This is a genomic window from Pseudoxanthomonas sp. UTMC 1351 (genome assembly GCF_040948865.1).
Taxonomy (GTDB): Bacteria; Pseudomonadota; Gammaproteobacteria; order Xanthomonadales; family Xanthomonadaceae; genus Pseudoxanthomonas_A.
In genome coordinates this window covers 1-52,631 of the sequence record NZ_JAVGJT010000033.1, presented here as the reverse complement: position 1 = coordinate 52,631, position 52,631 = coordinate 1, and the positions used below count along the sequence as shown (strand labels likewise).

Genomic DNA, 52,631 nt, shown 5'->3' with positions numbered 1-52,631 from the left:
TGATGCTAAACATCAGTCTGGCTCTTCGAAGCCGTTTGGCGACGCGGGAGGAGTCCATCTCATCATTCAAGCCAGCCACTTCGTGGCTCGGCTTAGTTCAGGCGTTACGCACCTAATTGGGGAATGAACGTGTCTGATCCGTACAACAGCGTATACGCAGCAACCCAGCAAGGCACGTCTGGCCTCAGCGATGCCAGCGTTACCACCACGTTCGAGCTCCCTGGCTGCCGTATTGTCCGAAGCCTTGGTGTTGTACGTGGGATTACCGTTCGCTCACGCTCAATCGTGGGCAATTTTCTCGGCGGTATCCAAACTCTGTTTGGTGGAAACATTACCATCTACACAGAACTGTGTGAGCAGGCGCGCCACGAGACCTATCAAGAAATGCTTCAGCAGGCACGTAGGCTCGGCGCGAACGGCATCATTGGCATGCGCTACGACGCAACCGAGATCATGACGGGGCTCACCGAGGTTCTCTGCTATGGCACTGCAGTCGTCGTTGAGCCGCACGGCGCCCAACAGCTCGTCCAAGCCGACGCCGCTTCGCGGCGCGGCTTAACTTAGGCGTTAGACGGCATTGGGGCGGCGCTTATGGACCGAGAAATAAAGCAATATGCCTGGTGGTACTACTTCTGGTTTCTCGTCGCGCTGGCGGCCATATCGCCATTCTTCGGTCCACTCGACCTGACAGATTGGGCATTCTGGGCCTTCGATCTCATCGGCCTGATTGGCTTGTGGGCGTATCTTCGCCGGTCGCGGCCACTCTTTACTACAGCATCGCCATCTTCGCTGAAGAGAAAGAATTTCTCGCCCTCATCATCGGGGTGAGTGCCGTCGCGCTTGTTGTCAGCTTCCCACTTTTCCTGGCTTTGTGGCGCTATGCTTTCCGCAGTTCAGACGTATGGGGTGGCACGGGTGCCGCCTAGCAATTCGTTCAAGCCGAAGCCGCTTCGCGGGTCGGCTCAGTTCAGGCGTGACACCTACAGGAGCAAGTTCATGGGTTGCTGGGCAATTGGTTCTTTTGGAAATGACAGTGCCGCGGACTGGCTGGGTGATCTCAGAGAAACAAGTGATCTCTCGCTCGTCCGGGAGACTATCGCACGAGTTATTGCTGCAGACGGGTATTTGGACTCACCGGATGCAACTGACGCATTGGCCGCAATTGAGGTTGTAGCGGCCGCACTCGGTCGCCCGACCCCGGAAGCCGAGAGTGAGCCTGAACTTCTGGAGTGGATTGCTCGGGTAAAGCCCTCGCCTGATACCACGCTTATCTCTGATGCCCAGCAAGCAATTGACCGTATTCTTGGCCCAGAGTCCGAGCTTCGAGAGTTGTGGGAGGACACCGAGGATTTCAGTGACTGGCGAGCTGAGGTGACTGGCCTGCGGTCCCAGCTGCAGGGCTGACAATTCATTCAAGCCGAACCCGCATCAGGGCGGCGCCTGAGTGCACGCCCTCGGCTATTTCGCACCCACTGCGGACCGGCTTAATTCACGCGTTAGCGTCCATTGAGCGAGACAATCCATCTTATGTCGCTCCTACAGGATAGCTATGTCGGCACCGTAACGATCATGGTGGCAACAGCCTGTGGGTTCGTGCGCGTAGCCCACGCTATGTCCCGCCAGGAGGTGCTTCACACCTCTTCTGGCGACAACTCCCGCAGCTTGCCTTCATGCAGTTCCAGCACGCGATCCAGACGCCTTGCAAGCCGCCGGTCGTGGGTAACCAGAACCAAACTGGTTTTCTGCGCGCGGTTGAGTTCGAGCATTAGCGCGAACACGGTGGCGGCGGTTTTTTCGTCCAGGTTGCCGGTGGGCTCGTCGCCCAATACGCACGCCGGCTGATTGACCAGGGCGCGCGCCACGGCGGCGCGTTGGCGCTCGCCGCCGGAGAGTTCGCCCGGCTTATGCGCAATGCGGTGGCCAAGGCCTACCTGCCCCAGCAGTGTCTCAGCACGCTTAGCAGCGGTGGCCGCATCGACGCCGCCCAGCATCACCGGCATCATCACATTCTCCAGGGCGGTGAACTCGGGCAGCAGATGATGGAACTGATAGACGAATCCCAGCGAACCGTTGCGCAATTGGCCACGCGCCGAGTCGGACAACGCCGACATCTTCTGGCCGGCCACATAGACTTCGCCCGCTGTCGGTGTATCCAGTCCGCCCAGGAGATGCAGTAGCGTGCTCTTGCCGGCGCCGGACGCACCGACGATGGCAACTGTTTCGCCAGCTGCCACCGACAGTTCCAAGCCGTCGAAGACCGGCGTACGCATCTTGCCTTCCGCGTACGTCTTGCCTAGTCCTTCGGCACGGATCACGTCATTGCCACCGGCAACTGTGGGCTTTTGCACTTCCGTCTCCTCTTTCCCGGCTTTCAACAGCCCAATGGCTGGTCTTCCCGTTTCCCGGCTACTCATAACGCAGCGCCTCCGCTGGCGCGGTGCGCGCCGCTCGCCAAGCCGGATACAACGTGGCCAGGAAGCTCATGGTCAGGGCCACCAGGGCGATCATCACCACGTCACTGCTTTGCAGGTCGTACGGCAGGCCAGTGATGTAGTAGACGTCGGACGGTAACAGGGTGATGTTGAAGGCGGTTTCGATGGCGCCCAGGATGCGTTCCAGATTCATCGTCAGGGAGATGCCGCCGATCACACCCAATACCGTTCCGATGATGCCGATCAGCGAACCCTGCACCATGAACACCTGCATCACGCCGCGCGGTGTCAGCCCCAGCGTGCGAAGGATGGCGATGTCGGCCTGTTTGTCGGTCACCAGCATGACCTGGGATGACACCAGGTTGAACGCGCCCATCGCGATGATCAGCGACAGCAGAATGCCCATCACCGTCTTTTCCATCTTTAGCGAATGGTAGAGGTTGGCGTTTTCGCTGGTCCAGTCGCTGATGCGGTACGGCCCTTTCAGATCAACGGCAAGGTCACGCGCCACGTTCCAGGATTGATCCATATCGTGCAGTTTCAGCCGCACGCCGGTGACGCCCTCGCCCATCCTCAGCACGCGCTGCAGGTCGCCCATATGGACGATGGCCAGATTCCGATCGATATCGTTGTGGCCTACCGCGAATATGCCGGTCACGTTGAAGCGCTTGATCCGCGGCGAAGAACTCATGGCCGAGTGTTGCAAGGCCGTGGTGGTCACCAGCACGGTGTCGCCAATGTCCACGCGTAGCCACGCTGCCAACTCCTGGCCGAGCAAGATACTGAATGCGCCAGGTTGCAGCGAGTCCATCCGCCCCTTTTTCATCTTGTCCGCCAATACCGAGACTTTGGGTTCTTCGGAAGGCAGCACACCGCGCACCATGGCGCCCTGCGGATCGGCGTTGCCGCTCAGCATGGCCTGCACGTCGATGAAAGGTGCCGCGCCGGCCACGCGGGGATCCTTCATCGCCATGTCGACGGCGTGGGGCCAGTCGTGCATGTCCTCGCCCGCGCCGCTGACCGTCGCATGGGCAGTCATCTGCAACAGGCGGTCGCGGATTTCGCGCTGGAAGCCGCTCATCACCGACAAGGTGGTGATCAGCACGGTCACACCCAGGGCGATACCGAGAATGGAGGCTAGCGAGATGAAGGAGATAAAGCCGTTGCGGCGCTTGGCGCGCAGATAGCGCAAGCCAATGGAAACGGGAATAGGTTTGAACATTAGGGCCTGGCGGCGTTGGCGCGAAGGAGCACGAGGCTATGGTGCCATCCCGGACCGGTGGCGCGAAGCATCTTGAAGGCCCGCGGCCAGACGCAGTTCACGTCGGCGTTCCGGTGGCAGGGTGTCGGGCCACCAGGACAGCCGCCGGCGGCTGCCGCCCGGCTCTCGCCAAGTTACGAACGCGAGAGGGCCGCGCCATTGCACCGTCACGCTCTCAACGGCAACACCGTCGACCTGGACGGGGCTGTCGTTGCCGGGGAAAACCAGGTTCCTGACAGGCTTGCGTCGTTCCCGGCGAATCAACCAGAAGGTATAAGCCAGCACTCCCGCGACCAGGGGCCAGGCGGCCCAGCGTGGCATTTCCGATAACAGCACCGACCAGGGTGCCAACAGGCCAAGCAGAGCAAGCGTGCCTTGCAGCCAACGCGAGGGACGCCACTCAAGGCGGCAGCTGACGGATCCGCTGGATAAGCGATGCGAGCGCGACATCGGGACAATGCTCATAGCCCATGAACCAGCGCCAGAGCTTATCGTCCTCGCAGTCGAGCAACTGTAGGAAAACCCCGCGCTCTTCGTCGGAAGAATGCGGCCAGCGTTGCGCCAGATAGCGTTCGAACAGTTGGTCGAGCTCGCGCATACCGCGGCGGCAACGCCAGCGGATGCGTTTGAGTTCGACTTCCTCGGTGCTCATGCCTGCCATATTCTCCAGGCAAGCAGCGCCCAGAATATCCACAACGAGAATGTCGCCAGCAGGTAAGTGACAAACCGGCTCATGACATGATTGAACGTGCAGTGGATCAGGCTATGCGCCGCGCGCAACACCACGAACGACCAGGCCAGTGCCAGCATTGTGCTGCTCACCGAGCTTACCTGTGCGGCCAGTATCGTGCCGGCATAGAACAGTACCGGCAGTTCGAACAAATTGCGGAAATTGTCAGAAGCCCGTGTGTCGCTCAGCTTCGCCGCCACGTCAGCGGAATTGGCCAGCGCTTGCGCCGGAATACGCCGGCGCCTCATTTCGCCGAGCCGGACGTAGTAAAGACGGCACCAGACAAGAAAAGTCAGTGCCGCCATTGCCACTGCCGGCCAAAGCCACACAGTGGTGTTTGCGTTCATAGCGGTTCCGTTTTCAGGCGCGACGCGCCAGCATGAGCTTCTTGATCTCGGCGATCGCCAGCGCCGGGTTCAAGCCCTTCGGGCAGGTGCGCGCGCAGTTCATGATGGTGTGGCACCGGTAGAGCTTGAATGGGTCTTCCAGATCGTCCAGGCGCGCACCGGTGTCTTCGTCGCGCGAGTCGACGATCCAGCGATAAGCCTGCAACAGGATTGCCGGGCCCAGGTAGCGTTCGCCGTTCCACCAATAACTGGGGCAGGAGGTAGAGCAACAGGCACACAGGATGCACTCGTACAAGCCGTCAAGCTGCTTGCGGTCTTCCGGCGACTGCAGGCGTTCGCGATCCGGCGGGGCTGGCGTCTGCGTGCGGATCCAGGGCTTGATCGATGCGTACTGCGCATAGAAGTGTGTCAGGTCCGGCACCAGATCCTTGACCACGCTCATGTGCGGCAGTGGATAGACCGGCACTTCCGCCTTCTTGCAGTCGCTGATGGCGCGAGTGCAGGCCAGCGTGTTGGTGCCATCGATGTTCATCGCGCACGAGCCGCAAATGCCCTCGCGGCAGGAGCGACGGAAAGTCAGCGTGGGATCGATCTCGTTCTTGATCTTGATCAGCGCGTCCAGGACCATCGGACCGCAAGCGGCCAGATCCACCTCGTAGGTGTCCACGCGCGGGTTCTGTCCGTCGTCCGGGTTCCAGCGATAGACCTTGAAGGTACGCGGCTGCTTGGCGTCCTTGGCGGGAAAATGCTTGCCCTTGCCGATCTTGGAATTTTTCGGGAGTGCGAATTCGGCCATTGCTTGTGTCCGTAAAGCGGGAACGGGGAAAAGGGAACAGGGAATGAAGGTCTAGTGGACTAAGGAGAACTCATGAAAGCGTCACTCCCCGTTCCCTTTTCCCTGTTCCCGCTCCTGCTTCTTAATAAACGCGCGGCTTCGGCGGCACCACATCCACGTCCTTACTCAACGTGTACATGTGCACCGGGCGGTAGTCGAAGCTGCATTTGCCCTGCTCGTCCACGTTGACCAAGGTGTGCTTGTGCCAGTTGACGTCGTCGCGATCGGGGAAGTCCTCGTGCGCGTGCGCGCCGCGGCTTTCGTGGCGCTGTTCGGCCGAGTTGATCGTGGCTACCGCATTGAGCAACAAATTGTGCAGCTCGTAGGTTTCGATCAGGTCCGAATTCCAGACCAGCGAACGGTCGGACACCTTGACGTTCTCGAACGAATTGAAGATGTCAGCCATCTTCTCGCAGCCTTCCTTCAGCGTCTTGCTGGTGCGGAACACCGCGGCGTCGCTTTGCATGGTGCGCTGCATGCGGTCGCGGATAACGGCGGTCGGCGTGTCGCCATTGGCATTGCGCAGCTTGTCCAGGTGTGCCAGCGCCTTGTCGCAGCTGTCCGAAGGCAACGGCTTGTGCGGCGCATTGGTCTTGATGGTCTCGGCGCAGCGATTGGCCACCGCGCGGCCGAACACCACCAAGTCGAGCAGCGAATTGGAGCCCAGCCGGTTGGCGCCATGCACCGACACGCAGGCGGCCTCGCCGATGGCGTACAGGCCGGGCACCACCGAATCCGGGTTGTCACCGACCTTGCGCACCACTTCGCCGTGGTAATTGGTCGGGATACCGCCCATGTTGTAGTGCACGGTGGGAATGACCGGGATCGGCTGCTTGGTGACGTCCACACCAGCGAAGATGTGAGCGCTTTCGGCGATGCCGGGCAGCTTTTCGTTGATCACTTCCGGGCCAAGGTGGGTCAGGTCGAGCAGGATATGGTCCTTGTGCTCGCCGACGCCGCGGCCTTCGCGGATTTCGATGGTCATCGAACGCGACACAACGTCACGCGATGCCAAATCCTTGTAGTGCGGCGCGTAGCGTTCCATGAAACGCTCGCCGCTGCTGTTGCGCAGGATTCCGCCCTCGCCTCGCACGCCTTCGGTGATCAGGCAGCCGGCGCCGTAGATGCCGGTGGGATGGAACTGCACGAATTCCATGTCCTGCATCGGCAAGCCCGCACGCAGCGCCAAGCCACCGCCGTCGCCGGTGCAGGTATGCGCCGAGGTGGCGCTGAAGTAGGCGCGGCCGTAGCCGCCGGTAGCCAGCACCACGCCATGGGCGCGGAACAGGTGCAGCGAGCCTTCCGCCATATCCAGGGCCAGCACCCCGCGGCAGACGCCTTCTTCGTCGAAGATCAGGTCCAGTGCGAAATATTCGACCATGAAGCGCGCATCGTGTTTCAGCGACTGCTGGTACAGCGTATGCAGCATCGCGTGGCCGGTGCGGTCGGCGGCGGCGCAGGTGCGTTGCGCTGGTGGACCTTCGCCGTAACGCGTTGTCATGCCGCCGAACGGACGCTGGTAGATCTTGCCTTCATCGGTACGGCTGAACGGAACGCCGTAGTGTTCCAGCTCAATGATCGCCGGGATCGCCTCGCGGCACATGTATTCGATGGCGTCCTGGTCGCCCAGCCAATCCGAACCTTTGATGGTGTCGTAGAAGTGGTAGCGCCAGTCGTCTTCGCCCATGTTGCCCAGCGCGGCGGAAATACCGCCCTGCGCCGCGACGGTGTGCGAACGGGTCGGGAATACCTTGGTCAGACAGACCGTCTGCAAACCTTTGGCAGCCAGGCCAAAGGTGGCGCGCAGTCCGGCGCCACCGGCGCCGACCACCACCATGTCGTACTTGTGTTCGGTGATCTTGTAAGCAGATGTCATGAATCAGTTCCCCAACGCGATGCGGACCACGGCGAATACGCTGGCCAGCGCGCCAAGGATGCAGATGAAACGCACCACGATCTGCCAGGTCATTGCCCAGCCGTGGCTGTGTACGTAGTCCTCGATGATTACCTGCATGCCCAATTGCGCATGCCAGAAGGTAGACACCAGGAAAGCCACCATCAGCACCGCATTCCATGGCTTGGCCACGGCGGCGGTGGCGTTCACGTAGTCCGCGCCGACCAAGCCGATCACGAAGTACAAGAACCAGCACGACAAAAAGATCAAGGCGATGGCCGTCAGGCGCTGCACTGTGAAATGGCCGACGCCTTCCTTGGCCGAGCCCAGGCCGCTCGCGTTCTTCAGCGGGGTGCGATAGCGATTCATGCCAGGCCTCCGCGCATAACGACCAATACCCACAAGGCGGCGGTCAACAGCAAGCTGCCAATGGCAGCGATCCAGCTATTACGCACGAACGCGGCAATGCTGTAGCCGTAACCCGCATCCTGCAGCAGATGGCGGATGCCATTGATCAAGTGAAATATGAAAGACCATGCCCAGGCGAGCAGAAACAACTGGCCCAACCAGGAACCGGACAGGCTCTTGTAGCGGTTCCAGGACTCAGGGCCGGCGACCAGGGACAGCATCCCGGCGGCGATCAGCAAGGAACCAAAAGTCAGGAAGATACCGGTGCCTCGATGCAGGATCGAGGTCACCATCTGGATCTGCCAACGGTACACCTGCAGGTGCGGTGAAAGCGGACGTTCTGGGGTCGCCATTCGCTGCGCTCGTTATCTCGGCTGGGCGGTCGCTAGACCGCGTTGGCTAAATGCTGATCAAAAATCGATGCAGCGTCCGTTTTTTTCCCAATCCCCATAACGCGTGGGCTCCAGCCCGCCGCGCCCGCCTATCTCCTTATGCGCCGTCTCCGTCCCTTCGGACGGCTCGCTGGTCGGCAACCGCCCGCTATCGGACGACTGTGTTCCAGCATCGGGCTCGGGGATGGGAGGGCTTTGGCCTATCATGGGGATCTCGCAACGCACAAAATTTTAATCCTCGCCCCCTTGGCTGACAACCATTCCCCTACCAAGCAAGCATTTTCCGCGGTCCCGGACTACGCGGCCGTGGCGCTGGATGGCGTCGACGCGACTGCTTTCGCCCACGCCCAGTTCGCCAATGACGTGGTGGAATTGACGCCGGGCCACTGGCATTGGAACGCCTGGCTAACCCCCAAAGGCCGTGTGATAGCAGTGTTTGCGCTATTGAAGCTGGTCGAAGACCGTCTTCTGCTGGTGTTGCTGGATCACCCTGCCGACGAGTTCGTCGCCCAACTGCGGCGCTTCGTCTTCCGACGAAAGTTGAAGATAGAGACACTGACCGATTGGCATGTGGCTGGCGCGCTCAGCGAACCGGAAAACGCCTCCGGTGCGCAAATTGCGCAGAAGGAAGGTGAGATCGAATTGGATTTCGGCGGGCATGGAGGGCCGCGCAGCCTGCGCATCGCACTGAATCGCGCAACGCTCGAACCGGAGGCGACACAGGAATGGACCGCCTACGATCTTCGCCATGGCCTGCCCCGCCTTTCACCTGCGCAGCGCGAGCAATGGACGCCACAACAGTTGTCTCTGGACAGGCTGCAGGCTTATAGCGTCAAGAAAGGCTGCTATCCCGGCCAGGAAATCGTCGCACGCACGCATTTCCTGGGTAAAGCCAAGCGCGGATTGGCGTTGTTTGAGGCCGAAGGCGTAGTGGAACCTGGCACATCCGTCAGTGACGGCAGTCGTGATATCGGCGAAATTGTCAGTACGCTGCCAGGTGACGGCACATTGGCGCTGGCGGTGCTGCCGTTGGATCGTCAGCCGGGTGGTTTGAGCGCCGGCACCATTTCGCTACGGGAAGTGCCGCTGCAAGATGGTTTGGCGCGCTGAGTGATAGCTTGTAGAGCCGAGCTTGCTCGGCTTCGGCACGTTGTCGGCCTCTATCCGAAGAGCAGCGGAGCGGGCTCCGCTCTACTAGAAGCGCGCCCCGCCCTGACGTAGAGCCAAGCTTGCACACCTGCTTTTCGTCCACAGCCCCAGATTGAAGAACAGCCGAGCAAGCCCCGCTCCTCATCGGTTCATTAGTGTCTGTCACGATGCAAGCACAGCTTCCCTTGTGGGAGTGGTGCCGGCATGCCGGCACCGGTGAGTCGCGACCGGAAGTATCAACGTCGCGACTCACGTCGCTCCCACAAGGGTACATCTCGGTACCGGAATGACTTTGGTTACTTCACTGGCCCGCCTATCGACCAGACGTGGCCGAACGGATCTTTGATCTGGCCGTAGCGCATACCCCAGAACTGGTTGTCCAAAGGCATGAGCACGGTGGCGCCGGCCTTGGTCGCCCGCTCCCATGCGGCGTCGGCGTCCGCAACATCCAGATGAAGCGTGCAGCTGGCACCTCCTAGCCGCGCAGGTGCTTTCGCGCCCTGATCGCCGTACTCGGGGAAGTCATCGTGCAGAAACAGCGCACCGGCTCCCAGCGTCATATGCACGTGCATCAGCCGCTTGCCATCGTCGGCGGGGTGCTTCGCTTCAAGCGTTGCACCAAAAGCCTTCTCATAGAAAACGATCGCTGCTTCCGCATCATTGACGACCAGATGAGGAGTGAGTGTGGGACTGTTCATAGATATCTCACCATCGCAAAGTTCGTATGCATCAGATTAACGGCGCTGTTTCATCCCAAGTGCGGAGAGGGATCTGCTACGAGTAAGAAGCATATCCCTGGCTGCATTTGGAACCGCGTGGAAAATTATCTGGCTCTCTTCATGATTAGCCCTACCCTTCTTCGATACCGCGGACGAGATCGCGACTCACGTCGCTCCTACAAAAGTCGAGTTTTTCTTCATGCTTGATGCTGCTTTACCCAGGCCGCATATTTGTCCGCGAATCCTTGAAGGAACTTCTGCGTGCCTTCGCTGCCGATATTGCCTTCGTCGTCGATCAATCCTTCTTTGAAGTGTACGTAGACCTCCGGCTGTCCCAGCAAGGGTACGTCGAGATACATCAGGACGTTACGCAGATGTTGCTGCGCCATGCTGGTACCGGTGGCTCCTATCGAAATGCCAATGGTCGCACCGGGCTTCCCGGCGAAGGAATTGGTGCCCCAAGGCCGCGAGGCGATGTCCACCGCGTTCTTCAGTACACCCGGGATGGAGCGGTTGTATTCGGGAGTGACGAACAGCAGCGCGTTGGCCGACTCGATCTGCCGCTTCAGTTGTGTGCACACCGCCGGGTAGCCTTCGTCGAAATCCTGGTTGTAGAGCGGCAAATGATCGATGCGAACGTAGTCGAATTCGAAATCGTCCGGCATTAGCTTTTCGACCGCCTTGGCCAGTTTTCGATTGAACGACGCCTTGCGCAGGCTGCCGACAAACACCGCGACCTTGAGCTTGGCCATGGAATGCTCCCGTGGAATGTCCGTACAGCCTATGCCGGGCACCTGTAAGCGGGGTGTCAATTTCGTTGGGAATTCCGTCCTACAGCTCTGTAGGAGCGGCGTCCCGCCGCGAGCTTTTCTTGTCAGATCGCGGCAGAAGCTAAAAGCAGTTAAAGCCTGACTGTTCGCCGCACGGGCGCGCTGCGGCGCGTTCTAGATCGCGCGCGCTGAGCAGCTATCGTGGCGCGCTCGCGGCGGGACGCCGCTCCTACCTATCTTGCCGAAATCAGTGGCTCGCCAGCCTCGCCGCGGCCGCCACGATGTCCTCATCTCCCGGCAACACCAGGAATGCTGCGCCTGCCAGCGGTGTGTAGGTGTCCACGCCGACGACCCGCTCCAACGGTTTGGCACCTAGCCCCGCTTCCACGACGGCGGTAATGACGCCTTCTCCGACACCGGCCGAATGACGACCTTCGTCGACGATCAAGATGCGTTCGGCCGATCCAGCCTGCTCGGCGATGAAGGCTTCGTTGAGCGGCACCAACCAGCGCAGATCGACCACTCGCACTTTCCAGCCATGCTGGGCTTCGATACGGCGTGCGGCACGCAGGCTCATCGGGATGCCGTTGCCATAGCTGAAGATGACAAGATCGCCAGCGTCTTCATCGTACACGCGCCCCTCGCCCAACACGATGGCTTCTTCCTGAGGTGGATAAGGAAACAGCCATTGGCTATCGCCGGCTTCGTACAAGTCCTTGGTCATGTACAACGCGATGGGCTCCAGAAAGACGCTCACGCGACCGTCTACCTTTGCCAACGCGGTCAAGGTGCGCAACATCATGGCAGCGTCGTCGCCACGCGAAGCGCAGCCCATTAGCAGGCCAGGAATATCGCGCAACGCAGCGATCGAATTGTCGTTGTGAAAGTGTCCGCCAAAACCTCGTTGGTACCCCAGGCCAGCAATGCGCACCACCATGGGATTGCGATATTGGTCATTACTGAAGAACTGTAATGATGCGGCTTCGCCACGGATCTGGTCGCATGCGTTGTGGAAGTACGCCAGGTACTGGATTTCCGGTATCGGAAGCATCCCCATGTTCGCGTAGCCCTGTGCCAGGCCAAGGATCATGGTTTCGTCCAGCAATGTGTTGAACACCCGGCTGTTCTTGAAAGATTTGTGCAGCCCTTTGGTGACCGTATACACCCCACCCTTCTGCGCCACGTCCTCGCCAAACAACAGTGCCTCGGAATATTTGCAGAACAGATCGTGCAGTGCGTTGTTGATCTGGATAGCCAAATGGCGGTGCGGCAGTCTCTCCGGCAGCTTGTCTTCACTACCGAATACCGCAATGCGCTTGTCCTGCGGTGCGGCACGGGATGCTTCGGCCGCCACGGCATCTGGCGTGTAGGGGGCCAGCGGCGCGACTACCGCTTCCAGCATGGTGATCTTCGGCCGACGGTCTGCTTCTTCGGCAGCGGCGAAGCAACGCTTGCGCGTGCTTTCGTAGAGGTCCAGCAACGCCTGCTTCGACATCAATCCCGATTGCAGCGCGATGGCCGCCGAGCGCAGCAGCGGATCGGTCGCTTCCACGGCGCATAGCTCTTCGATGGGCCGCCACTCGATTTCGAAGTCGGTGCCGGCGTGCCCCATGATACGGGTGGTGCGCAGGTGCAGGAAGGTCGGTCGGCGACTGCGGCGGCAATGCTCCACGGCGGCTTGAACTTGGCCGTAACCTTCCGCCAGATCCAGGCCATCGGCATAGAAGTAATCCAGATCGGCGCGACCGGAAAAATTGCGCTCGATCCAACCACCCGGCGTCTTCACAGAAATGCCGATGCCGTTGTCTTCGCAAACGAACAATACCGGTGCCGGCAGTTTCTGATAAGCCGTCCAGGCGGCGGCGTTGAAGGCTGTTTGCGCAGTGGCGTGATTGCTGGAAGCATCGCCGAACGAACAGATGGCGATACTGTCATCCGGAATCGGCAACGCGTGGCCAATGCGTTTCGCCTGCTCGATAGCGACGGCCGTGCCCAAAGCCTTAGGCAGATGCGACGCGATGGTCGAGGTTTGAGGCAGCACCCAAAGCGGCTTGCTGCCCCAGACTTTGTGGCGACCGCCGGAAGCGGGGTCTTCCGCGCTAGCCGCGAACGACAGCGCCGAGTCCATCACCGGATCCATGCCAGGCAGCTTGCGGAAGCGCTCGGCCATGAAGCCGCCGCTGCGGTAATGCAGGAATGCCGGATCAGTGTGGCGGGTCAACCGCGCGACCATGGCGTTGCCTTCATGGCCAGAACTGCCGATGGTGTAGAAGACCTTGTTCTGCACGCGCAATACCCGCGCCATCAGGTCAAGGTGGCGGGAGATCAGCTGCGATTCCAGCAGTTCCGAAAAGCCATGTGCATCCAGCGCACTGCCGTCGAGGATTGACTCGTTGGGGGCTGGCTTGGCGTCCGCCCGCCCGTCCCATTCCTTCACGAACTCGATGAAGTTCTGGTCACAGATTTCGGCGCGGTTGAGGCCCTTCATGCGGGCGGGAATCGGTTTGGCGGTCATGCGGCTTCCGTAAGTCAGGCCTACGCGCCCGACGGATTTTCTTCGCGCCCCCGGCAGTGCGGGCGTCGGGAGCGTAGCCCCGACTACGCTTGATCAAGAGGCGGCCAAGCGCGCGGCAACATCGTCGCTGACGCTTGGCATGTGAACAAAACCCGGTGTGGCAAACACGCGCGACAGCCAATTGGTAATTTGAGGAAACTTGCCCAGGTCGAAGCCACCATCTTCAGCGCAGTGGGTGTAAGCGTATAGCGCGATGTCGGCGACGCCGTAGTCGGCCCCGGTAAACCAATCCTTCGATTGCAGATGCTTCTCCATCACCGCCAATGCCTGTTCACCGCGCTCGATCAAGCGCGGCAGATCGGCTCTACGCGGGGAATCCAGCGGCGCCCAGCCGCGGATGAAACGCGCTACCGCCACGTAGGGCTCATGGCTGTACTGCTCAAAGAACAACCAGCTCAGCGCTTGCGCCCGCTGCCACTCATCCGCGGGAAGAAAACTCCCTTTTGGATCGAAGCTATCGGCCAGCCAGCACAGAATGGCGTTGGATTCGGCCAGCAAGCTGCCGTCGGCGCGTTCGATCATGGGCACCCTGCCGTTCGGATTCTTGGCCAGGTACTCCGGCGTGCGCGTGGCGCCATTCGGGCTGTCCACCTCGATCCATTGGTACGGGATCTGCAGTTGCTCCAACAGCAGGCGCACCTTGTGGCAATTGCCGGAAACCGAAAAGCCATAAACCGTCAGCGTCTCAACCGACATTCGCGTGCTCCGTTTCGATATGAGAGGAAATCAGATCGGCCTTGGCCAGATCCTTGTCGCGACCGAGCAGGCGTAGAACAAGGATCTGTTCCTGCCAGGTACCGATGGGCACTACATACCCGTCGCACCACACACTTTGTGTGGCTTCGATGCGAACGGGCTGCCAACTTCCGCCGGCAAGTACTTGCAGATTGCCCATCACTTCCAGCGGCACAGGCAAGTGACGGAATCGCGCGAAACGGGAACGGAAGCGATCACCGTCATGTGGCCCGTGGGCGATATCGAGGTGATCCTGCCAGGCGGCAATCAAGCGCCCGGCGTCGCCGGCACTACACAGCACATCGACATCGGCCGGCTCGACGTTGGCAACGCCACCCAGCCGCATCGCCGCACTGCCAATGATCCACCAAGGATCACGGAATACCTGCGCCATCACGGGCAACGCGAACTTCAAGGTGGCAGTCAGCTGCGGAGAGATGGCGTCGATAGACATTACGCTTTCGTGGCGCGCCGCGAGCGCCAAGCATCGCGACTTTGTCCCCAGACCTCCACCGGCTTGCCGTGGTGTGGCTCCGGTAGTTCGTCCATGCGCAGATAGCGTGATCCCAGTTTGGCCGCGACCGCTTTGGAGTTGCGGTTCTCAGGATCGATGGTGTGGATCACTTCGCTCCAGTCCAGATGGTCGAAGGCCCAGTCGATGCTGGCCGTCGCGGCCTCCGGCCCGTAACCCCTGCCCCAGGCAGAACGCACGATGCTCCAGCCAACCTCAGTGCCCGGCCAGCCTTCCGGCTGCCAGGGTCCGACACGACCGATCCAGCGTGCGGTGGTTTTTTCAATCACCGAGAACATCGCGAACCCCTGCAGCTGCCAACTGCCAGCCATCGCTGCCAAGCTGCGCCACGCCGGCGAACGCGCCTGCACGCCACCGATGTAGCGCATCGCTTCTTCGTCCGCCACGAATGCCGCCCACGGCTCGTAGTCCTCGCGCACCGGCGGGCGCAGGATCAGTCGTTCGGTTTCCAATTGCAGATTGAAGATGCTCATAGGTCCTCATTCCTCTCCTCCCCGTCGGGAGAAGAAAGATCAGAATCAGAACGCGCTGATGCCTGTCAGTTCGCGGCCGATCACCAGTTGGTGCACGGTCTCGGTACCCTCGTAGGTGATCACCGATTCCAGGTTCAACGCGTGGCGAATGGCAGCGTGTTCGGTAGTGATGCCCGCGCCGCCCAGCAGGTCCCGGCACTCGCGGGCGATGTCGATGGCCATGCGGCAGTTGTTCCACTTGGCCAGTGACACCTGCGATGGCTGCATGGTGCCTGCGTCTTTCAACCGCCCCAGCTGCAGCGACAACAGTTGCGCCAGGGTGATGCGGCGCGCCATCTCGGCCAGCTTGATCTGCGCGCTTTGGGTGGCCGCGACCGGGCGTTCGAACAGGATGCGTTCTTTGGAATAATTCAGCGCTTCGTCCAGGCAGGCGATCGCGGCGCCGATCGGCCCCCAGGTGATGCCGTAGCGGGCCTGGGTCAGGCAACCCAGCGGACCCTTGAGGCCTTTTACGTTCGGCAGGCGGTTGGCATCCGGCACGCGCACGTTGTCGAAGAACAGTGAAGACGTCACCGACGCACGCAGGCTCATCTTGTGTTTGATTTCCTGCGCGGTGAAACCGCGCATGCCGTTTTCCAACACGAAACCCTGGATGCCTTCGTCGGTCTGCGCCCAGACGATGGCAATATCGGCCAGATTTCCGTTAGTGATCCACATCTTGGAACCATTGATGACCCAGTCGCCGCCGTCACGCACCGCACGCGTCTTCATGTTGGCTGGATCCGAGCCGCCGTGCGGCTCAGTCAGACCGAAGCAGCCGATGACCTTGCCGGCTGCCATGTCGGGCAGCCAGCGCTGGCGTTGTTCTTCGCTGCCGTAGGCGTAGATGGGATACATGCACAGCGAGGACTGCACGCTGACAAAACTGCGAATACCGCTGTCGCCGCGTTCCAACTCCTGGCAGATCAAACCATAGCTGACGGCGTTGAGGCCATGTCCGCCGTATTGCTCCGGCAGCGAGGAACCCAGCAGGCCCAGTTCGGCGATCTCCGACACCAGTTCTTTCGGAAACCGGCCTTGGTCGAAAGCATCGCCAATGATCGGGCGCACGCGTTCATCGGTGAAGCGGGCCACGGTGTCCTGCACCGCACGCTCCTCTTCGGACAGCAGGGAACGGACGTCAAACAGATCGTACGGATGCAAAGCCATGCTGGAGGAACCGGTTCAGGACAGTCTCACATTGTATTCGGCGCCCCGCACGGGCCGTAACCCCCGCCGCTGCAAATAGCAGAAACAACAAGGCCGGCTTGCGCCGGCCTTGTTGAGCATGTTCGTCGGAAAGCTCGGAAGATCAGCCCTGATCGGGCGCATCCGCCGATGCAGTCTGAGTGACCACCTGACCGTCGATGACCGGGAGGCGGTCGCTGGCGGGCTTCTCATCCATACGAATGGTCTTTTCCTGGCCATCCAGGCGATACGTCACCTTGTAACCCACCACCTTTTCGGTGTTGCCCATCGCGATGCGGGTCCCCGGCTTGCTGCCCATGCGCATGGTGCCCGTGGTGCCATCCGGATTCTGGTAGGTCACGTTGTAGCCGGTTACACGGGAAGACTCGGAGCTGGCATTCTCGGTGTGGCATTGGCGCTCGGTCCGGGTGACCACCCGACCGCCGACGTGCCGCTTGTCCGCCTGGTTTCCGATAACGCCACCGGCAACCGCGCCAGCCACGGTGGCAGCCTTCTTGCCGCTGCCGCCGCCGACCTGGTTACCCAGGATGCCGCCAATCACCGCGCCAGCCACGGTGCCGCCGGCATTGCCGTCGCGCTCCGGCAGACGTTCCTGCACCACGACATCCTCGCAGACTTCTCGCGGCGTGGTGGTGGTGGTGGTGGTCTCGCGGACCGGCTCGCTGCCGATGACGGCGGCGTAGCGCTTTTCGGTGCTGGTGACAGGGTCCACCTTCAGGACGTCGGCGTACTCCAGATTGCCGACGGGAATCTGGTTGTCGCCAATGGCCGCGTCATCCGCTATTGCGGACGGGTCGCCGGCCATGGCGCCGGCTTCCACCGGCGCGATCTCGGGTGATTTGTCACTACCCTTGAGAAAAGCGGCGGTAGCCACGCCCCCTACCAGCAGCGCACCCACGGCGACCAAAATAGTGGTGGTATTGCTCTTCATCGCTGCCTCCAAGAAACGGGTCTTGCCCGGTTGATAATGTTCATCATTGCACCACTACGAACCTGAACCAAGTCCGGATTTCCGAACACTGAACCTTCTGAATCGTGAACCGGACCACCACTCTGTCCCGTGATAGCGTGTCTCCACGTGCCAACTTCCCAAGGCGTCCCCATGGCCAGCCCTTTATTGCTTCCGCTTCTCAACTGGGCCAGGAAGCTTCGCTACCCCACCTTGTTCAAGCTGACAGCGGTGCTGTTCCTGGTGAGCCTGGTATTTCCCGACCCGATCCCATTGGTCGAGGAAATACTGCTAGGCCTGGGTACCCTGTTACTAGCGAATTGGAAGAGCCGGAACACCCCGCCCAGTATCGAACAACCCGGCCCCCATCACTGAGCAGCCGTCGTGCTGGTCGACAGCCATTGCCACCTGGACGCATCGGAACTGGATCACGACCGTGATGCGGTGATCCGGCGCGCACGCGAGGCCGGGGTGAAACGGCAGATCGTGCCGGCGATAGACGCTGCGGGCTGGCCCAAACTGCGCGACGTCTGCGCCGCCGATCCCGGCCTTTATCCCGCCTACGGGCTGCACCCGATGTTCCTGTCGTCGCATCGCGATGAGCACCTGACTGAATTGCACGACTGGGTAGCACGGGAACGGCCGGTGGCAATCGGCGAATGTGGGCTGGATTACTTCGTCGAGGGTCTGGATGCCGAAGTACAGCAGCGCTTCTTCGAAGGGCAGCTGGTGTTGGCGCGCGATGTCGATCTGCCGGTGATCGTGCATGCCCGGCGGGCGGTGGATGCGGTGATCGCCTCCATCAAACGTATCAATGGCTCGGGTTCATCGAGGCGCCTGCGTGGTGTGGTGCACAGTTTTTCCGGCAGTATCGAGCAGGCGAAGCAACTATGGGAATTGGGCTTCTTTATCGGGCTCGGTGGTCCCGTGACCTATGATCGCGCCAAGCGACTCCGGCGGTTGGTCGCCGAGATGCCGTTGGATCGACTGTTGCTTGAAACCGATTCACCGGATCAGCCGGACGCGGAAATACGCGGACAACGCAACGAGCCGGCAAGGCTGCTCTTCATCTGCAAAACCATTGCGCGATTGCGCGGCGAGGAGTCTGCGGCCATTGCGGCGGCCACGACGCGTAATGCGGAGCGGTTGTTTGGTATTGGCCGGAGCTGATGATTCTGTGGGGCGATTTAGTCGCGACCTGCGAGAAAAACCAAAGCCTTGGACGCGGATTAACGCGGAGAATGCGGATAAAGCATTGATTGTTTTCTACCCGTGTTCATCCGCGTTAATCCGTGTCTGAAGCTTTGGCTGTTCTTCCGTCGCGACTTACGTCGCTCCCACAGCCATGTCTACAGGTGACATCGCGTGCTTCTTGGAAAGCAGCTCCAACGCCTTGGCCACCATCGCGAAGGCAAAGGCGCCGGTGATATGAGTGGCCGCACCGAGCCCAGCACCGCAATCCAGTTTGAGCGCGGCGTCCGCGCTCAACTGCGGGCGCAGGCCGCAGACGCTTCCATCGGCTTGCGGGTACTTGACGTTCTCCAGCGAATACACTGCCTGCACGCTGAAATAGCGGTCAGGATTCTTAGGGAAGTTGAACTCGCTGCGCAGCTTCTTGCGTATCAACGCCAGCAACGCATCGTGCTCGGTGCGTGACAGATCACGCAGGCGGATCTGGGTCGGGTCGGTACGTCCGCCCGCCGAACCGGAAACCACGATAGGCAGTTTACGGCGGCGGCACCAGGCGATCATTTCCACTTTGGTGCGGAAACTATCGCAAGCATCCAACACCAGATCGAAATTACGATCCAGCAGTTGCTCAAGATTGCTGCCGGTGAGAAACGATGGCACGACATCGACCTCGACTAGCGGGTTGATGGCACGACAACGTTCGGCCATCGCTTCGGCCTTGTTGCGCCCGTATTGACCTTCCAGCGCCGGCAGTTGCCGATTGGTATTGGACACGCAGATGTCGTCGGCATCGATCAGCGTGAGGTGGCCGACGCCGGAACGCGCCAGCGCTTCCACCAACCAGGATCCCACTCCACCCAGTCCCACAATGGCCACGCGGCTGCGCGCATAGCGTTCCACCGCACCCTGGCCATACAGACGGTCGATGCCGGCGAACCGGTCTCTGAGTTCTTTCTTCATCTCGCTATTGTAGACGTGGCGAAACCCGCGAGGCGCGTCGTACTATGCCCCGGTCATCTACGAAGGAGCCCGCCGCATGGCCAGCAACGCATCCCGCTATTTCTTCCTGTTCCTGATCGGCCTCCTGGTTGGCGCCGTTGCCACCGTGATGGCGGTGCGCGCACTTCAAGCGCGCCAGGATCCTTATCCTGACAGCGTGATGCATGTGATGGACAAACATTTCGGACTGCTCAACCAGAAGGTAACGCAGAGCCGGTGCGCAGCCACCGACACCGTGCCGCATGTACGCGCGTTGCGATTGATGGCCAACGATCTGGAGATGGCATTCCCCGGGTTAGCGGACGACCAACGTTTTTCTGGTCACGCCAGTCAGTATCGCGCCAAGCTCGACGCGGTGCTGACCGCACCACCGACCGATTGCGCTGCCGCCACCGCCGTGGTCGAACAAGCCAAGGAAAGCTGCCAAGGCTGCCACCAGGATTTCCGCGGCTGAATTGATGCTGACATCGCGCACTACGCGATTGACTAGATTGGCACTCGGTTCACGTAGGCACGTACACGATGCCGGACACGCGGTGCTGAGGCATCGCGACACACGAACCAACACAGTGTCTGCACACAGACTCAGGAGAACCCAATGAATATCCGCATGCTTGCTGTGGGCACCATCGTCCTTACCGCGCTGGCTGGTTGCGCCACTACTTCACCTGGTTATGGCGGTGGTGGTTATGGCGGCGGTGGCTACAGTTCCGCTCCGGCTCCGTCCCGCTACTGCGCGGACTGCGGCATCGTCGAGCGCATCGAAGTAGTCCCGTCCGGCCGTAGTGCGCCTTCCGCCACCGGCGCCATTCTGGGAGGCATCGTCGGTGCGGTTGCCGGACGAGAGATCTCGCAGCAAACCGGTGGTAGCGATGGCAACAAGAACGTATCCACCGCGGCCGGCGCGGTCGCCGGTGCGGTTGCCGGCAACGCCATCCAGAAGCGCACCACCGGCGACACGTACAACCTCACCGTGCGCATGGACGATGGCCGCCGCGTCGTGATCAATCAGCATGATCTGGGCGGTATTCGCGAGAACACCTACGTCCGCATCCAGAACGGAAAAGTGGTGTTGCGTTGAGCGGACTTGCTGAAACATCACGCTGAAACAGTAAAAGAAACGGCCCGCCAGCGGGCCGTTTCTTCATTTCGTCGGCAAAAAAAAGCCCGACGATGTCGGGCTTTTTATCGAGAAGTCCGCACTGTACAGCGCGCAACTCTGCAGCGTGCCTTCAATTAATCGGCTCGACGGCGTCAGCCTGCAGGCCCTTCTGGCCCTGCACGACGGTGAAGCTCACCTTCTGGTTTTCTTTCAAGCTCTTAAAGCCCTGGCTCTGGATCGCACGGAAGTGCACGAACACATCCTCGCCGCCTTTATCGCGGGTGATGAAGCCAAAGCCCTTGGCATCGTTGAACCATTTCACGATTCCTGTTTCTCTGTCAGCCATCTACTTACTCCTTGAAGCGGGTGGTGGAAAACGCCTGACGGCGGCTGGTTGCAAGGAGGAAGCGAGGTTCAAACGATGTAGCGGATCATGGATCTACCGCATCAGGCCACGATTCACGGTGACCTTGGCAAACACAGCGGCCGCACAGTAACCCGGCAATTGTGAAAATGCAAACATTGTGCCGCGCCCGGTAAGCTACCCCCAACCCGTTGATTCCATTAGGAGAATTGCTTGGATCCCCAGTCGCTCTATTACGTCGTTGCGGTGGTCCTGATTTTGGTCGGTATCGCGGGGGTGGTTTTGCCGGCCCTACCCGGTTTGCCGCTGGTCTTCCTGGGCATGTTGCTGGCGGCTTGGGCAGGCGATTTTCAGCAGATCGGCTGGGGGATCCTGGTGGTGCTGGGGTTGCTGACCCTGCTGTCGGTCGGAGTCGACGTCTTTGCCACGCTGATAGGCGCCAAACGCGTGGGTGCCAGCCGGAAAGCCTTGCTGGGCGCGGTTCTCGGCACCTTCGCTGGTTTGTTTTTTGGGCCCGTCGGGCTCTTTGCAGGGCCTTTCGTGGGCGCGCTCCTGGGCGAGCTTTGGCATGGCCGCCAGCTGGGTCAGGCCACCAAGGTGGGCCTGGGTACTTGGCTGGGCATCGTGGTGGGCGTGGTGCTGAAGCTGGGTTTGGCATTCGCCATGCTGGGCCTGTTCCTGTTCGCCTGGTTCTTCTGATTACCGGCGGTCTTGCCGCCTGGGGCACAATCCAGCCGTGACTTCCCTCCCCCGACGAGTCCGCCGATGACATTGCACCCCCGAACCTTGCCCCTGGTAATTTCCATTACCTTGGCTACACCAGCTTTCGCCCAAGAGTCCTCCCCCTACCCATCCACACCGGAAGCTTGCCTCTCCATCGAAACCGATGCCGCACGTCTGGCCTGCTATGACGCAGCGCTGGGGCGCACGCGGTTGGATACATTGAAAGCCGATGCCGAAGCCGTGGCGGCCCAAGCGGACCAGCAAACCGGAAAGGACGCCGAAGAAACCGCCGGCGGAACGCTGCGTGAGCGCGCTCACCGCAAGTTCGGTGCGTTGTTCCGCAGCGACGACCCCACTATCGAGAGTGCACTCGCCAACGCCGGCCGCGGATCTTTACTGGATAGCCGCTGGGAACTGGCCAAGGATTCCAAGCTAGGTTTGTTCCAGATGCGCGGCTACAAACCTGTATATCTCCTGCCGGTCTTTTGGACCAGCGAGGCCAATGAACTACCGCACTCGCCGAACCCGCGCAACACCGTGACAGAACCACTGCCGTTGCAACCCACCGAAACCAAGTTCCAACTCAGTTTCAAGACCAAGTTCGCGGAGAACCTGTTTGGCGACAACGGCGACCTCTGGGGCGCCTATACACAGAGTTCTCGCTGGCAGGTTTTCAACAGCGAACAATCGCGCCCTTTCCGCGAAACCAACTACGAACCCGAAGTGATGCTGGTATTCCGCAACAACTACAGCATAGGCGGATGGAAAGGCCGCATGACCAGCATTGGTTTGAACCACCAATCCAACGGTCGCAACGATCCGCTGTCGCGCAGCTGGAACCGGGTGATCGTCAACATTGGCTTGGACCGTGAAAACTGGGCTTTCATCCTGCGTCCGTGGTGGCGCGTCCCCGACGGCAACGACGACGACAATCCGGATATCCAGAACTACATCGGCCGGGGCGACGCAATGCTGGTCTACAGCAAAAACGGCCATGAGTTCACCGTGCTGGGACGCCACTCACTGCGCGGCGGCGACAAATCGCACGGTGCTCTGCAGGTGGATTGGGGCTTCCCCATCACCCGTAGTTTCCGCGGCCATCTTCAGGCTTTTCACGGCTACGGCGAAAGCATGATCGACTACAACCACAAGGCGACTTATCTGGGCGTGGGAATTTCGTTGCTGGAGTGGTTTTGAGGGAAGCGGGAAGTGGAAGCGGGAAAGCATCTCGCTTTTGCTCTCCCTCCCCTTGAGCAGCCATTCGGCTGTTGAAAGCGCAAGGGGATCGAGGGGATTTTCTTTTGCTCTTAAGAAAGCAAAAGCAACAGCAAATCCCCCGCAGCCCCCTTTAAAAAGGGGGCAAAAGCGAGACGCTTTTCCCGCCCCATTATGTTAGGTCCAGTCCGTCAACCCTTCGCGGGCATAGACTTCCTTGAAGCTAGGCATCGCCTTCATGCGTTGCGCGTAGGCGTGCAGTACCGGCCAGCTGTCAGTGGGCTTGGGCATGTTGCGCGACCAGCGCATCAGCATGGTGAGCATGAAATCGGCGGCGGATTTCTTCTCACCTAATAGATAAGGGCCATTGCCTTCCAAGTGGTTGGCGACCTGTTGCCACGCGGCTTCCAGCTTGGCGCGTGCCTGTGCTTTGGCGGCCTCCGCCTGCCCCTCGCCTGCAGGTTCCGTTGGATAGAACCAGGCGCGGTAAGCCGATTGCAGCGTGTTGGCGCAGAAGAACATCCAGCGGTAGTACTGGGCGCGTTCCGGGCTAGCGAGCGCAGGCGCCAGCCCTGCCTGCGGATGCATATCGGCCAGGTGCAGGGCGATCGCCGCCGCTTCGGTGACGACCTGGCCATCGATCATCAGCGTTGGCACCACCCCAGCAGGATTCAATTTCAGGTACTCAGGCGATTTCTGATCACGCTTGTCGAAATCGAGTTCACGCAACTCGTGCGGTACGCCGAGTTCGATCAGCAGCCAATGCACAACCAGGCAGGCGGTGCTGCGAGAGTAGTAGAGCGTGATGGGCATAGGGTTCCTTCGAGTCTGAGGCGCTCCTCCTGCGAAGGCAGGGGGACGTTGGGAGGAGGCTGAGTCGGCGACAGCGGCATTCTTCCCGCCCACCACGCAACCCCTCCCCGGCCCTCCCCTGCCTTCGCAGGGAGGGAGTTTGTTGGTTACTCCACCAGTACCGGAATCTTGCCGATACGCGTCTGCCATTCCTTCGGTCCGGTCTTGTGCACGGACTCGCCTTGCGAATCGACCGCGACCGTCACCGGCATGTCCTGCACTTCGAACTCGTAGATGGCTTCCATGCCCAGATCGGCGAAGCCGACGACTTTGGCCGCCTTGATGGCTTTGGAAACCAGATAGGCCGCGCCGCCAACCGCCATCAGGTAGGCGGATTGGTGTTTCTTGATCGCCTCGATGGCCGCGGGACCGCGCTCGGCTTTTCCGACCATGCCCATCAGCCCGGTCTGCGCCAGCACCTGCTCGGTGAACTTGTCCATGCGGGTGGCGGTGGTCGGGCCGGCGGGACCGACGACTTCATCGCGTACCGGATCTACCGGGCCCACGTAGTAGATGAAACGGCCGCGCAGGTCGACCGGCAGTGGCTCGCCTTTGTTGAGCATGTCGACCATGCGCTTGTGTGCGGCGTCGCGGCCGGTCAGCAGCTTGCCGTTGAGCAGCAACACTTCGCCGGGTTTCCAACCGGCGACGTCCTCTTTCGTCAACGTATCCAGATTAACGCGGCGGCCTTTGGAGGCGTCGTAGGTCAGCTTCGGCCAATCTTCCAGCGAAGGCGGGTCCAGCATCACCGGGCCGCTGCCGTCCAAAGTGAAATGCGCATGGCGAGTGGCGGCGCAGTTGGGAATCATCGCCACCGGCAGGTTCGCGGCGTGGGTCGGATAGTCCTTGACCTTGATGTCGAGCACGGTGGTCAGGCCGCCCAGGCCTTGCGCACCGATGCCCAGCGCGTTGACCTTTTCGTAGAGCTCCAGGCGTAGTTCTTCGGCGCGATTGCTCGGGCCACGCGCCTGCAGGTCGGTGATGTCGATCGGCTCCATCAACGCTTCCTTGGCCAGCAGCATCGCCTTCTCGGCGGTGCCGCCGATGCCAATGCCGAGCATGCCGGGCGGACACCACCCGGCGCCCATCGTCGGCACGGTCTTGAGTACCCAATCGACGATGGAGTCGGAAGGATTAAGCATGGCGAACTTCGACTTCGCTTCCGACCCGCCACCCTTGGCCGCGACGATCACATCGACCGTATCGCCCGCCACCACTTTCATGTTGACCACGCCTGGCGTGTTGTCCTTGGTGTTGATGCGCTTGCCGGCAGGATCGGCGAGCACCGAAGCGCGCAGCTTGTTGTCCGGGTGGTTGTAGGCGCGGCGCACGCCTTCGTGGACCATGTCCTCCACGCTCATCGTGGCGTCGTCCCAACGCACGTTCATGCCGATTTCCAGGAACACGGTGACGATGCCGGTGTCCTGGCAGATCGGGCGATGCCCTTCCGCGCACATACGCGAATTGATCAGGATCTGGGCGATGGCGTCTTTGGCAGCCGGCGATTCTTCACGCTCGTAAGCGGCGGCCAGGTTCTTGATGTAGTCGACCGGATGGTAGTAGCTGATGTACTGCAACGCGTCGGCGATGGATTGGATGAGGTCTTCTTGCTTGATCGTGGTCATGGACGCGGGTCAGCTGCCGGAGGGTAGCGGGCGGAGTCGGCTATTTTAGGCCAAAGTGAAAGCCTAAGCCTGTTAACCCTAGGCCCCTGCCGCGCCGTGCCGGGTCTGTGGGCACGCGGGGCAAGGAAGAATGAGGGCGCGTATGTCGATACGCAACCGAGTGATGACGCCGCCACGCGTGTCCACAGGCCCGGCACGGACTGTCACAGCCGTGCGTCATAGCTCGTCCTAACCGTATGAACACCGAAAATTCCTTCGAAATCCACCGTTCCCGCCTGCTCGGTCTGGCCTACAAGCTGCTGGGCAGCCGCAGCGATGCCGAGGATGTGGTCCAGGACGCCTGGCTGCGCTGGAGCCAAGCCGACCAGGCCGGCATCCGCGAGCCGGAGGCTTGGCTGATGACGACGACAACCCGGCTCGGCATCGACCGATTGCGGACGGCCAAGACGCAACGCATCGACTACGTGGGCCCTTGGCTGCCAGAACCGCTTGAGATCGACGAATCCCCTACTCCCGAGCACCACGCCGAGCTGGCTGAACAAGTGTCGCTGGCGTTCCTGGCGGCGCTCGAACGGCTGGGTCCGGAAGAACGCGCCGCGTTCTTGCTGAAGGAAGCCTTCGATTACGAGTACGCGCAGATCGCGCTCTTGCTCGGCCAGTCGGAGGCCAACTGCCGCCAGATGGTGCACCGCGCACGTGAGCGTGTTCGGGCGGAGCGACCGCGCTTTGAGGTGGCACCGGAACGTCACCGCAGGCTGCTGGAGCGTTTCATGCAAGCCGCGCGCGTCGGCGATCAGCCTGCTATCACCGCTTTGTTGCGTGAGGATGCGCGGCTGATATCCGATGGCGGAGGCAAGGCCGTTGCCGCGATCCGACCGCTGTTGGGACGGGAGCGCATCGCCCGCCTGTTCTGGGCCGCGTACCGCCGCCCGGACCCGACGACGGAATGGCGCATGGGAACCGTGAACGGCGAGCCCGCCATCCTGCGTTATCGCGGCACACAGCTGGCCGCCATCATCGTCGCCGTCACCGACGGCGATTCCATCGTGGAGTTGTTGAATGTGGCCAACCCCGACAAGTTGCGCGTGAGCCGCGCATGAAACGCTGCGACGCAAGCTTTGCAACTGTCACGCCACGACGCACTTCTCCGTCTTCCTGATGAAACGCGGCCGCGGTGGCCGCGTCGCTATCAGGAAAAGAAAACACCATGACCTCTCCCCGCGTCGACCATGCCGTCCACGCCGCCAGCGCTCGTCAGACACTGGCCAAACTCAGCCAGGAACTGCACCACGCCAGCGTGGATCACACTTTGATGGTCCTGATCAACCAGCGCGTATCGCAGATCAACGGCTGCACCTTCTGCCTGGACATGCATGGCACCACCCTGCGCAAGCTGGGGGTTGATCCGCGCAAGCTGGATACGTTGGCAGGCTGGGACGAAAGCCCGTTCTTCGACGAACGCGAACGCGCCGCGCTGGCCTGGGCGGAAAGCCTGACTCATGTCGCCACCACCCGCGCGCCGGATGCCATCTATCAGGCGCTGCTACCGCACTTCAACGAAACGCAGATCGCCGAGCTGACCTACATGATCGCCATCATCAATGCCTGGAACCGGATTGCGGTCGGGTTGCGCTCGCCGCTGTCCTGATCCGGACGATCACGCCCGCCTAGGCGCAGGATTGCGCCCAGGCGAGCGGAAAATCCGACGAAGCGTTACCGGAAACATCGTGTCCAGGCGTTAGCATGACGGTACTTGCGTCCACCGTGATCCGCCATGGCTATCGCCGCGTCCCGCCCACTCGTACTGCCCCACCGCGAACAGCTGTTCTGGCTGTTGCACCTGGGCGGATGGACCGGCTATTTCAGCCTGGGCTATCTGTCCGCGCTGGCGTACGGCAAGCCGCCCGGCTACTGGATGGTGCCACTGACCGCGGCCACCACCGGCGCCCTGGCAACGCTGGGACTGCGCTTCATCCTGCGTGCCTGCTGGGGCCAGCCGCCGATGCGTCTGCTGGCCATCATGGTGGTGCCAGTACTCGCCGCGTCGGCGATCATGAACCAGGTCACCCGCAGCGTACTGGTCGGTGTCTGCCCCGCCTGCGTGCACGAGAGCCAGCTGGCCTATATCGCGTATGCGTTGAGCTATATCTACGTGATCCTGGCGTGGGTCGGCTTGTATCTGGGCGTGAAGTACTACCGGCAATTGCAGGACGAAACCCAGCGGGCGCTGGCCGCACGCAGCATGGCCCACCAAGCGCAGCTGAAGATGCTGCGGTATCAGCTCAATCCGCATTTCCTGTTCAACACGCTCAACGCCATCTCCACGTTGATCCTAGACCGCGACAACGCCACCGCCAACCGCATGGTGCAAAGCCTGTCGGCCTTCCTGCGCCACTCGTTGGACAACGACCCCATGCAACGGGTGACGTTGCGCCAGGAGTTGGACGCACTGACCTTGTACCTGGGCATCGAAAAGATCCGCTTCGCCGAACGGCTGCGCATAGAAACCGATATCGACGCCGATTGCTGGCGTGCGTTGCTGCCCAGCCTGCTGCTGCAACCGCTGGTGGAAAACGCCATCAAGTATGCCGTCGCCCGCGAAGTGGCCGGCGGTACGTTGCGCATCGAGGCGCGCCGCGATGGCACCCAACTGGTACTGAAGGTCATCGACGACGGTCCAGGCTGCACGTCGCTGGAAGGCAGCGAACTGCCGCCCGGCAAGGGCGTCGGCTTGCGCAACACGCGTGAGCGGTTGAGCGTGCTCTACGGCGACGCCAGCGGGTTTGCTGTGCGCAACCTGACGCGTGGCATCGAAGTCTGCTTGCGGTTGCCGTTCGAAGTCACCGATCCTTCACGTACTTAGGGCCTGTTGATGATGGACGCCGCCGCCTCGCTGCCGATCGCCAAGATCCGTACGCTGATCGTCGATGATGAACCCTTGGCGCGCCGCGGTCTGGAGTTGCGCCTGGCCGACCACGCCGACGTCGAGATCGTCGGCCAGTACGGCGATGGTGCGGCCGCCATCGCCGCCGTGCACACGCTGCGTCCGGACCTGATGTTCCTGGACGTGCAGATGCCCGGCGTAGACGGATTCGCCACGCTCCGCCACGTTCCTGCCGAGGAGATGCCGTTGGTGGTTTTTGTCACCGCCTACGACCATTACGCCATCCGCGCGTTCGAGGCCTCGGCGGTCGATTACCTGCTCAAACCGGTGGAAGACAGCCGCCTGCATCAAGCCCTGGCGCGAGTGCGCGAGACACGGGCGCAACGCGCCGCCAGCGGGCACTGCGCCCATCTGCTCGGCTTGCTGGGGCAATTGAGCGGACACCCGCTGGAATTGGACGAGGCGCTGCAACCCGATTATCTGGCGCATCTTCGCAGCGAAGACAAGCTGGCGGTGCGCGATGGCGGCCGCACCATCAAGGTGGACATGCACGCGATCCGCTGGATCGATGCTGCCGGTGACTACATGTGCATCCACACCGACCAGGACACGCTGATCCTGCGCGCCACCATGCGTGAACTGGAAAAGCAGCTGGACCCTCAGCGTTTTCCGCGCATTCACCGCTCCACCATCATCAACGCGCGGCGCGTCGTTGAACTTCGCCCGCATACCAACGGCGAAAGTTTCCTGCGCCTGGATTGCGGCCAGGAGCTGAAGCTCTCCCGGACCTATCGCGAGAAGCTTTCGTTGTTGATTTGAATTGGCGCTCTTTTCCCCTGTAGGAGCGCCGTCCTCGGCGCGAGCTCTTCCTTTCAGATCGCGATGGAAGCGGGAAGAGCTCGCGCCGAGACGGCGCTCCTACGAGAAATGATCACCGGCACTCAGCCAACGCTTCAGCGCATATCTTCCACGCTTGGCCGCATACGCCACTTGCACGTGACTTTCGGCCCATAACGATCCTCTAAATAGATCGCATCGTGCGTCCGCCTCCTCCGTAGACGCCGCGATGAAAATCACCGAAGCCGCCCTTCGCAATCCCGCCGCCGTCGCGGTCACCGTGGCGATGGTGTGTCTGTTCGGCGCCTTGAGCCTGATGGCGCTCCCCCTGCAACTGTTTCCCGACATCGAGCGCCCGCAGATGTCCATCCAGACCACCTGGCGTGCTGCGTCGCCGCAGGAACTGGAATCGGAAATCGTGGAACCCATCGAGGCAGTGATGCAAGGCCTGCCGGGCTTGGAAGAGATCGCCTCCAACATCAACGCTGGCAACAGCACCATCAACCTGACGTTCGCGGTCGGCAGCGACATGGACGCGATGCTGGTGGAAGTGCTGGCGCGGATGAACCGGCTGCCGCCCCTACCCCGCGACGCCAGTCCGCCGGTGGTGCAGGCTGGTGCCGACAATGCCAACAACTCGCTGACCTTTTTCTTCGTGCAGAAACTGCCCGGCACGCCCGGCGACATCCTGGACTACCGGCAGATGATCGAGGACCGCATCGTGCCGCGCATCTCCGCGGTGAAAGGCGTGGCGGGTGTGGAGATCAACGGCGGCGCAGCGGAGGAATTGACGATCACGTTGAACCTCGAACGCGCGGCCGCGTTGGGCATACAGATACCTGAGATCGCCGCGCAGGCCGCGCGCGCCACGGACATGTCGGGCGGCATGATCGAATCGGGTCGCCGCGAGTACATATTGCGCTTCGCCGGCCGCTACTCGCCGGAGGCACTGGGCGAGTTGATCCTGACGTGGCGCGACGGGCGGCCCATCCGCTTGGGCGATGTCGCCACCGTGGAAGTGAAACGACCCGAGCAGCGCTTCTACACCTATCAGAACGGCAACCCTGCGATTGGTCTACGCATCCTGCGCGAGAGCGGCGCCAACGTGCTGGACACGCTGGACGAAGTGAAAAAGGTGGTCGCTGAAGTGCGCGAGACCGAACTGCGGCCGCAAGGGCTGGAGATCGCCCAGAGTTTCGACTCGTCGGTCTTCATCAATCGCGCGATCGGCTTGCTGTCAGGCAGCCTGTTTGCGGGTGTTGCATTGGCGGTGGGCTGCCTGTGGTGGTTTCTGCGCGACGTGCGCGCCACTGCATTGATCGCCTGCGCGATACCGATTTCGCTGCTCGCAACGTTCATCGTATTGAAGCTGACCGGACGCAGCCTCAACGTCATCTCGCTGGCGGGGCTGGCGTTCGCGGTCGGCATGGTGATGGATGCGGCAGTGGTCGTGGCGGAGAATATTGTTCGCCTGCGCGAATCAGGACTATCGGCAACGCAGGCGGCTTTCGAAGGCACGCGCCAGGTCGGCGGTGCTTTGGTCGCTTCCACACTCACCACCGTCGCCGTCTTCTTGCCTGTGATCTTCATGGAAGACGTGGAAGGCCAGCTATTCGCCGACCTTGCGCTGACCATTTCCTTGGCGGTAGGCATTTCGTTGCTTGTCGCCGTCACCGTCCTGCCGGCCGCCGCTGGCCGTTGGCTGCGCCAGCGGCCAAACGACGACAGTGGCCGCACTTGGGCGCGTGTCAGCCAATGGGCGCTGCGCGTCACCGAGGGTCGCCGCCGGCAATGGGCCTGGGTGGGTTCGCTGGTGCTGTTGCCCGCACTCTTGGCCCTGCTGTGGATGCCGCAGATCGACTATCTGCCGCCAGTCAAGCGCGCTGCGGTGGACGCTGTCTTCAACTTCCCGCCCGGCATGAGCCCCGAACGCGTGAATCGCGAAATCGCGCCGACCCTGCTGGAGCGCATGCGTCCGTACCTGGAAGGCGGAAAAGCGCCGCAACTGAGCAACTGGTATCTCATTCTCTGGCCCGGCGGCGGCACCATTGGTGCGCGCGTGGTGAACCCCGACGACATCGGTGAACTGGAGCGGGTTGTTCGCGACGAAATCGTTGTCGGCTTCCCCGATACCCGCGCATTCGCCAGCGAGGGCGAATTGTTCGGCAGCTTCGGCGGGTCCGCCCGCGCGATCGCGATCCATCTTCAGCACACCGATGGCGACGCGCTGACCCAGGCCGCCGAAGCGGGTCGGCGTTTGCTGAGCGAACGCTTTCCTGGTGCCAATGTGCAAGCGTGGCCCAACGCCGATGCGGGCACGCCGGAGTTGCGAGTGAACCCAGACGACCGGCGATTGGCTGAAGTCGGCTGGAAGCGCCCCGAGTTAGGCACGGTGGTGCGCACGCTCGGCGACGGACAATGGCTGGGCGAACACTTCGATGGCAACCGCCGGCTGCCCATCATCCTGCGCAGCGATCGCGAAAACGCTTTCGAGCGACTGGGCGCCGCGCCGCTGGCGACCCCCGCCGGCGGCATTCTCAGCCTCAACGAACTGGCGCAAGTAGACACTGTGCTGGCACCCAACCAGATGCGCCGTATCGATCGGCGCCGTACCGTCACGCTCACGGTGGACCCACCGGCTGCGTTGTCGTTGGAAGCGGCGCTGGATATCGTCAACGACGAAGTGGTGCCCGCCTTGCGAGCGGCGCTGCCGCCGGACGCGGCCATCCGTATTTCAGGCAGTGCGGACCGGTTGGGCGAAGTCGTGCGCAGCATGGGTTCCAACTTTGCCATGGCATTGTTGGTGCTGTTCATGCTGATGGCGGCGATGTTCCGTTCGCTGCGCGATAGCGCGTTCGTCATGGCGACGCTGCCAATGGCGGTACTGGGTGGCGTGCTGGGTTTGCGCGCGCTGGATCTTGCTGCGGGCCAAACCCTGGATCTGCTGTCGATGATCGGCTTCATCATGCTGCTTGGCATGGTGATCAACAACGCCATCCTGCTGGTGGCGCAGACGCGCGAAGCGCAAACGGCCGGCGCGGACCTGGACAGCGCATTGCAGCAGGCATTGGAACAGCGGATGCGCCCCATCCTGATCGCCGCGTTGACCGGCGTGCTGGGCGCGCTGCCGATGGCGATCAATCCAGGCCCCGGCGCCGTCATCTATCGCGGCCTGGCCGCCGTCACCGTCGGCGGCGTGGCGCTCAGCCTGTTGTTCACCGTGGTACTGGTGCCGGCGCTGCTGCGACTGGCCGCGCAGCGATCCGTCGAACCCCGGCGCGCCGAAGCGCTGCCGCAATCCGCTACCTAGTCATCGGAGAACCCCCATGCGCCTGCTATCGAAATGCCTGCTTGCCGCTGCACTTGCCAGTCCGGCCGCACTGCTTCTGCTGGACCACGATGCCGACGCCAGCGCGCCAGCCAAACCACAGACGCCGCCTCCCGCCATTGTCAGCGTCGAGCCAGCGGTGACCGCATCGTTCGCGCCACGCCACTGGGCACCCGGCAGCGTGATCAGCCGGGAGGATTCCCGCATCGCCGCCGAACAGGGCGGCCGCATCGTGCGGATCGCCGAAGTCGGCCAGCATGTTCGCCGCGGCGACGCGTTGGCGGTGCTGGACGATACCGCGTTGAGCCTGCGCGAACGCCAAGCCGCCGCCGATCTGGCGCGCATCCAATCGCAACTGGACCTGGCGACCCGGCAAGAGGCGCGCTATGCGCAACTGGCGGCACAGCAGAACATTGCCCGCTCCCAGCACGACCAGCTGCAGGCCGAACGCGATGTGCTCGCACAGGAACGCGCCAGTGCGGACGCCACACTGGCGCAGATACGCCACCAGCGCACCCAGATGGCGATACGCGCGCCGTTCCCTGGCGTGGTGGTCGAACGCTTGGCGCAGCCCGGGGAATTTCTGACCGCCGGCAGCGCCGTCGCCCGTCTGGTCGACACCGGCGACCTGGAAGTACGTATCCGCGCGCCTGTGGATCTGGCGCGGCATCTGTCCGTGGGCACCCGTGTTCTGCTGCGGGTGGCCGGCCAGGAATCCGTTCACCCGATCAGCGCCTTGGTGCCTGTCGGCGACGAAGCTTCGCGGCAACTGGAACTGCGTGTCGCCGCCACATCGCTACGGCTGCCCGTGGGCACCGCGGTGGAAGCAGGATTGCCCAGCGACACCAAGCGGGACGTACTGGCGGTGCCACGCGACGCCGTCGTCATGCGCCGTGAAGGCAGCTTCGTACTGCGTGTCGATTCGGCGAACAAGGCCGAGCGCGTCAGCGTTCAAACCGGTGCCAACCTGGATGGGCTGGTGGAAGTCCGCGGTGACCTGCGAGCCGGCGATCGCCTGATCGTACGCGGCGGCGAGCGCGTGGAAGCCGGACAGGCCGTGACTATCCAGCCGATGTCTCCGGCCGTCGCTTCGCGCTGAACCAGCATTTGTGGCTTGGACGGCGGACGGACAGCGCCAGCCTCTACGCATAGACCGGCACGATGTAGGAGCGGCGTCCCGCCGCGGGCTTTTCGCCTTTCATCGCGACCTGCTCCTTTCATCGCAACCTGAAAGAAAGAGCTCGCGGCGGGGACGCCGCTCCTACCGGCTGGAGGCCCTTCCGTGATTTCGCTGCCGTGGCACGCTACGTCCCTTTGTAGGCGCGAGGCAGGCACAATCCGCACATGGCCTCTCTTCCCCCAGGCGCCTCCGCGCATGCCGCCCCGCCCGCATCCAAGCCGAACCTGCGCGAACGCTTCAATGCGATGCGCAATCTGCCGCCTTTCCTCAAACAAATCTGGCAGACCAGTCCCGGCCTGACCCTGGCCAGCGTGGGACTGCGCGCGATCCGCGCGCTGCTGCCCATCGTGGCGCTGTACATCGGCAAGCTGATCATCGATGAAGCGATCCGTGTGGTCGCGTTGGGCCTGCCGCAGACCGGGCTCGGAAACGCATGGCGCAGTGGGGCGCTGGATCATCTGGCGTGGCTGCTGGTGCTGGAATTCGCGCTAGCCATCGTGTCGGACCTGCTGGGCCGGTTGGTGAGTTATGCCGATGCCCTGTTGTCGGAGCTGTTCACCAACGTCACCAGCATCCGCTTGATGGAGCATGCCGCCACACTGGATCTGGAAGACTTCGAGGATCCCGACCTGCAGGACAAGCTGGACCGGGCGCGACGCCAGACCATGGGCCGGATGAACCTGATGAGCATGCTGTTCGGGCAGGCCCAGGACGCCATCACGGTGATTGGTTTCGCCGCTGGATTGCTGATCTATGCGCCCTGGCTGATCGCGTTGCTGGCCGTGGCGTTGATTCCGGCGTTCGTTGGCGAAGCGCACTTCAACGCGCTGGGCTATTCGTTGAATTTCCAATGGACACCGGAGCGCCGCCAGTTGGAGTACATGCGGCAGACCGGCGCCAGCGTGGAGACGGCGAAGGAAGTCAAGATTTTCAATCTGCACCGCTTCCTGATTTCGCGCTATCGCACGCTCGCCGAGAAGTTCTTTCTGGCCAACCGCGCGTTGGCCCGGCGGCGCGCGTTATGGGGAGCGTTGCTGGCAGCCCTGGGCACCATGGGTTACTACGTGGCATATGGCTACATCGCATGGCGCACTGTGCGCGGCGATTTCACCATTGGCGATTTGACCTTCCTTGCCGGCAGCTTCCTACGCTTGAGGCAGTTGCTGGAAGGTCTGCTGATCGGTTTTTCGCAAGTTGCCGGACAGGCGCTGTACCTGGACGATTTGTTTTCGTTCTTCGAGATCGAACCAGAGATCGTCTCGCCGCAGCACCCTGTGGCCATTCCAAAACCCATCGCGCAAGGTTTCGTTTTCGAGAACGTCGGCTTCCGTTATCCGGATGCCGAACGCTGGGCGGTGCGGCACCTGGATTTCGAACTGAAGGCCGGAGAGGTGTTGGCACTGGTGGGCGAGAACGGCGCCGGCAAGACCACGCTGGTCAAGCTTCTGGCGCGGCTCTACGACCCGGACGAGGGCCGCATCCTGCTGGACGGCCGCGATCTGCGCGACTACGACCTCGACGAGCTGCGCGCGAACATCGGAGTGATCTTCCAGGACTTCGTCCGCTATCACCTCACCGCCGGCGAAAATATCGGCGTGGGCAGGATAGAAGCGATGGAGGACGAAGTCCGCATCCGCGACGCCGCGCGACGCTCGATGGCGGACGAGGTGATCGCCGCGCTGCCCCATGGTTACGATCAGCTGATCGGCCGGCGCTTCAAGAACGGCGTCGATTTGTCCGGGGGACAATGGCAGAAGATCGCCATCGCACGCGCCTACATGCGCGATGCGCAGGTCATGATTCTCGATGAACCCACCGCGGCGCTGGACGCGCGTTCTGAGTTCGAAGTCTTCCAACGCTTCAAGGAATTGTCGGACAATCGCACCGCGGTGCTCATTTCGCACCGTTTTTCCAGCGTTCGCATGGCCGACCGCATCCTGGTGCTCAACGAAGGCCGGCTGGAAGCCAGCGGCACGCACGAACAATTGCTCGCGCAAGGCGGACGCTACGCGGAACTGTTCGAGCTGCAGGCTTCCGGCTATCGATGACTTACCCAGACTGATTCCACAATCTGCCCGCATAGGAGAAATACAACAGTGAAATCCCCCACTCACCGCCTCGCCATCGCCTTATCCATCGCATTGCTGGTGGCCTGCCAACCGCAAGCCAATGGAGTATCCACTGCCGCCAAATCCAATGAGGCATCCCCGGCAGCTCCCACCACGGCGGCACAAACGCTGGCCAGCGAACAAGGTCCCATTCGCGTGACGGAAGTGGTGCGCGGGCTGGATCATCCTTGGGCATTGGCATTCCTGCCCGACGGCAACATGCTGGTGACCGAGCGTTCCGGCCAGTTGCGCCGAATCAGCCGCGACGGCAAGGTCTCCGCGCCATTGGCGGGCGTGCCGAAAGTGTTCGCGGAAGGACAAGGCGGTTTGTTGGATGTCGCACTATCGCCGGATTTTGCCAGCAGCCAGCGCATCTACTTGAGCTACTCGGAGCCGGGCGACAACGGCACCGCTGGTACGGCCGTCGCTTTGGCCACGCTGGGCGAAGCTGGTCTGACAGATGTCAAAGTCATCTACCGACAAGAACCCAAGCTGGAAGGCCCCAACCATTTCGGCTCGCGCCTGGCCTTCGACGGCCAGGGCCATATCTTCATCAGCCAGGGCGAACGCAACAAACGCCCCACTGCGCAGGAGCTGGATAAGCTGCAAGGCAAGCTGGTCCGCCTTAACCTGGATGGCAGCGTGCCGCGCGACAACCCCTTCGTTGGCCAAGCCGATGTGCGTCCGGAAATCTGGAGCTACGGCCATCGCAACATGCAAGGCATGGCGATCGATCCACGTACCGGCAAATTGTGGGAAAACGAACATGGTCCGCGCGGCGGCGATGAAATCAATCTGCCGCAACCAGGCAAGAACTACGGCTGGCCCATCGTCACCCACGGCATCAACTATTCCGGCCTGGCTATTCCAGAAGCCGAAGGCCGTGAGAAGCCTGGCATGGAGTCGCCTTATCACGTCTGGGAAAAATCGCCCGGGCTCAGCGGCATGGCGTTCTACACCGGTCGTCCTGGTGCCCCTTGGAACGACAGCTTGTTTCTGGGGGCGCTGGCCGAACGCAACCTGATCCGCCTGACCCTGCAAGGCGACAAGATCGTCGGCGAAGAACGGCTGTTGAACGAGATCGGCGAGCGTGTCCGCGACGTGCGTGTCGGTCCGGACGATAGCGTTTATGTGCTTACCGACGAGAAAGACGGCAAGCTGTTCCGCATCGAACCGCCGAAGACGCCGTGATCGCCGCTATCTTCCTGACTATCTGGATACACCCATGAAACTCGCTATCACTGCGCTTGCCATCGCCTCTTTATGGGCCGGCGTCGCCTCCGCTCAAACCGACAGCTATGCGCAGGCCAAAGCGAAAGCCGATGCCGACGAAGCCGCGTTGCCTTCTCCCGACAGGCAGGCGTTGATGGCGGCGCAAAGCGCAACGGTGGATCAAGGCATTGCCGCCTGTGCCACGCCCAATCCGGACATGACAGCGTTCACCGTTGTGGCGGAATTGGACGCCGCAGGACGCGTCGTACGCACCTGGCGCGAAGGCGGAACGCCGCTGGCGATCTGTTTCCAGAAACAGTTGGCAAACCGTGTACTGAGCAAGCCGCCCCGAGCGCCGTTCTTCACCTCGTTCGAACTGAGCTTCACGCCATGAGTACCGCCGCGTTCGACATCAACGCGCTGCTGCGCGCCTCATTGCCGGCGGATAGCCGCTTGCAGATTCCACCGCCCTGCCTGGTCGACATGCAGGGCGAGTTCGTCGAATACGAACAGGGCGTGCTGCTGACGGTGCGTTTCCCCGTGTTGCCGCGTTACCAGAACCCGCTGGGTCACATGCAGGGCGGCTTCATTGTCGCCGCGCTGGACAACACGCTGGGGCCGTTCTCGTACTTGATCGCACCACCCAGCGCGACCACGGCATTGAACACGCAATATCTGCGGCCGGTAACGGCGGCGGAAACAGCCATCGTCTGCACCGCGCGGCTGGTCGAACGTACGCGCAGCCAATTGCATCTGACTGGGGAAGCGCGTGGTTCCGATGGCAAGGTCGTGGCGCTATGCCAAGCGGCGTGCCACATTTTGCCGGAGCGTTGAACTCTTTCAGCGCTTCGTAGAGCCGAGCTTGCTCGGCTGCTTTTGCTTTGCAACGTACTGACCGAAAAGCAGCCGAGCAAGCTCGGCTCTACAAGAAGCAAAAGCAGCGGAGCAAGCTCCGCTCTACGATGGATAGGCGAATTTTCGCTTAGTCCAGCGAAAACCGGTCCGCATCCAGCATTGCCGGGAAGCGCTCGCGATGCGCCGCCAGCTGCGTTGCCGAAATGGTGGTGGTCACCACACCTTCTTCGGCGGGCAGCTCCATGATCGGCTGCCCCATGAAATCGATCACTGCGCTATCGCCGGAATATTCCAAACCGTTGCCATCGGTGCCGACCCGATTGACCGCCGCCACATAGCAGAGGTTTTCGATGGCGCGTGCGCGTAGCAGCGTCTTCCACGCGTAGGCGCGCGCGGCGGGCCAATTGGCAACGTAGATTTGCAGATCGAAATCAAGATCGTCTGGTCGCTCAACATCGTATCGGTTGCGCGCGAACACGGGAAAGCGCAGGTCGTAGCAAACCAGCGGATTGATTCGCCACCCCTGCAATTCCACCGTCAGGCGTTCACTGCCCGCGGCGTAACGTTTATGTTCGTTGGCATAGCGGAACAGATGGCGCTTGTCGTAGCGCTGCAGGCTGCCATCGGGCGTGGCCCACAGCAGCCGGTTGAACACGCCCTCGGACGTACGCAGTTGCACACTGCCCGTCACCGCTGCACCCAGCAGTTCGGCCTGGGTCAGCAGCCAAGCGACCGTCTCGCCTTCCATGCCCTCGGCCTGATCGATGGCGTCGTTGCTGAAGCCGCTGGTGAATGTCTCCGGCAGGATCACCAGATCGGTCTGGCCTGCGAGCGGCGCGATCAAGTCACCGTAGTAGTCGCGGTTCGCGGCCGGGTCGTGCCAGCGGGTGGCGCCTTGGACCAGGGAGATGCGTAGGTCTTGCATGAGAAGGTTTCCAGTTCATTGTGGAGAATTCGCCCGCCGCGCGGGCTGTGAAGTCGGCGGCGTTGCCGCCTGTGAATGGCGAAGAAAAACAAGCCGCTCCTCTTCACCCTTCACAGCGCCACAGGCGCGACTTCACCCTTTACTCATCACAGCTTCCTCAACCTTTCAATCGCCGCATCCAACGTCGCTGGGTTCTTCGCGAAGCACAACCGCGCCAGCCGTTGTCCGGCCGGCGGCGATTCGTAGAACGGCGATAGCGGAATCGCGGCGACGCCATGTTCGATCGTCAGCCAATGGCAGAATTCGGCGTCCGCCAGATCACTGACGGCGGAATAATCGACCAGCTGGAAATAGCCGCCCGGGACCGGCAACGGTTTCAGCCGGGTCTCCAGCAGCTGCTCGCGAAAATGATCGCGCTTTTGCTGATAAAACGCGCCGAGTTGCTCGTAGTGCTCGGGCTCGTCGCGGATCATCGCAGCGAATGCGAACTGTGCCGGGCTGAACGTGGTGAAGGTGTTGTACTGGTGAACCTTGCGGAACTCGTTGGTCAACGCCGGCGGCGCGATTGCGTAACCGACTTTCCAGCCGGTGCAGTGATAGGTCTTGCCGAAGCTGGACACCACGAAGGTGCGGTCGGCCAGCTCGGGATAACGCAGCGCTGATTCGTGGCGCCGGCCATCGAACACGATGTGTTCGTAGACTTCGTCGGAAATCAGCACGATGTCGGTGCCGCGCAGGATGTCCGTCAGCGCGCGCATATCGTCCTCGGTGAACATCGCACCGGATGGGTTGTGCGGGCTGTTGATCATCAGCATCCGCGTCTTCGGCGTGATCGCCGCTGCCACCTTGGCCCAATCCACCGCGAAGGTCTGCGGGTCCAGCGGCACGTGCACGGCACGCGCACCGGCCAGCTCGATCGCGGGTTCGTAGCTGTCGTAGGCCGGGTCCAGCACGATCACTTCGTCGCCCGGCCGCGCCACGGCATGCACGGCATTGAACAGCGCCTCGGTAGCGCCGCTGGTCACGGTGATCTCGGTGTCCGGATTCACCTCACGCCCGTAGCAGCGCAGCGCCTTGGTGGCGATGGCCTGGCGCAACGGCGCCACGCCGATCATCGGCGCATACTGATTGTGGCCCTCGCGCATGGCACGGTCCAGCTCGTCCACCAACCGCTGGGGCACCGCGAAATCGGGAAAGCCCTGCCCCAGGTTGACCGCGCCATGTTCGGCGGCCAGTTGCGACATGACGGTGAAGATGGTGGTGCCCACCTTGGGCAATTTGGTTTGCAGAAGCATCCGCCGGTCCGGCAATGGGGAAGAACTGCGGAGTGTACGCAATGACAGAGACGCGCGATGATGAAGCCATGAACGATCACGGGGTTCCTGACGCGGAAAAGGCGCAGCTCGCGGCCGCCTGGGCAGCAGCACACTATTTCGTCACCATCGGGCGGCAGGAGTGGCTCTTCCATGTCGGCCAATCTGCCACCGACATAGAACGGCAGCTATCAGCCGACCAGTACCTGCTCGTGACCGCGTGGAATCCACCCCCTGGCGAAGCCTCGCGGCAAGCCAACCTGGACGCTGACGAGCGCCTGCGCGCATGCCTTAATGCGGAGCACTACGTCTACCACCCGGCACTTGGATGCGATGGCAAGGGCGGAGCGACCGAGCACGGCTGGCTGGTGCTGAACATCCCGGTCGAGCGCGCCGACGCGCTCGCGCGGGAATTCCGCCAGGGCGGCATCTTGTTCTGGCAACGGGGCGAACCGGTGCGGCTGCGCATGCAATGGCCTTGTCCGGCCGGTTTTCAGGACGGTGGCTACATCGACTGGGCCGGGTGACCGTCGCTGGCGTGGGAGCGTTTTCCTCCGTCACGGCGCGAAGAGCAGCGGAGCAAGCTCCGCTCTACCAGAGCGGGCGCACGAAGCTCAGCGGCGGTGCGAACGTCACTCACAGCTACAATGGGTGCCCGAGACGCCTGTAACCCGCAACCGCCGTCCTCAAGGAAGGCACTAACCCCATTCAATGATCGATCCTTCGCATTCCCATCCACCGCTGCTCGCCGCACGCGGTCTGTCGTTCTCGCGCAACGATGAACCGGTATTCGGGCCGTTGGAATTCGCGGTGGATGCGGGCGAGGCTTTGCTGGTGCAGGGCGGCAACGGTGTGGGCAAGACCACGCTGCTGCGCGTACTGGCCGGCCTGTTGCGCGCGGACGCGGGCGAAATCGACATCGATGGACAACCCGCCGGCCCCGCCCGACGCTCGCACGCCATCGCTTATCTAGGCCACTTGCCGGCAATGAAAGCCGATCTGGACGCACTGGAGAACCTGAACTTCCTGTGTGGTCTGCACGGGCGCCGTGCGCGCCAGATGCCCGGCAATGCGCTGGCGATGGTCGGATTGGCCGGCTACGAGGACACCCTGGCCCGCCAGTTGTCCGCCGGGCAGAAAAAACGCCTGTCGCTGGCCCGTCTGTGGCTGTCGCCGGCACCTCTATGGCTGCTGGATGAGCCCTACGCCAACCTGGATATGGAAGGCATCAATCTGGTCAACCGCATGATTTCCGCACACCTGCGCCACGGCGGTGCCGCGCTGGTCACCACCCACGGGGCATACGCCGCGCCACCGGTGCAGACGCGGATGCTGGTGCTGGGGAGAGGGGAGGCTGGCGAATGAGCGATCTTGGCGAGAGCGGGAACAGGGAACGGGGAACAGGGAATGACGCATCTTCCCAAACCCGCACATGGCAGGCACTCCCGGAATCCGCTCTGGAGGCAACGTCGGGCACTGACGGAATGGCTTGGGGTGACCGCAGCAGCAGCGAACGAAAAACGGAGAACGACAAATCTCCCTGGGCTCGCACGTCACCAGCCGCTCGAAACCTCACATTCCCTGTTCCCCGTTCCCCGTTCCCGCTTCTGCTCCAAAACCTCCCATGACCCCCGCCCCCACCCTCACTCAAGCCGCCGGCGCGCTGATTGTTCGCGATTTGCGCCTACTGTGGCGCCGGCGCGGCGATGCGTTCCAGCCGGCGCTGTTCGCGCTACTGGTGGTCGTGTTGTTCGCGCTGGGATTGGGCGGCGACGCGGAAAGTCTGCGCAAGGTCGCCTCCGCCGTGCTCTGGGTCGCGGTGCTGCTGGCTGGCCTGCTGTCGCTGGACACGCTGTTCCGAGGCGATGCCGAGGACGGCTCGCTGGAGCAATGGATCCTGGCGCCGGTACCGCTGGCCTGGCTGGTGGCAGTACGCGTGCTCACGCATTGGGCCACGACGGCCCTTCCGTTGATCTTGATCACACCGCTGCTGGGCGAATTGCTGCATCTTCCGCGCGGTGAGTTGCCGGTGCTGATGGCCTCGCTGATGTTGGGGACGCCACTGCTGAGCCTGCTGGGCGCGGTTGTGGCGGCGCTAACCGTCGGAATGAGGCGCTCTGGTATCCTTGTCGCCCTGCTGGCGCTGCCGTTGTACGTCCCCGTACTGGTGTTTGGCGCTGGCAGTGTTGCCGCCAGTGCACAAGGTCTTGATGCGGTCGGAGCGCTGCTGCTGCTAGGCGCAGGCTTGGTGCTGGCGCTGGTGCTGGCGCCTTTGACCGCCGCCGCTGCCATCCGCATCGCCCTGAACTGAAGCTTCTTTAGATTTGACGCCTGCTCCTACCGAGTCCGCCCCGAGTCCCGCATCCGCATGAATCCCCTCGTCCGCTGGTTCCATCAACTCGGCTCGCCGCCATACTTCGACCGCTTCGCGGCGCGGTGGACGCCGTGGTGTTATCTGGCCGCAGTGGTGCTGTTCGGTTTCGGCCTGTGGCAGGCGCTGTTCGTGGTGCCGGCCGACTACCAGCAGGGCGACAGCTACCGAATTCTCTTCATCCATGTGCCCAGCGCCTGGATGAGCCTGTTCGTGTTCGGCCTGATGGCCGTCTACGCCGCCATTGCTCTGATCTGGCGCATCAAGTTGTGCGAGATCCTGGCGATGGCCTGCGCGCCCATCGGTGCGGCCTTCACTCTCATCACGCTGCTCACCGGATCGATCTGGGGCAAGCCGATGTGGGGCACCTGGTGGGACTGGGACCCTCGGCTGACCACCGAACTGATCCTGCTGTTCCTGTATCTGGGTGTCATGGGTTTGTACAACGCCATCGACGACCGCCGCGCCGCCGCACGCGCCGCCGGCTTACTCGCCATCGTCGGCGTGGCGTTGCTGCCGATCATTCGTTATTCGGTGGTGTGGTGGAATTCGCTGCACCAGGGTCAAACGATCAGTCTGACCGGCGGTTCGAAGATGGACCCCAGCATGGTGCTGCCGCTGTGGCTGATGGTGGTCGCCACCAAATTCTGGTTCGCCGGTTCGCTGCTGGCGCGCGCGCGCGCCGACAACCTGCGGCGCGAATCCGGCAAGGATTGGGTCGCACGTTTGGCGGGACGCCCCGGTACAGAGGTGGAATCATGAGTTATGTGTCGTACGTGGCCGCTGCTTATGCGGTGTTCGCCATCGTGCTGCTATGGGATTTTGTTGCGCCGCGCCTGCAGATCCGCCGCGAGTTGCGCGCGGCGCGGATGCGTGCCGCGCGCGATACGAAGCGCTCGGCGCCTGTGGAGTTGACCCGATGAATCCGACCCGCCGCCGCCGGCTGTTGCTGGTGCTGCTGATCGTTGCCGTGGCCGCCATTGCCACCACGCTGATCGCGTTCGCTTTGCAGCGCAATGTCGCCTACTTGTATACGCCAGCTGAGGTCCTACGCGGCGAAGCCGGCGAACGCGCGCGTTTCCGCCTGGGCGGCATGGTGGAAAAAGGCTCTTTCAAGCGCGAACCTGGTTCGCTGGTCGCACAGTTCCGCGTCACCGACGGCGACGCGCAGTTGCCTGTGACGTATGACCGTATCCTGCCGGACCTGTTCCGAGAGGGCCAAGCGGTCGTTGCGACCGGCACGATGAAGGACGGTGTCTTCGTCGCCGAAGACGTGCTGGCCAAGCATGACGAGGCCTACATGCCCAAGGAAGTGGCGGACAAGATGGGCAAGGCGCATCAGAAGCATGATGTGCAGGCGCCGGTGCAGGATCGGGCGGAGCAAACGCCTTGATCGGTTTTGGAAGAGACCGGGGGCCAGAGTTCAGAGGCCAGGGAAAAGCTAAAGCAAGCGCCATCTGTCCTTTCATTCGCTCTGGCCTCCAGCCTCTGACCTCTGGTCCCTGCCCCCATGCTGCCTGAACTCGGACAAATCGCGCTGATCCTCGCGCTACTGGTGGCGGTGCTACAGACGCTGCTGCCGCTGGCGGGTGCGCAGCGCGGCAAGGCCAGTTGGATGGCGGTGGCGCGGCCTGCCGCGTACATGCAATTGCTGCTGGTGCTGGCGGCCTTCGTCGTACTGACCACTGCGTTCGTGACGCAGGACTTTTCGGTCAAGTACGTCGCTCAGAATTCCAATTCACTGTTGCCCTTGGTGTACCGCTACACCGCCGTATGGGGCTCGCATGAAGGTTCGTTGCTGTTGTGGGCACTGGTGCTGGCGGTGTGGACCGCCGCTATCGCCCTGTTCTCGCGCGCGCTGCCTGAGAAGGTGATCGCGCGCGTGCTGGGTGTGATGGGCATCATCGCCATCGGCTTTCTGACGTTCCTGATCTTCACCTCCAACCCGTTCATCCGCTTGCTGCCCTCGCCCGGTGAAGGCCGCGATCTGAATCCTCTGCTGCAAGACCCCGGCATGATCATCCATCCGCCGATGCTGTACGTCGGCTACGTGGGTTTTGCGGTGCCGTTCGCCTTCGCCATCGCCGCGTTGCTGGATGGCAACGTGGATGCGCGCTGGCTGCGCTGGACACGTCCGTGGACCAATATCGCCTGGGGCTTCCTGACCATCGGCATCGCGCTGGGCAGTTGGTGGGCGTATTACGAACTGGGTTGGGGCGGCTGGTGGTTCTGGGACCCGGTGGAGAACGCCAGCTTCATGCCTTGGCTGGTGGGCGCTGCACTGCTGCACTCGCAGGCGGTGACGGAGAAGCGTGGAAGCTTCCGCGGCTGGACGCTACTACTGGCTATCGCGGCTTTTTCGCTGTCGTTGCTGGGCACGTTCCTGGTGCGCTCCGGGGTGCTGACCAGTGTTCACGCCTTCGCGGCCGATCCCACTCGCGGCCTGTTCGTGCTGATCTTCCTTGGTCTGGTGATCGGCGGTTCGCTGCTGTTGTACGCACTGCGCGTGCAAGGCCTGACCGACAGCGATACCGATCCCAAGAGTGGCTTCGCCGCCAGCTCGCGCGAAACGCTGTTGCTGATCAACAACGCGCTGCTTACTTCCGCCTGCGGCATGGTGTTGCTGGGCACCTTGTATCCGCTGCTGGCCGATGCGCTGGGCATGGGCAAGATATCGGTGGGTCCGCCGTATTTCGGTCTGCTTTTCGTTTTGCTGATGGCGCCGCTGGTGCTGCTGGTGCCGTTCGGCCCGTTGACGCGCTGGCAGCGCGAGCAAGTCTCCAAACCAGTATCGATGCTGCTGCCATGGGCGGTGTTCGCATTGGTGCTGGCCGTCATTGCCTATTTCATGGCACCACAAGGCCAGTGGAAAACGGCTGCGGGCGTTTTTGCGGCAGCGTGGGTCGCACTGGGTACGTTGCGCTTCGTGTGGACGCGGGTGCGCGGCAATGGTCGATTCACGCCGGAGATGCTGGGCATGACGCTGGCGCATTTCGGCATCGCGGTATTCCTGGTAGGCGCTTTGTTGGTGGAAGCCTTGAACGTACAGCGCGAACTGGCGCTCAAGCTGGGCCAAACGGTGGAAGTGGGCCGTTATGGCTTCCGCTTCGAAGGTGTGGATGAAGTCCGCGGCCCCAACTATGTGTCCGACCGTGGCCATGTGCAGGTGCTGCGCAATGATCGCCCGCTGACTCTGCTGCACCCTGAGAAGCGCGCCTATGCCAGCGGCGGCCAGGTAATGACCGAAGCCGGCATTCGCCCTGGCCTGTTCGGCGATGTCTACGTGGCGCTGGGCGACCGGCTGGGCGATGACACCTGGGCCGTGCGTGTGCACATCAAACCTTTCGTACGCTGGATCTGGCTCGGCGCCGCGCTGATGGCGCTGGGCGGATTCGTCACCGCGGCGGACAAGCGCTTCCGCCGTACCTATGAAGCGAAGACCTCATGAACACACCTGCGCAATCTCCCATGTCCGCGCCCCCGCCCAAGAAATCGCACGGCGCATTGGTTTTCGCCATGGTCGTGGTCGGGTTGTTCTTCATCGGCCTGATGGGACTGCTGTTCTATGGCGTGAAGCAGTCCGGCCGCGGCGATCGCGACGCCCTGCCCTCGCCGCTGATCGGCAAACCGGCGCCTGCGTTCGATCTGCCATCGCTGCACGAACCCGACAAACGCATCACGCCGGCCGACCTGGCAGGCCAGCCATATGTCATGAACGTTTGGGGCAGCTGGTGCCCGGAATGCCGCGTTGAACATCCCGTGCTGACCAAGTTCGCGCTGACCAAGCGCGTGCGCTTCATTGGCTACAACTTGAAGGATGAGCGCGAGGATGCGCTGCGTTGGCTGGAGCAGTTCGGCAATCCGTACATGCTGGTCATCGCCGATATGGAAGGCCGCACCGCGATTGATTGGGGCATCTACGGCGCGCCGGAGACCTTCCTGGTCGACGGCAAGGGCATCATCCGCTGGAAGCATGTGGGCGCCATCGACGACGCCATCATCGCAAACCAATTGATCCCTGCGCTTGAGAAGGTGGAAGCTGAGCGATGAGCGTCCGGTCTGCCACCGCTTCTGGTAGAGCCGAGCTTGCTCGGCTGCCCTTCGTCAATGGGGTCCGTGCAAAGAACAGCCGAGCAAGCTCGGCTCTACGTTGGGTTTTCCTGCTGGCTTTGTTCGCAGGCAACGCTTTCGCTCAGGCCAACGATCCCACACCGCTGCAATTCAACAACGCCGCCGAGGAAGCTCGCTTCCACCAGCTGACCGCCGAGCTGCGTTGCGTAATGTGCCAGAACCAATCACTTGCCGATTCCAACGCGCAGATCGCCCATGATCTGCGCCGCGAAGTGCTCGACCTGATGCGTCAGGACAAATCGGATGCGGAAGTAAAACGCTTCCTGGTGGATCGCTACGGCGAATTCGTACTGTACAAGCCTGAAGTAACGCCTGGCACCTGGCTCTTGTGGTTCGGTCCTGCGCTGCTGTTGATCGCCGGTGGGTTGATCGTGTGGCGTATCGTGAAAAAACGCGGCGGTCGTCCGGTTACCGGACCCGATGAAGATCAGGAGTGGTGATGGGATCGTTCGCCGCGCTTGCTGCATTGTTGACCGTCGCCGTACTGATGGGCGTGTTGTGGCCGCTGTGGCGCGATTCGCGTGGACTGGTATTCGGTACGCTGGCGGCGCTGGGCATCGTTACGTTCGCGCTTTACCGCGTGGTGGGCACGCCCGATGCGCTGAATCCGGCCGCGCAAGTCGCGCCGACAACGCTGGAAGAAGCGGTGACGCAACTGGAAGCGGAACTGAAGAAGCACCCCAACGAACCGGAAGGCTGGCGTCTGCTAGGCAAGTCGTACACCGCGCAAGAGCGCTACCCCGAGGCACGCGCGGCTTTCGACCGCGCTATCAAGCTGATGCCTGACAACGCCGACCTGCTGGTGGAAGCCGCACAGACACGGATGTTCGCCGACCCGCAACGAAGGCTTGGCAGCGACGAGGTGACGCTGCTTTATCGCGCACTGGCGATCGAGCCGAGTCATCAGCGTGCGCGCTGGTTTTTGGGCGTCTCACAGCGCCAGAACGGCCGACCAGCCGAAGCGGCCAAGACCTGGGAGCCGCTGCTGACGCAAGTAGACGCGAATGCCGCCACGGCTTTAAGGACCCAAATCAATACTGCCCGCTCGGAAGCCGGCTTGCCGCCACTGCCCGAAGCACCTGCGGCAGCCACTTCGCCAGCCTTGCTGACCGTGGTGGTGGATATCGCGCCAAAGCTGAAAGCCAACCTTTCCCCAGGCGATACCTTATTCGTTTTCGCGCGCCAAGCCGGCGGTCCGCCGATGCCGGTCGCCGCCAAGCGGGTGCCGGCGACCGAGTTCCCGATTACGGTCGCCTTGAGCGACAGCGACAGCCCCATGCCCACCATGAAGCTCTCCCAAGCCGGCAATGTCGAGCTGGTGGCACGCGTCTCCAAGGGGGGCGACGTCGCGGCCAAACCTGGCGATCTGGAAGCCACTCCGCTCAAGGCTGAAGTAAGGCCTGGCGCCGAGTATTCCCTGCGCATAGACAAGGTCGTCGAGTAGGTCGAGCGACATTCCAAATAATGGTTTGAGGATGGGCGACGTTTTTCCTTCTCCCTCCGGTAGAAGGAAACTGCGATCCATCCGCGGAAATGGCGTACTTCGTCCCGTTTCCCTAAACTCGCCCGATGACCGAATTCATCCCGCCCGGCACACGCTTTCATCCGCTCTCGTCGCCGTTTCCAATGAAACGCGGCGGTCAGCTGCACAACGCACGTGTGGCGTTCGAAACCTGGGGCGAACTGAACGCGACTGGCGATAACGCCATTCTCATCGTCACCGGCCTGTCACCGGACGCACATGCCGCCCGCAACGCCGCCAATCCGGAAGACGGTTGGTGGGAAGCGATGGTCGGTCCTGGCAAACCTATCGATACGGATCGCTGGTTCGTCATCTGCGTCAATTCGCTGGGTAGCTGCAAAGGCTCCACGGGACCGGCGTCGATCAACCCCGCCACAGGCGATCGGTATCGGCTGGATTTTCCGGAACTATCGATAGAAGACGTTGCCGACGCGGCGTATGAAGTGGTGCATGGGTTAGGCATCCGGCAGCTGGCCTGCATCATCGGCAATTCGATGGGCGGGATGACCGCGTTGGCGTTCCTGCTGCGCCACCCGGGCGCGGCGCGTACACACATCAATATCTCCGGAAGCGCGCAAGCGCTGCCGTTTTCCATCGCGATTCGCTCGTTGCAGCGCGAGGCAATACGGCTGGACCCGAAGTGGAACAACGGCCATTACGACGACGGCAACTACCCGGAATCGGGCATGCGCATGGCGCGCAAGCTGGGCGTCATCACTTACCGTTCGGCATTGGAATGGGATGGCCGTTTTGGCCGCGTCAGGCTGGAGTCGGACCGTCCAGACGAGGATCCGTTCGGCCTGGAATTCCAAGTGGAAAGCTACCTGGAAGGCCACGCGCGGCGCTTCGTGCGGCGCTTCGATCCCAATTGCTATCTCTACCTCAGCCGCTCGATGGACTGGTTCGATCTGGCCGAGTATGCCCATGGACAGCGTGCCGACGGCGACGTGATGGGAGGGCTGGCGCGCATCCGAGTGGAAAAAGCGCTAGCCATCGGTGCTACCACTGACATCCTGTTCCCGCTGCAACAGCAACAGCAGATTGCCGAAGGACTCGCCGCGGGCGGCGCACAAGCGGAATTCCTTGCGCTGGACTCACCGCAGGGCCACGACGCCTTCCTGGTCGACTTCGCCCGTTTTGGCCCCGCCGTGGCCGGATTCCTGGCCGCCCTCTGAGAGCTCGTCCTTCGGGAGTCCCGCACCTGGTGTAGGAGCGCCGTCCCCGGCGCGAGCTCCTCCCAAACGCCCGCACCGGCCCAATCTCGCCGCAGAAGACACCGCAAGGACATTCCCACCACGCAGGCGCGGAGTAAAATGCCTCCACTTTCTTCTGGGAACGCCTCATGAGCCTCGATTTTCCGGGCCACGACAAACTGGTCGCATCGCTGGATGCGGCCGTCGCATTAGGCGATGACAAGGCCGTCACCGACGCGCTGCGCAAGTCGCTGTGCGAGCTGATCTGCGACGACGACATCGCCCTGCCTGCCTGCGTGCTGGAACCCATTGCCGATCACTACGCACGCCGCGAGGTCTACACCAGCCCGGATCTTGGCTACAGCGTCATCGCCATGACCTGGGGCCCCGGCCAAGGCACCAAGATCCACGATCATTCCGGCATGTGGTGCGTGGAAGGCGTCTGGCGCGGCCGGCTGGAAATCACCCAGTACGAGTTGGCCGAGCACGATCAAGAACGCTATCGCTTCGTTGCCGCCGGCACCATCGAAGCCGGCACCGGTTCTGCCGGCAGCCTGATTCCGCCGCACGAGTACCACACCATCCGCAACCCCAGCGATAAGGCGGTGGCCGTGTCGCTGCACGTGTACCAGCGCACCATGGTCCGCTGCGGCATCTATACGCCCGAAGAAGGCGCCAACGTGGAAGGCTGGCAGCGCCGCGGCGAACGCCTGCTGGGCACCGATCAGGCGGCCTGAGCCACCAACTGAATCGAATCGGACCTCAACCCCTGTCGGCGAGCGCCTCGCTTCGGCTATACTTCGCGTCCGCGCCGAAGTGGCGGAATGGTAGACGCAGCGGACTCAAAATCCGCCGCCGTTAAAAGCGTGTGGGTTCGAGTCCCACCTTCGGCACCAAATACTCAAGCGCCCTTTGTCGTCAACGACTTAGGGCGTTTTTGTTTGTGTTGCACCGCACTGGCAGGTCGGCGTAGCGGTCAGCCGAGACGTGCCATATGCCGTACCACGCGGCTTTCCGCATAGCGGTTCTGTGGGAGCGACGTGAGTCGCGACGTTGATGTTTCCGGTCGCGACTCACGTCGCTCCCACAAAGACAGTGTTGGATGACGCGTCTGCTGCTTGCAAGAAGGCATTGCTCGCATCCCCGATTTTCGGGTTGATCGCTTTAAGATTCGACATCGCCGTGGCGATACGCAGGCTCTTATTCACGTTCCCTCATCCGACAGCTCTTTGAGCATCTCATCGCTGAGTTCATCTTTCGCCCAGAAGATATAGTCCAGCTCCAGGTACTGCTCGGCAAAATCCTGGATGTCGTTCACCGTGTTTTTCTCGCCGGTCCTGGGATTGATCTGCCGCAGATTCCCGTCCTGTACCGCCATGCCCTTCACCAGAGCGCCGGGATATTCCCTGAAGAATCCATAGGTCTGCGCCATATGGCTTTTGCGATAAGGCATAAGGTCCGGGCCACCTATTCCCATCTTGAGCCTCCTTGCCTCGTCGAACAGGCTACGCATATAGCCTTTGTCATCCCATGGCAGCCATTCGCCCGGCACGAAGTTCAGGTAGACCATGGGAGTCGATCGCGTGAACGAGGCCGCCAACACGCGCATATTCTCCTGCATCGCATCCACATAATCTTGTGGGTTGAAGTCGTCGGGAAAGGTCGTGGTTCCATCCGCATTCTCGGTACCGATATCGATCGAACTCTCACTGAAATTGATGCCGGCGACTTTCCCGTCAAATTCCTTTCCCAACTGCTGGACCAATTTCTGATACCGCTCTCGTACCGTCTGCTCCCAAATCTTGGCGGACCAACCGTACTCGTCGTCGGTGGGCGGCTTATTCGGATCGCGTTCGGGAGCGCTCAGCATGCTCTGCTTGATCACGCCACCCTTGTAGCGCGGGTCATTAAGAAGGTAATCGGGAACGTTTCGGCGAGGCGTAAATGACTTGTCTTGCAGCTGGATCCACAGCTGCTTTCCAATCGAATCCAGATAGGCGATGTCTTCTCTAATCGCACTGAAGTCATAGCGATTCTTGCTCGGCTCAAGGGTCCGCCATGTATAGACAATTTGTGCGCCACTGAATCTAGTATCGCGCAATGATTTATCCGCCTGGATGCCCCTCCCTTCCTGCCCCCGGCTGTGAAAGTAGACATAGTGCTTCGGCGAACGTTCGGCAGCGTATGAATTCCCACTCATCCCCACCAGCAAGAACAAGCACAGAGCAAAAGCACTTTTCATGTGACATCTACCTTCTTATCGAATGACTGCAACGCTCCGTCGATCTTGGACAACGTGGACAGCCATTGCAAGCGGCGTGGCGGCAGTGCGGCTTGCCGAGCGACTGTCGATGATTTTCCATCTCACCTTTCCGAGTTCGTAGCGATGTGAGTCGCGATTCTTTCAGACAACCACCCACCCGGTCGCGACTTATGTCGCTCCTACCGAGGCGGTACTGGATAGTGCTTTTCGCTTATCGGTATGTCGCAAAAGCAGCGACGTAGCCACTTTGCACTCGGAGCCAGGAGCAGCGCCAAAAAAAGTGGATGTAACAAGCTCGGCCCTACAAAGGCGCGGACGAATTTCTTGTGGGAGTGGTGGTGACATGCCACCACCGGTGAGTCGCGACCGGAAACATCAACGTCGCGACTTGACCAGCCATTCGGCTGTTAAAAACCGTCGCTCCCACAAGGACGCTATGCCGATGCTGCTGCCATGACGAGCTGACAGGTGGCACTGGGTTCTGTATCCCACGATGATCAGTGTCTTCATGGCCAATGCTATCCAGGCAGCCGCGGGCTTTACGGAATTGGCACAGCAGTTAATCTGCTGATTACCCTCCCCATCCCGGCGATCGTTCCAATCGCGGCTGCTTTGATCTGCATACTTCAGATGCTCGGCTCTTATTACTTGTTGCGCAGAATATTTCGCCGGCTCGCGCTCGCCTTGTTCGCGTACGTAGTCGCAGCCTTTCTCGCCAAGTCCGATCCGTGCAAGGCTTTACGGTGCCACTGCTGATTCTGTTGATGCTGCCGGATGACCAACGACCGCCAAATCATGGGGCAACGCACCAACGGCCGCCTGATCAACCTTCTTGGTTGGATCAATTTTGGCGCGACGTTCCTAACCGCTCTCTGCCTGATCATTACGTTGATGCTGAATCGCCCAGGCTTTTGTAGACAGTCGTCAGCCGTTTAGTGCGTACTGCTTCTCAAACTCTACCGGGGACAGCCCGTCGTTGGAACTGTGCC

58 protein-coding genes and 1 tRNA gene are annotated in these 52,631 nt (G+C 61.8%); 33 read left to right on the top strand and 26 right to left on the bottom strand.

What is annotated here, in order from left to right; genetic code table 11:
• Positions 1–129 precede the first annotated feature (129 nt).
• From AB6O04_RS18575 to AB6O04_RS18565, 3 genes are all read left to right on the top strand, one after another.
• Entirely contained in the window at positions 130–564 is a 435-nt protein-coding gene (locus AB6O04_RS18575; protein WP_368565810.1) for a YbjQ family protein, read from the top strand.
• 170 nt (positions 565–734) lie between these two features.
• Positions 735–926: a hypothetical protein gene (locus AB6O04_RS18570; protein ID WP_368565807.1), complete on the top strand. Its 192-nt coding sequence runs from the start codon at positions 735–737 to the stop codon at positions 924–926.
• A 70-nt stretch (positions 927–996) separates the two neighbouring features.
• Entirely contained in the window at positions 997–1,404 is a 408-nt protein-coding gene (locus tag AB6O04_RS18565; protein WP_368565806.1) for a DUF4259 domain-containing protein, read from the top strand.
• Between the two features lie 227 nt (positions 1,405–1,631).
• On the opposite strand, the gene lolD is transcribed toward AB6O04_RS18565, so the two are convergent.
• From lolD to AB6O04_RS18515, 10 genes are all read right to left on the bottom strand, one after another.
• Complete coding sequence (gene lolD, locus AB6O04_RS18560; RefSeq protein WP_368565804.1) at positions 1,632–2,348, bottom strand: lipoprotein-releasing ABC transporter ATP-binding protein LolD; 717 nt, start codon at positions 2,346–2,348, stop codon at positions 1,632–1,634.
• Positions 2,349–2,406: 58 nt separating this feature from the next.
• Positions 2,407–3,654 (bottom strand): lipoprotein-releasing ABC transporter permease subunit, encoded by a 1,248-nt coding sequence (locus AB6O04_RS18555; RefSeq protein WP_368565802.1) that lies wholly within the window; start codon positions 3,652–3,654, stop codon positions 2,407–2,409.
• Positions 3,655–3,690: 36 nt separating this feature from the next.
• The gene (locus tag AB6O04_RS18550) at positions 3,691–4,143 is read right to left on the bottom strand and encodes a hypothetical protein (RefSeq protein WP_368565800.1); all 453 of its coding nucleotides are present in this window, start codon (positions 4,141–4,143) and stop codon (positions 3,691–3,693) included.
• Entirely contained in the window at positions 4,094–4,345 is a 252-nt protein-coding gene (locus tag AB6O04_RS18545) for a succinate dehydrogenase assembly factor 2 (RefSeq protein ID WP_368565799.1), read from the bottom strand. The genes AB6O04_RS18550 and AB6O04_RS18545 overlap by 50 nt, the downstream gene beginning before the upstream one ends.
• Complete coding sequence (locus tag AB6O04_RS18540) at positions 4,342–4,770, bottom strand: MAPEG family protein (RefSeq protein ID WP_368565797.1); 429 nt, start codon at positions 4,768–4,770, stop codon at positions 4,342–4,344. The genes AB6O04_RS18545 and AB6O04_RS18540 overlap by 4 nt, the downstream gene beginning before the upstream one ends.
• A gap of 13 nt (positions 4,771–4,783) precedes the next feature.
• Positions 4,784–5,566 carry a succinate dehydrogenase iron-sulfur subunit gene (locus AB6O04_RS18535; protein ID WP_368565795.1) on the bottom strand — a complete coding sequence of 261 codons (783 nt, stop codon included), beginning with the start codon at positions 5,564–5,566 and terminating at the stop codon, positions 4,784–4,786.
• Positions 5,567–5,687: 121 nt separating this feature from the next.
• Positions 5,688–7,481: a succinate dehydrogenase flavoprotein subunit gene (gene sdhA, locus AB6O04_RS18530; RefSeq protein WP_368565793.1), complete on the bottom strand. Its 1,794-nt coding sequence runs from the start codon at positions 7,479–7,481 to the stop codon at positions 5,688–5,690.
• 3 nt (positions 7,482–7,484) lie between these two features.
• Entirely contained in the window at positions 7,485–7,868 is a 384-nt protein-coding gene (sdhD, locus tag AB6O04_RS18525; protein ID WP_368565791.1) for a succinate dehydrogenase, hydrophobic membrane anchor protein, read from the bottom strand.
• Positions 7,865–8,260: a succinate dehydrogenase, cytochrome b556 subunit gene (gene sdhC, locus AB6O04_RS18520; protein ID WP_368565789.1), complete on the bottom strand. Its 396-nt coding sequence runs from the start codon at positions 8,258–8,260 to the stop codon at positions 7,865–7,867. Before sdhC ends, sdhD begins: the two co-directional genes overlap by 4 nt.
• 57 nt (positions 8,261–8,317) lie before the next feature.
• On the bottom strand, positions 8,318–8,506 hold the full coding sequence (locus AB6O04_RS18515; RefSeq protein ID WP_368565787.1) for a DUF1674 domain-containing protein: 189 nt from the start codon (positions 8,504–8,506) through the stop codon (positions 8,318–8,320).
• Between the two features lie 39 nt (positions 8,507–8,545).
• Here AB6O04_RS18515 and AB6O04_RS18510 point away from each other — a divergent pair, with 39 nt between their 5' ends.
• Positions 8,546–9,409, top strand: a complete 864-nt coding sequence (locus tag AB6O04_RS18510) for a folate-binding protein YgfZ (RefSeq protein WP_368565785.1) — start codon at positions 8,546–8,548, stop codon at positions 9,407–9,409.
• A 335-nt stretch (positions 9,410–9,744) separates the two neighbouring features.
• Here the strand turns inward: AB6O04_RS18510 and AB6O04_RS18505 are convergent, their stop codons facing one another.
• The 8 genes from AB6O04_RS18505 to AB6O04_RS18470 form a co-directional block, all read right to left on the bottom strand.
• Entirely contained in the window at positions 9,745–10,146 is a 402-nt protein-coding gene (locus AB6O04_RS18505) for a VOC family protein (RefSeq protein ID WP_368565784.1), read from the bottom strand.
• 218 nt (positions 10,147–10,364) lie between these two features.
• Positions 10,365–10,919 carry an NADPH-dependent FMN reductase gene (locus AB6O04_RS18500; protein ID WP_368565783.1) on the bottom strand — a complete coding sequence of 185 codons (555 nt, stop codon included), beginning with the start codon at positions 10,917–10,919 and terminating at the stop codon, positions 10,365–10,367.
• 265 nt (positions 10,920–11,184) lie between these two features.
• Entirely contained in the window at positions 11,185–13,452 is a 2,268-nt protein-coding gene (locus AB6O04_RS18495) for a thiamine pyrophosphate-dependent enzyme (protein WP_368565780.1), read from the bottom strand.
• A gap of 93 nt (positions 13,453–13,545) precedes the next feature.
• Positions 13,546–14,208, bottom strand: a complete 663-nt coding sequence (locus AB6O04_RS18490; protein WP_368565779.1) for a glutathione S-transferase family protein — start codon at positions 14,206–14,208, stop codon at positions 13,546–13,548.
• A complete protein-coding gene (locus AB6O04_RS18485) occupies positions 14,198–14,701 on the bottom strand; it encodes a hypothetical protein (protein ID WP_368565778.1) in 504 nt (167 codons plus the stop codon). Before AB6O04_RS18485 ends, AB6O04_RS18490 begins: the two co-directional genes overlap by 11 nt.
• The gene (locus tag AB6O04_RS18480; RefSeq protein WP_368565777.1) at positions 14,701–15,252 is read right to left on the bottom strand and encodes a GNAT family N-acetyltransferase; all 552 of its coding nucleotides are present in this window, start codon (positions 15,250–15,252) and stop codon (positions 14,701–14,703) included. The genes AB6O04_RS18485 and AB6O04_RS18480 overlap by 1 nt, the downstream gene beginning before the upstream one ends.
• A gap of 45 nt (positions 15,253–15,297) precedes the next feature.
• Positions 15,298–16,461, bottom strand: a complete 1,164-nt coding sequence (locus AB6O04_RS18475) for an acyl-CoA dehydrogenase family protein (protein ID WP_368565776.1) — start codon at positions 16,459–16,461, stop codon at positions 15,298–15,300.
• Between the two features lie 142 nt (positions 16,462–16,603).
• Entirely contained in the window at positions 16,604–17,431 is an 828-nt protein-coding gene (locus tag AB6O04_RS18470) for a glycine zipper 2TM domain-containing protein (RefSeq protein WP_368565774.1), read from the bottom strand.
• 171 nt (positions 17,432–17,602) lie between these two features.
• Between AB6O04_RS18470 and AB6O04_RS18465 the strand changes: the two genes are divergently transcribed.
• Positions 17,603–17,824 (top strand): DUF6116 family protein, encoded by a 222-nt coding sequence (locus AB6O04_RS18465; protein ID WP_368565773.1) that lies wholly within the window; start codon positions 17,603–17,605, stop codon positions 17,822–17,824.
• Between the two features lie 9 nt (positions 17,825–17,833).
• The gene (locus AB6O04_RS18460; RefSeq protein WP_368565771.1) at positions 17,834–18,619 is read left to right on the top strand and encodes a TatD family hydrolase; all 786 of its coding nucleotides are present in this window, start codon (positions 17,834–17,836) and stop codon (positions 18,617–18,619) included.
• Between the two features lie 156 nt (positions 18,620–18,775).
• Here AB6O04_RS18460 and AB6O04_RS18455 read toward each other — a convergent pair whose 3' ends face one another.
• Positions 18,776–19,600, bottom strand: coding sequence for a ThiF family adenylyltransferase (locus tag AB6O04_RS18455; protein WP_368565770.1), 825 nt, complete (start codon positions 19,598–19,600; stop codon positions 18,776–18,778).
• 76 nt (positions 19,601–19,676) lie between these two features.
• Between AB6O04_RS18455 and AB6O04_RS18450 the strand changes: the two genes are divergently transcribed.
• Entirely contained in the window at positions 19,677–20,093 is a 417-nt protein-coding gene (locus tag AB6O04_RS18450; RefSeq protein ID WP_368565769.1) for a hypothetical protein, read from the top strand.
• Positions 20,094–20,237: 144 nt separating this feature from the next.
• Positions 20,238–20,720, top strand: a complete 483-nt coding sequence (locus tag AB6O04_RS18445; RefSeq protein ID WP_368565768.1) for a glycine zipper 2TM domain-containing protein — start codon at positions 20,238–20,240, stop codon at positions 20,718–20,720.
• Positions 20,721–20,871: 151 nt separating this feature from the next.
• Here AB6O04_RS18445 and AB6O04_RS18440 read toward each other — a convergent pair whose 3' ends face one another.
• Complete coding sequence (locus AB6O04_RS18440) at positions 20,872–21,087, bottom strand: cold-shock protein (protein ID WP_368565767.1); 216 nt, start codon at positions 21,085–21,087, stop codon at positions 20,872–20,874.
• Positions 21,088–21,318: 231 nt separating this feature from the next.
• On the opposite strand from AB6O04_RS18440, the gene AB6O04_RS18435 reads away from it, so the two are divergent.
• Entirely contained in the window at positions 21,319–21,804 is a 486-nt protein-coding gene (locus AB6O04_RS18435) for a DUF456 domain-containing protein (RefSeq protein ID WP_368565765.1), read from the top strand.
• Positions 21,805–21,870: 66 nt separating this feature from the next.
• On the top strand, positions 21,871–23,025 hold the full coding sequence (locus AB6O04_RS18430; RefSeq protein ID WP_368565764.1) for a phospholipase A: 1,155 nt from the start codon (positions 21,871–21,873) through the stop codon (positions 23,023–23,025).
• Between the two features lie 195 nt (positions 23,026–23,220).
• Here the strand turns inward: AB6O04_RS18430 and AB6O04_RS18425 are convergent, their stop codons facing one another.
• Together AB6O04_RS18425 and AB6O04_RS18420 are read right to left on the bottom strand one after the other, a co-directional pair.
• Positions 23,221–23,856 carry a glutathione S-transferase family protein gene (locus AB6O04_RS18425; RefSeq protein WP_368565763.1) on the bottom strand — a complete coding sequence of 212 codons (636 nt, stop codon included), beginning with the start codon at positions 23,854–23,856 and terminating at the stop codon, positions 23,221–23,223.
• Between the two features lie 146 nt (positions 23,857–24,002).
• Positions 24,003–25,520, bottom strand: coding sequence for a fumarate hydratase (locus AB6O04_RS18420; protein WP_368565761.1), 1,518 nt, complete (start codon positions 25,518–25,520; stop codon positions 24,003–24,005).
• A gap of 236 nt (positions 25,521–25,756) precedes the next feature.
• Here AB6O04_RS18420 and AB6O04_RS18415 point away from each other — a divergent pair, with 236 nt between their 5' ends.
• The 10 genes from AB6O04_RS18415 (at position 25,757) to AB6O04_RS18370 (ending at position 37,903) form a co-directional block, all read left to right on the top strand.
• Positions 25,757–26,620, top strand: coding sequence for an RNA polymerase sigma-70 factor (locus tag AB6O04_RS18415; protein ID WP_368565759.1), 864 nt, complete (start codon positions 25,757–25,759; stop codon positions 26,618–26,620).
• A 107-nt stretch (positions 26,621–26,727) separates the two neighbouring features.
• Complete coding sequence (locus AB6O04_RS18410; RefSeq protein WP_368565758.1) at positions 26,728–27,168, top strand: carboxymuconolactone decarboxylase family protein; 441 nt, start codon at positions 26,728–26,730, stop codon at positions 27,166–27,168.
• A gap of 126 nt (positions 27,169–27,294) precedes the next feature.
• Entirely contained in the window at positions 27,295–28,383 is a 1,089-nt protein-coding gene (locus tag AB6O04_RS18405; protein ID WP_368565757.1) for a sensor histidine kinase, read from the top strand.
• 9 nt (positions 28,384–28,392) lie between these two features.
• Positions 28,393–29,223 carry a LytR/AlgR family response regulator transcription factor gene (locus tag AB6O04_RS18400; RefSeq protein ID WP_368565755.1) on the top strand — a complete coding sequence of 277 codons (831 nt, stop codon included), beginning with the start codon at positions 28,393–28,395 and terminating at the stop codon, positions 29,221–29,223.
• A gap of 247 nt (positions 29,224–29,470) precedes the next feature.
• Positions 29,471–32,551 (top strand): efflux RND transporter permease subunit, encoded by a 3,081-nt coding sequence (locus AB6O04_RS18395; RefSeq protein WP_368565754.1) that lies wholly within the window; start codon positions 29,471–29,473, stop codon positions 32,549–32,551.
• A gap of 16 nt (positions 32,552–32,567) precedes the next feature.
• Positions 32,568–33,668: an efflux RND transporter periplasmic adaptor subunit gene (locus AB6O04_RS18390; protein ID WP_368565753.1), complete on the top strand. Its 1,101-nt coding sequence runs from the start codon at positions 32,568–32,570 to the stop codon at positions 33,666–33,668.
• A 245-nt stretch (positions 33,669–33,913) separates the two neighbouring features.
• Entirely contained in the window at positions 33,914–35,797 is a 1,884-nt protein-coding gene (locus AB6O04_RS18385; RefSeq protein WP_368565752.1) for an ABC transporter ATP-binding protein, read from the top strand.
• Positions 35,798–35,845: 48 nt separating this feature from the next.
• On the top strand, positions 35,846–37,048 hold the full coding sequence (locus tag AB6O04_RS18380) for a PQQ-dependent sugar dehydrogenase (RefSeq protein WP_368565750.1): 1,203 nt from the start codon (positions 35,846–35,848) through the stop codon (positions 37,046–37,048).
• Positions 37,049–37,082: 34 nt separating this feature from the next.
• Positions 37,083–37,463: a hypothetical protein gene (locus AB6O04_RS18375; RefSeq protein ID WP_368565749.1), complete on the top strand. Its 381-nt coding sequence runs from the start codon at positions 37,083–37,085 to the stop codon at positions 37,461–37,463.
• On the top strand, positions 37,460–37,903 hold the full coding sequence (locus AB6O04_RS18370; protein WP_368565747.1) for a PaaI family thioesterase: 444 nt from the start codon (positions 37,460–37,462) through the stop codon (positions 37,901–37,903). The genes AB6O04_RS18375 and AB6O04_RS18370 overlap by 4 nt, the downstream gene beginning before the upstream one ends.
• 148 nt (positions 37,904–38,051) lie before the next feature.
• On the opposite strand, the gene AB6O04_RS18365 is transcribed toward AB6O04_RS18370, so the two are convergent.
• Complete coding sequence (locus tag AB6O04_RS18365; RefSeq protein ID WP_368565746.1) at positions 38,052–38,849, bottom strand: amidohydrolase; 798 nt, start codon at positions 38,847–38,849, stop codon at positions 38,052–38,054.
• Between the two features lie 146 nt (positions 38,850–38,995).
• Positions 38,996–40,144, bottom strand: coding sequence for a pyridoxal phosphate-dependent aminotransferase (locus AB6O04_RS18360; protein ID WP_368565744.1), 1,149 nt, complete (start codon positions 40,142–40,144; stop codon positions 38,996–38,998).
• Positions 40,145–40,185: 41 nt separating this feature from the next.
• On the opposite strand from AB6O04_RS18360, the gene AB6O04_RS18355 reads away from it, so the two are divergent.
• From AB6O04_RS18355 to AB6O04_RS18295, 13 genes are all read left to right on the top strand, one after another.
• The gene (locus AB6O04_RS18355) at positions 40,186–40,689 is read left to right on the top strand and encodes a DUF3293 domain-containing protein (protein ID WP_368565743.1); all 504 of its coding nucleotides are present in this window, start codon (positions 40,186–40,188) and stop codon (positions 40,687–40,689) included.
• A gap of 184 nt (positions 40,690–40,873) precedes the next feature.
• Positions 40,874–41,527, top strand: a complete 654-nt coding sequence (gene ccmA / locus AB6O04_RS18350; RefSeq protein WP_368565742.1) for a heme ABC exporter ATP-binding protein CcmA — start codon at positions 40,874–40,876, stop codon at positions 41,525–41,527.
• Positions 41,528–41,786: 259 nt separating this feature from the next.
• A complete protein-coding gene (gene ccmB / locus AB6O04_RS18345) occupies positions 41,787–42,473 on the top strand; it encodes a heme exporter protein CcmB (RefSeq protein WP_368565741.1) in 687 nt (228 codons plus the stop codon).
• A gap of 57 nt (positions 42,474–42,530) precedes the next feature.
• Positions 42,531–43,295: a heme ABC transporter permease CcmC gene (gene ccmC / locus AB6O04_RS18340; protein WP_368565740.1), complete on the top strand. Its 765-nt coding sequence runs from the start codon at positions 42,531–42,533 to the stop codon at positions 43,293–43,295.
• Positions 43,292–43,456: a heme exporter protein CcmD gene (gene ccmD / locus AB6O04_RS18335; RefSeq protein WP_368565739.1), complete on the top strand. Its 165-nt coding sequence runs from the start codon at positions 43,292–43,294 to the stop codon at positions 43,454–43,456. Before ccmC ends, ccmD begins: the two co-directional genes overlap by 4 nt.
• On the top strand, positions 43,453–43,926 hold the full coding sequence (gene ccmE, locus AB6O04_RS18330) for a cytochrome c maturation protein CcmE (RefSeq protein ID WP_368565737.1): 474 nt from the start codon (positions 43,453–43,455) through the stop codon (positions 43,924–43,926). The genes ccmD and ccmE overlap by 4 nt, the downstream gene beginning before the upstream one ends.
• Before the next feature lie 117 nt (positions 43,927–44,043).
• Positions 44,044–45,981: a heme lyase CcmF/NrfE family subunit gene (locus AB6O04_RS18325; protein WP_368565735.1), complete on the top strand. Its 1,938-nt coding sequence runs from the start codon at positions 44,044–44,046 to the stop codon at positions 45,979–45,981.
• 20 nt (positions 45,982–46,001) lie between these two features.
• Entirely contained in the window at positions 46,002–46,583 is a 582-nt protein-coding gene (locus tag AB6O04_RS18320) for a DsbE family thiol:disulfide interchange protein (RefSeq protein ID WP_368565734.1), read from the top strand.
• A complete protein-coding gene (locus tag AB6O04_RS18315; protein WP_368565731.1) occupies positions 46,580–47,104 on the top strand; it encodes a cytochrome c-type biogenesis protein CcmH in 525 nt (174 codons plus the stop codon). Before AB6O04_RS18320 ends, AB6O04_RS18315 begins: the two co-directional genes overlap by 4 nt.
• Positions 47,104–48,108: a tetratricopeptide repeat protein gene (locus tag AB6O04_RS18310; protein ID WP_368565730.1), complete on the top strand. Its 1,005-nt coding sequence runs from the start codon at positions 47,104–47,106 to the stop codon at positions 48,106–48,108. Before AB6O04_RS18315 ends, AB6O04_RS18310 begins: the two co-directional genes overlap by 1 nt.
• Before the next feature lie 125 nt (positions 48,109–48,233).
• Complete coding sequence (locus AB6O04_RS18305) at positions 48,234–49,361, top strand: homoserine O-acetyltransferase (RefSeq protein WP_368565729.1); 1,128 nt, start codon at positions 48,234–48,236, stop codon at positions 49,359–49,361.
• Between the two features lie 167 nt (positions 49,362–49,528).
• A complete protein-coding gene (locus tag AB6O04_RS18300) occupies positions 49,529–50,116 on the top strand; it encodes a cysteine dioxygenase (protein ID WP_368565727.1) in 588 nt (195 codons plus the stop codon).
• 73 nt (positions 50,117–50,189) lie between these two features.
• A tRNA-Leu gene (locus AB6O04_RS18295) sits at positions 50,190–50,275 on the top strand.
• A 177-nt stretch (positions 50,276–50,452) separates the two neighbouring features.
• Here the strand turns inward: AB6O04_RS18295 and AB6O04_RS18290 are convergent.
• Positions 50,453–50,587: a hypothetical protein gene (locus AB6O04_RS18290; protein WP_368565725.1), complete on the bottom strand. Its 135-nt coding sequence runs from the start codon at positions 50,585–50,587 to the stop codon at positions 50,453–50,455.
• Positions 50,584–51,621 carry a hypothetical protein gene (locus AB6O04_RS18285; RefSeq protein WP_368565724.1) on the bottom strand — a complete coding sequence of 346 codons (1,038 nt, stop codon included), beginning with the start codon at positions 51,619–51,621 and terminating at the stop codon, positions 50,584–50,586. Before AB6O04_RS18285 ends, AB6O04_RS18290 begins: the two co-directional genes overlap by 4 nt.
• Positions 51,622–52,631 lie beyond the last annotated feature (1,010 nt).

Bases quoted from the DNA above. Each gene is read 5' to 3' on its own strand.
- ccmA (WP_368565742.1), top strand. From the start codon at position 40,874: ATGATCGATCCTTCGCATTCCCATCCACCGCTGCTCGCCGCACGCGGT.
- AB6O04_RS18420 (WP_368565761.1), bottom strand. From the start codon at position 25,520: ATGACCACGATCAAGCAAGAAGACCTCATCCAATCCATCGCCGACGCG.
- ccmE (WP_368565737.1), top strand. From the start codon at position 43,453: ATGAATCCGACCCGCCGCCGCCGGCTGTTGCTGGTGCTGCTGATCGTT.
- AB6O04_RS18365 (WP_368565746.1), bottom strand. From the start codon at position 38,849: ATGCAAGACCTACGCATCTCCCTGGTCCAAGGCGCCACCCGCTGGCAC.
- AB6O04_RS18555 (WP_368565802.1), bottom strand. From the start codon at position 3,654: ATGTTCAAACCTATTCCCGTTTCCATTGGCTTGCGCTATCTGCGCGCC.
- AB6O04_RS18505 (WP_368565784.1), bottom strand. From the start codon at position 10,146: ATGAACAGTCCCACACTCACTCCTCATCTGGTCGTCAATGATGCGGAA.
- AB6O04_RS18315 (WP_368565731.1), top strand. From the start codon at position 46,580: ATGAGCGTCCGGTCTGCCACCGCTTCTGGTAGAGCCGAGCTTGCTCGG.
- AB6O04_RS18400 (WP_368565755.1), top strand. From the start codon at position 28,393: ATGATGGACGCCGCCGCCTCGCTGCCGATCGCCAAGATCCGTACGCTG.
- sdhD (WP_368565791.1), bottom strand. From the start codon at position 7,868: ATGAATCGCTATCGCACCCCGCTGAAGAACGCGAGCGGCCTGGGCTCG.
- sdhA (WP_368565793.1), bottom strand. From the start codon at position 7,481: ATGACATCTGCTTACAAGATCACCGAACACAAGTACGACATGGTGGTG.
- AB6O04_RS18565 (WP_368565806.1), top strand. From the start codon at position 997: ATGGGTTGCTGGGCAATTGGTTCTTTTGGAAATGACAGTGCCGCGGAC.
- AB6O04_RS18325 (WP_368565735.1), top strand. From the start codon at position 44,044: ATGCTGCCTGAACTCGGACAAATCGCGCTGATCCTCGCGCTACTGGTG.
- AB6O04_RS18430 (WP_368565764.1), top strand. From the start codon at position 21,871: ATGACATTGCACCCCCGAACCTTGCCCCTGGTAATTTCCATTACCTTG.
- AB6O04_RS18470 (WP_368565774.1), bottom strand. From the start codon at position 17,431: ATGAAGAGCAATACCACCACTATTTTGGTCGCCGTGGGTGCGCTGCTG.
- AB6O04_RS18355 (WP_368565743.1), top strand. From the start codon at position 40,186: ATGACAGAGACGCGCGATGATGAAGCCATGAACGATCACGGGGTTCCT.
- AB6O04_RS18515 (WP_368565787.1), bottom strand. From the start codon at position 8,506: ATGATAGGCCAAAGCCCTCCCATCCCCGAGCCCGATGCTGGAACACAG.
- AB6O04_RS18370 (WP_368565747.1), top strand. From the start codon at position 37,460: ATGAGTACCGCCGCGTTCGACATCAACGCGCTGCTGCGCGCCTCATTG.
- AB6O04_RS18410 (WP_368565758.1), top strand. From the start codon at position 26,728: ATGACCTCTCCCCGCGTCGACCATGCCGTCCACGCCGCCAGCGCTCGT.
- AB6O04_RS18310 (WP_368565730.1), top strand. From the start codon at position 47,104: ATGGGATCGTTCGCCGCGCTTGCTGCATTGTTGACCGTCGCCGTACTG.
- AB6O04_RS18320 (WP_368565734.1), top strand. From the start codon at position 46,002: ATGTCCGCGCCCCCGCCCAAGAAATCGCACGGCGCATTGGTTTTCGCC.
- AB6O04_RS18440 (WP_368565767.1), bottom strand. From the start codon at position 21,087: ATGGCTGACAGAGAAACAGGAATCGTGAAATGGTTCAACGATGCCAAG.
- AB6O04_RS18465 (WP_368565773.1), top strand. From the start codon at position 17,603: ATGGCCAGCCCTTTATTGCTTCCGCTTCTCAACTGGGCCAGGAAGCTT.
- AB6O04_RS18405 (WP_368565757.1), top strand. From the start codon at position 27,295: ATGGCTATCGCCGCGTCCCGCCCACTCGTACTGCCCCACCGCGAACAG.
- AB6O04_RS18495 (WP_368565780.1), bottom strand. From the start codon at position 13,452: ATGACCGCCAAACCGATTCCCGCCCGCATGAAGGGCCTCAACCGCGCC.
- AB6O04_RS18475 (WP_368565776.1), bottom strand. From the start codon at position 16,461: ATGGCTTTGCATCCGTACGATCTGTTTGACGTCCGTTCCCTGCTGTCC.
- ccmB (WP_368565741.1), top strand. From the start codon at position 41,787: ATGACCCCCGCCCCCACCCTCACTCAAGCCGCCGGCGCGCTGATTGTT.
- AB6O04_RS18490 (WP_368565779.1), bottom strand. From the start codon at position 14,208: ATGTCGGTTGAGACGCTGACGGTTTATGGCTTTTCGGTTTCCGGCAAT.
- AB6O04_RS18375 (WP_368565749.1), top strand. From the start codon at position 37,083: ATGAAACTCGCTATCACTGCGCTTGCCATCGCCTCTTTATGGGCCGGC.
- ccmD (WP_368565739.1), top strand. From the start codon at position 43,292: ATGAGTTATGTGTCGTACGTGGCCGCTGCTTATGCGGTGTTCGCCATC.
- AB6O04_RS18425 (WP_368565763.1), bottom strand. From the start codon at position 23,856: ATGCCCATCACGCTCTACTACTCTCGCAGCACCGCCTGCCTGGTTGTG.
- AB6O04_RS18395 (WP_368565754.1), top strand. From the start codon at position 29,471: ATGAAAATCACCGAAGCCGCCCTTCGCAATCCCGCCGCCGTCGCGGTC.
- AB6O04_RS18455 (WP_368565770.1), bottom strand. From the start codon at position 19,600: ATGAAGAAAGAACTCAGAGACCGGTTCGCCGGCATCGACCGTCTGTAT.
- AB6O04_RS18300 (WP_368565727.1), top strand. From the start codon at position 49,529: ATGAGCCTCGATTTTCCGGGCCACGACAAACTGGTCGCATCGCTGGAT.
- sdhC (WP_368565789.1), bottom strand. From the start codon at position 8,260: ATGGCGACCCCAGAACGTCCGCTTTCACCGCACCTGCAGGTGTACCGT.
- AB6O04_RS18545 (WP_368565799.1), bottom strand. From the start codon at position 4,345: ATGAGCACCGAGGAAGTCGAACTCAAACGCATCCGCTGGCGTTGCCGC.
- AB6O04_RS18385 (WP_368565752.1), top strand. From the start codon at position 33,914: ATGGCCTCTCTTCCCCCAGGCGCCTCCGCGCATGCCGCCCCGCCCGCA.
- AB6O04_RS18390 (WP_368565753.1), top strand. From the start codon at position 32,568: ATGCGCCTGCTATCGAAATGCCTGCTTGCCGCTGCACTTGCCAGTCCG.
- AB6O04_RS18415 (WP_368565759.1), top strand. From the start codon at position 25,757: ATGAACACCGAAAATTCCTTCGAAATCCACCGTTCCCGCCTGCTCGGT.
- AB6O04_RS18480 (WP_368565777.1), bottom strand. From the start codon at position 15,252: ATGAGCATCTTCAATCTGCAATTGGAAACCGAACGACTGATCCTGCGC.
- ccmC (WP_368565740.1), top strand. From the start codon at position 42,531: ATGAATCCCCTCGTCCGCTGGTTCCATCAACTCGGCTCGCCGCCATAC.
- AB6O04_RS18285 (WP_368565724.1), bottom strand. From the start codon at position 51,621: ATGAAAAGTGCTTTTGCTCTGTGCTTGTTCTTGCTGGTGGGGATGAGT.
- AB6O04_RS18500 (WP_368565783.1), bottom strand. From the start codon at position 10,919: ATGGCCAAGCTCAAGGTCGCGGTGTTTGTCGGCAGCCTGCGCAAGGCG.
- AB6O04_RS18550 (WP_368565800.1), bottom strand. From the start codon at position 4,143: ATGTCGCGCTCGCATCGCTTATCCAGCGGATCCGTCAGCTGCCGCCTT.
- AB6O04_RS18540 (WP_368565797.1), bottom strand. From the start codon at position 4,770: ATGAACGCAAACACCACTGTGTGGCTTTGGCCGGCAGTGGCAATGGCG.
- AB6O04_RS18360 (WP_368565744.1), bottom strand. From the start codon at position 40,144: ATGCTTCTGCAAACCAAATTGCCCAAGGTGGGCACCACCATCTTCACC.
- AB6O04_RS18445 (WP_368565768.1), top strand. From the start codon at position 20,238: ATGAATATCCGCATGCTTGCTGTGGGCACCATCGTCCTTACCGCGCTG.
- AB6O04_RS18450 (WP_368565769.1), top strand. From the start codon at position 19,677: ATGGCCAGCAACGCATCCCGCTATTTCTTCCTGTTCCTGATCGGCCTC.
- AB6O04_RS18305 (WP_368565729.1), top strand. From the start codon at position 48,234: ATGACCGAATTCATCCCGCCCGGCACACGCTTTCATCCGCTCTCGTCG.
- AB6O04_RS18535 (WP_368565795.1), bottom strand. From the start codon at position 5,566: ATGGCCGAATTCGCACTCCCGAAAAATTCCAAGATCGGCAAGGGCAAG.
- AB6O04_RS18485 (WP_368565778.1), bottom strand. From the start codon at position 14,701: ATGTCTATCGACGCCATCTCTCCGCAGCTGACTGCCACCTTGAAGTTC.